The organism is Bernardetia sp. MNP-M8, from assembly GCF_037126285.1.
Lineage (GTDB): Bacteria > Bacteroidota > Bacteroidia > Cytophagales > Bernardetiaceae > Bernardetia.
Map to the genome: position 1 here is coordinate 2,706,714 of NZ_CP147012.1, position 57,671 is coordinate 2,764,384.

A 57,671-nucleotide genomic window follows, 5' to 3' on the forward strand; every position below is an offset into this window, starting at 1 on the left:
GGAATAGAATATTGTGAATCATTATTAACACGAAATACGTATTCCCTCCAAAAAACAAAGCCTAATGTAAAAGCAACAATTACTAATTGTAAAGAGAAAAAGAAAATAAGATGTGAGCCTTTTACACTTTCTCCAAAAAGTAAACGATAGCTACCCAAAGAAATCCAACGAAGCAGATAGTCAAAAGTCAAGACTTTAAGTGATAAATCAACAATATGAATTTTGTCTTCTTGTGTTTGATTATTTATCAAATTATGGGGAGTAGAGATGGGCATTTTTTATAAGAATAATATAGGACTAAAATTATAATCTATTTTTTATTATAGTCTAGCTACAAAGTAAATACCGAGAGTTAATAATCAAACCTATAACAGTATTTTTTTCGTCAAATGAATTAATTTACTAGATTAAATAAATTCATATTTAGATTAAGGTTAATCAATTCTACATAAACACACAAAAAAAGCCTTCTACTTTTAAAGTAAAAGGCTTTCAATTTTTTTGAAATTCTATATTTTAGTTATCGCTATCAGCACGAATCATTGCACAACGGAAACCGATGTGAGAAGTAGAAGAATCTTCTTCAATATAACGACGAGTACCTGGAGATAACCAGTAAGCTACATCTTTCCAAGAACCACCTTTATAAACACGTACGTGATTATTAATCAATGTTTCGAAGTTGGCAAAATCATAATCCTCAGATTTGTCTAAGAAGTCATTACGACGAATAGGGTTTAAGTCTGCGTTTGGCTCTCCACCAAAATCTTCAAATGAACCTGGACGGTAAATATCCCAAACCCATTCGTTTACGTTTCCTGCCATGTTATAAAGACCAAAGTCGTTTGGTGGATACGAATAAATCCAAGTAGTAATCATTGCACCATCATTCAATGCACCTGCAATACCTGCATAATCACCACGACCACGTTTGAAGTTAGCCAAAAATTGTCCCATTTGCTTTCCATAAGGATTACGAAGTGAGTGACCATCCCAAGGATAAAGACGAGCATAATCTTGTGCTTCATCTAAATATTGTGTTCCAATTAAGCCTTTAGCTGCATATTCCCATTCTGCCTCAGTAGGAAGACGGTAACCTGGTAAAACTACACCAGACTCTAATGGAATACGTTCACCATTTTTAGCTAATTCTTTTACATCTTTTTTGCCACTCTTCATAGCTAAGCCATTATTTACCATACTTGTACGCCAAAGTGAATAATCACTTGCTTGTTTCCAAGAAACACCCACAACTGGGAAGTAACGGAAACCTGGGTAACGTAAATAATGATCAACATAAGGATCGTTATAAGCTAATTCAGCAGACCAAACAGTTGTGTCAGGTAATGACTCTTCATAAGCTTGTTGAGAAGAATCTTGTAATAGATAGTGCATATACTCTAACCAGTGAATATTTGCAATTTCTGTTTCGTCCATATAAAAGGACTTAATAGTAACTGTATTCTCAATGTTATCAGAAGCAGTCATTTCTACATTCTCTTCGAAAGAACCCAAAATATGACGACCACCTTCAATAAATACGAGGTTAGGACCAGCAGGTTGTCCCTTAAATTTTTCTACTTTAAAGCCACCCTCTTCACCATTTGGTTTTTTCTTACCAAAGGCTACTCCTGTAGCTGTACTTTTTTTACCTGGGTCGGTACTTGTTGGTGGTTTTTTGTTACAACCTCCTAGCATTAATCCTAAAGCTAGGATAAATAATGCGCTGAACTGAAAACTCAATTTTGCCATAATGCGTGATATTATAATCTTTTTTTAATTGTATTGAATTTCTATAAAACCTTTTTCTGAAGCAGATTCAATAAAAAACAATAAATTGCTTAGTATTAGTATTTTCTAAATTGTTTTGGGAAAAGGATTATTAAAAAATAGCTACTTTCTTATAAACTAATTTTTGTAACCTAATTTTAACTTTCGTCATAATCTTGCAAATTTCAAGCAAGATTTTACTAAAACCTACTAAAACACTATGATAAAAGTTTAAAATAGTTTTTGAAAAGCTTTATTAGTAGAAGCTACAAATATACACAAAAACCATTTATATAATTTCCCTTACATCAATAATGCTTAAAATGCCATTTTATTGTGCTTATCAGACAAATTTATTCACAAATTTTAGAAAAAAAAGTTGAAATAAGAAATTCAAATCGTGATTTGAGAAACTAATTCTATTTTTAAGAAATTACAAATCATAAAATTCATATAAAAAAAGCTAATAGTAAAACTATCTTTGTAAATTTGTGTTACTACTTTTGCTTTTTGCTTATAATTCTATCAATTATTTACAAAAATATTTTACCTCATTTTCCTAAAATGAACCACTCAAACTACTTTTTTATAAAGTTACTTTTCATAACTTGTTTTTTAGGTTGCAGCCTATTTCCGTTTTCAGTTTTAAAGGCACAAGTACAAGATTCTATTCAGGTTGGAAATGTTATTCAAGACCCTTTACTTGAAATTGAAAATGTTGCCACTATTTCTGAGTTAGATATTGAAGATACACTTTCTTTGGCAGAAGTCTATGAAGTGATTTTTCAATATCATCCACTTATTCAGAAAGCAAAACTAATTCCTGCACTTGCTATGCAAGATATTAGAAAAGCAAGAGGTATGTTTGACCCAACTCTAATGGGTGAATGGACAGAAAAACAATACAAAGAAACTCAGTATTACCAAAAAATACATGCTGAAATAAAAGTACCTACTATTTTGGGTTTTGATTTAAAGGCTGGATATGAAAATAATTCGGGTAAATATTTGAGCAATGAATCAACTGTTCCCTCAGAAGGACTTTTTTATGCAGGAATCGAACTTCCTTTGCTTCGAAACCTAATTTTTGATGAGCGAAGAGCAACACTACGAAAAGCACAAGTTTTTGCAGAAATGGCTCAAGCCGATCAGCAAAAAGAAATCAATAAATTATTTTTTAGTGTAGCAAAAGCCTATTGGGAATGGTATGCAGCGTATGAGAGTTTGAAGGTAGCAGAAGAGGGAATTGAAGTAGCTGAGTTTCGATTTGAAGGTGTCAAGGATGCTTTTGAGTATGGAAAATATCGTGCTATTGATACTACAGAAGCGTTAATGGAACTTCAAAAACGAAAAGTAGAACGACTGCAAGCTCTTGTAGATTTTGAAAAAACTCGCCTTGCTCTTTCGGGTAATATTTGGTCAGAAGATGGAGAAGCACTATTTATAAAACCTACAATTGCACCTTCAAATATGGGAAGTCAGATAGAAAAGTTTGACCTTCAAAATATGTTGGCTATGGCTGCCGAATTTCATCCTGAATTATTGAAGCAAACTTTCAAACTCAATACACTTAAAATAGACAGAAAGTTATATCAATTTTCTTTGATGCCCCAATTAGATTTATCGTATAAACCTATTCTTTATCCACGGAAAGCCGATAATTTGGCTCTTACAGAGGATTATAAATTTGGTCTGAAACTCTATGCCCCTTTATTTTTAAGGAAAGAAAGAGCTAGTTTTGCTATGGCAAAAATAAAGATTCGTCAGCAAGAGTTAGATTTGAATTTTACACAAAGGGATATTCAGATTGGTGTCGAACAGGCTTATATTCAAGTTAATCGTTTGGCGCAAATGGTCGAATTACAAAAACAAAATGTTCAAAATTCCCTAATCATGCGTGATGGAGAACAAACACTTTTTCAGTTAGGAAGTAGCACTGTTTTTTTGATAAATTATAGAGAGCGTTATTATCTTGATGCCAAATTAAAGCTCATTCAATTAGAAATGAAATATGCAAAAGCAAAAGCAGAACTACTTTGGAATAGTGGGCAGAATGAATTTGTAGATTTGAGAAATCAAGATTAAAATCCACCTTTCTTCCTTTTGAATTTGCGTTTTTCTTTACGTTCTAGCTTTTTGAGTTCTCGTTTGCTCATGGCTGCTAAATCATCTAACCTTTTCTTGTGTTGGATGGCTTCTTCTAATGAAATATCTTCTTCTAAAGTATGAATTGTTCCTTTGGTTTGGATAGCAATATCCCAATATTCTGGGCGAATAGCATCAATTTCTTCTGTTCTGGCAATCAAAATATGAACAGGTATTTCAGATTCTGTAAGTTCTTCTAAAAGTTGTATATCACGCACACTCGCCATATTATCAGCAATCAAAACTAATGATTTTGCTTTTGGATAGTTTTTTTGTGCATAAATCAAGGCTTCAATGTCATTTTCAGGAAAATCGCCTCCTGTTCCTGCTGCTTTTGATTCTTCCATCATTTGCAAGGCTTCGTCAGTATTTCCTGTTTTGGTAGCATAAATTCCTCCTGTACTTCCTATTTTTTTTTCTTTATTAGGTGTATCATCGCCATCATTAAAAAAGACAAAATTTTGGATAGAAGAAGTATCACTTTGGGAATTTTTTTGATTGTGCCATAATAAAACAGGTGTCGCAAAGTGATACATACTTGCTGTCCAATCACAGACTACAACAACATCTTTCCAATCTTGACGATCAAAAACTTGATAGGTAGAATTAGGTTTTGGTTTGCCTTCTTTTATAAAAGTAGCTTCTTCAGATTCATTATTATAAGCAAAGGTTGGAACTGGAATTTCAGGATTTGGAGTATTAGGAATATTGGGAGTTTCAGGAACATTTTCTTTTTTGTTTTTTTGTTCCTCTTTCATTTTGTAGTAAACAACAAAACCGTGATATAATTCTTTTGCCTGTGAAGCTGTATTGACAACATGAGCCACAAACTCCCACTCAACATTAGTTTTAAACAATTGAGGAGCTGTTTTTTCAAGTTCTTCCAAACGAGCTAAGTTAAGTTTTCGCTGTTGAATTTCTTGAAAATTATTTGTTTTTGGATACTTTGAATACACAAGCTCTACACGATAAACCTCCACCTCATTAAGTAATTTTGAATGTGATGTATTGGTTACTGCAATTTTTCCAAAAGAAGTTGGGAATAAAAAAGTTCCTTCTACAGAAGTTGCTGGGTCATATTCTTGTGTTTCTCGTGTTTCTGCTTTCCCCATAATAAGACTTGCAGATTGGGCAAAAAGAGAAAATGAGGTAAAAGCGAAAAGGAAAAAGAAAATTATTTTTTTCATAGATGGATATATAAACAGAACCTATCTTGCGTTTTTTTAGAAACCCTTAAGGTCTTAATAATAAGAGGAGTTTTATTTTAAAACGTCTTTATTTGCTATTCCTTATTAATAGAATAGAAATTTTTAAAGTAATTATTTACAAAAATAAGCTATTCGAATGGTAAAAGACATAGTTAAAATAGAAAATCCTGCACATTTAATAGATTATAGAAAAAAAAGTACGTAATTCGTTAATTAGAAATCTAATCTTTAAACTCTATTTATGATTACTCGCTCTACTCTTCTTCATCTTCGCATTCCATTTTCTATTTTTTTGATGCCTGTTTTTTGTTTTGCAGCTAGTCAAGCTGTTCATTTAACGTGGCAAATGTATCTTATTGTGTTTGTGATTCTTCATATTTTTGTTTACCCTGCCAGTAATGGATTTAATAGTTTTTATGATAAAGATGAAGGAAGTATTGGAGGCTTGAAAAACCCACCCAAAGTAAATCAAGACTTGCTCACTACCTCACTTATTTTTGATATAATCGGACTTTTTTTTAGCTTCGTTTTTGTGAATTGGCAGTTTGCTTTACTTGTTTTTATTTATGGATTGATGTCTAAGGCATATAGCCATCCAAGTATTAGACTGAAAAAATATGCAATTGGTGGGTGGCTGACAGTCGGAATTTTTCAAGGTGCATGTACGTATTTGATGTGTGTACTTGCTTTTGAGAAGGATTTTTCAATGTCTTCTGATACTGCTTTTAATGGCTTTGAAGTGTTTTTTCAAGAAAGACATCTTTTTGCTGCTGCTCTGATTTCTGTTTTGCTTTTGGGTTCTTATCCCATGACACAGATTTATCAGCATGAAGAAGATGCAAAACGAGGCGACAAAACAATTAGTTTGCTTTTAGGCATTCGTGGAACATTTATTTTTACCATTTTATTTTTTGGAATAGCAACCATAGGGTTTTATTTTTATTTTTCTACGTATCAATATGAATTTTACTTTTGGCTTTTTCAGGCTTTTTTAGCTCCTGTGTTGCTTTATTTTGTTTATTGGACTTTTCTTTCGTGGAAAGATGCTGAACAAGCCAATTTTCAAAGAACAATGCTTTTGAATGTTTTGTCTTCGTTAAGTATGATTGCTTATTTTACGGTGATTATGTTAATTTAAGTAGCCAACACTTTCCAAAGTGTTGTAAAATATTTTTATATTGCAAAAACTCCTTTTATTTTATAATTTATTTTTATATTTTAGAAAGATAATTAAAAACAGTTAGCTTTTATAAGTTTTATCTTGTCTAAACTTATGCAAAAATATAAAAATCTTAAAGCAGGTTATATTTGTGATACCATTGCAAAAACGATTTCAGAATATAAAAAAGAATTATTAGAAAGCGACGAAAACGAACAAACTAAAAAGAGTAAACTAGGGCAAATAGATGGTTTATTAGATTATGTAAGTTGTTTTGATGTTTATTTTCCAAATGTACAGAAGGTAAATTTTGAACGATTAAATCCTGTTTTAGCAGTTTTGAATAACATTATTACTAGAGGACTTCCCACTAAAGTACCTTTATTAGTAGAAAAAATATTTGTAGAAATAGGTCTTTTGAAGGATAATGAGAAAGAATATGTATTTGATTATTCTACTTCAATAAATGAGATAGGATACGAAACCGTTTTTGATTTGCTACATATTATAGAACCTAATCTTGCTATTTCTAAAACAGAATATGGAGGTAAGGGAAGTGATTTTGAATGGAATTTTTTAAATAAAACTCTATCAGATTATCCATTTTTAAAGCAAATTTTTCAATCACAAAGAGATTTTTCTACTATAAATAAAGAAGTAAATGGAGGTAGAAGTGTAGATTTTTCTTACTCTTCACCTTATCATACTTTTGATGCAGAATTAGGAAAAAACACAAACAGAACAAGAGGTTTTATTGTAGAAGTGGATGGCTCACATCATCAAAATTACGATTATAAATTATACGATACTTACAGAGATGCAAAGGCAGAAGATGCCAATTTTGAAACCTTTAGAATTACAGAGCTACAAGGAGAAAAAACAGATTTAACACTAGAAGCCATTTTTAGCAGAGCAAGTTATCAAATTTATCAAAGTAATTATCAGATAACTATTTCTGATTTTTTAGAGGAGTATAGTCTAATTTTTATTCCTTTAGCTGTTGCAAGAATACAAAAAACGCTCATTGAATATTTTTTAGCAAATTCAGAACAACTCAATAAAAAGGAATTGAATATTGCTATTATTGAACGAGATTTTCCATGTGGTGCTTTGGCTATTGAATCTTTGAAAGAATTAATTTTAAATATAAATGGTCTTTTAGAAGAGAATGAAAAGCAACATTTTCCAAAAATTAACCTAACTACTTTTCAGAATGAGAAATATGTTTTAGATAAAAAATTACATCTTGATGCTACTCTTCAAAATGAAGCCCATTTTCAAAAAAATGATTTTGATATTATCTTAGACCATTCTATTTTAAGGCGTTCGAATGTTTATAAAGAAACTACTTTTCAGAGTAATTCAAAAGAAATCATCAAAATTCGTTCTGCCCATTTTGTAGATAACAGTTTTGGAAATGCTCGTCGAACATATTGTACTGAATTACTAAATTATAAAAAATTAGTAGAAAAACAAGATGATAGTTCATATAAATCAATAGAAGAGAGTGAAAAATATATCAATTTTTTCATTCAGACTATCTTTCGCAAAAAAGAGTTTAGAGAAGGACAGCTTCCCATTATTTCAAGAGCCTTACAGCTCAAACCTGTCATTGGATTATTACCAACAGGAGGGGGAAAATCACTTACTTTCCAACTTTCAGCATTTTTGCAACCTGCCCTTTGTGTAGTAGTCGATCCTATAAAATCATTAATGGAAGACCAAGTACGAGTTTTGAAAACCAATTGGATTGACTGTTGTGATTTTATTAATTCAAATTTATCAAGAGAAGAAAGAAAAGAGAAAGAAATAAACTTTAGATTTGGCGAAACATTATTTATGTTTATTTCTCCAGAGCGTTTTGTAATTAAAGAGTTTAGAGAGATTTTAATGACTATTCCTGCTACTCCTTTTGGGTTGTCGTTTGGCTATTGTGTAATTGATGAAGTGCATTGTGTTTCGGAATGGGGACACGACTTCAGAACTACTTATTTGATGTTAGGAAAAAATGCACAAAACTATTTACCTACCAAAAGCAAAAAACCTGTTTGTTTGATAGGACTTACTGCGACAGCTTCTTTTGATGTTTTGGCAGATATTGAAAGAGAATTAGATATTCGTCATGATGATGTTTCTAATGCAATTATTATGATAGAAAATACTATTCGTCCAGAATTATTTTTTAGAGTAATTGATGCAACAGGAAAAGATAGAATGCAAGTGCTTAACAATGATTTTGTAAATATGAAACAAAATCTTTTAGCATTAAATACAAAGGAAGTTTTAGAAAAATCTCAATTCCATCATTTTGATGAGTTTGATAAAAAGGATTTTGCAAAAGATAAAGAAAGTAATGAACTAGAATTTGAACCAAAATATAAGTATTTATTAGATAGCGAAAACCCTGAAGTAGTAAATCATAATGATTTGTGTTCTATAATATTTTGCCCTGTCAAAGCAAATAGAGATACAAGTGTAGAAGAAGTTTTTGGAGCAATACAATCTAATTCTGTAGGTTTTTTTCATGGAGTAGATTTTGAAGCAAAAGAAATACAAAAAATTGTACAAAAGCATTTTGAAGATTTTACTAATGATAGATTAAACCACATGGTTTGTACAAAAGCCTTCGGAATGGGAATTGATAAGCTGGATATTCGTTCTACTTATCATATTCTTTATTCGAGTTCTCTGGAAAGTTTTGTGCAAGAAGCAGGGAGAGCAGGGAGAGATAAAAAAATAGCACAAGCCAACGTAATTTTATCTAAAAATGTAACTTATACTCTTTCTCATTTATGTTTAAGACAAGACAGTTTTGAAGATGAAACTTTCAAACCTATTATTAATACTTTTCATAGAAAAGCAATACGAAAAAATATTATAGGCGAAAATTTTATTACAGAAGAAAGTTTGAAAGAAACTATTAATGACACTATTCAAACGCTTAAATATACTAGTGATACGCTAAAGAAAGAACTAATAGAGCGTTTGAATAAATTTATTACAAATCATTATTCTGATAGAGAAACGCATGATTATTTTTATAATAATTCATTTAAAGGGATAGATACAGAAATAAGTCAAATTTATAATTTATTCAAGTACAAAGAATTTTCTGAAAAGAAAGTAAGTAAAGTTTTGGAAGAGGAATATAATGCAATTCATCAAACAAGTTTCACTTTCAATTTTTGGAAAAGAAACGGTAATTATAGATTATACATAGCATCTGAACAGGGAGAAAGTTTAGGTTATCTAAATTTAGTAACTGTAGGAGGATCTATACATTACAGTCAAGATGATATTCTTTTAAACGATATTCTTAATTTTATCAAAAGTAAAAATGTAGAAGCATTGCCTTTGTTTTCATTTATAGACAGAAAAGAACAGCATCATATAGAAAAACAAGATCCCTTGATAGAAGAGTTTAATAAAGCAGAGGATAGTACGTTCAAATTTTTTATTGGGAAAGAAAAAAAGTATTCAGATGTAGAAATAGAAATTTGTAAACTCATAGAGGTAAACCCAGAAAAAGAAATTAAACCTCCTAATTTTATGATGAAGTATAGCGAAGGAGTGAAAAAAGCTATGAATAATTCAGCCGACTTTGAAGACTTTATACTTCTTTTAAGGGAAGTGGGAGATGATGTAAGAGATACTGCTTTACAAGAGAAAAAACGAAGATTAAGATTTCTTTATAATAGAGATAGAACAGAACTAAGCAACGATACAGGAAGACTTATCTACAGAATGTATTGTGCAGGTTTTTTGAGTGATTACACAATAGACTATCAAAAAAATAGTTTGTCTGAATGCACTTTTAATAAATACAATTCTATAAATAATTATATTGATAAGATAGAGATTTACTTAAAAAAATATTTTTCTGAAAGCGAAGTTTCGAAGCAAATTAAAGCATTAAATGAGAGATGCAGTAAAGAAACAATAGTTGAGAATATAATGGAATGTTTGTACTTTTTATCTGAATTTTCATATAAAGAAATAGCTAGTAAAAAAGAAAGAGCAATTTCAGAAGTAGAAAGCATTTTAAACGAAACTATTACAGTTGAGAAATATAAACTTGATTGGTTTGAACAAAACAAACACATCAAAGAACAAATCTATTTTTATTTTAATGCAAAATATGCTCGTCGTGATTTCAAAATTGAAGGAAAACCGTTTTCTTTATTATACGATTATAAAAATAGGGAAAAAGAACAGACCTTGAATGAAGACGAAATTCTAACAAAATATTTAGATGTTTTAGCACTGCAAGGAACTCCACAAAATAACTACAAACATTTAATAGGTTCGTGTAAGAAAATTTTGAGGTCGCTTACTCAAACAGATTTAGAAAAAGAGTGGGTTTTACGTCTATTAAAAGCCTTTTCTATGTATTGTGTCAATAATACGTCTTATATTTCAGAAGCTAATGGAGATTTAGAACAAGGTTTCAGAAAGTTCTACAAAGATGAAAATTTTCATCAAAACGATTTTATAAAAGTAGAAAAAATATTTAATGAATATTTTAATAGACTTGAAGAAAACATTTTACTAGATAATCCTTCTTTTAAAGATATTAAACTTATTCGTCTTAATTTATTATTAGAACTTCAATCTTTAGAAATAGAAAAAATGCTTTCTATTGATTTATCCTAACTCACAAACTCATTAAACTACTATTCTTATGCCTAAAAATTATGACCAAATTATTGAGCAATCGCATCTGAACATAACAGCTTTAAGTAAAAAAATAAAAGAGCTAGATAAATTCCAAGAAAAACTAGACAAATCACAGAAACAGATAACAGATTTAGCCAATCAAAATATAGAAATTCCTTTGTATTTTAATAATTTGTTTGAGGAAATAATGGAGATTTCTATTCAATATACAGAATCATTAGGTAAGGCAAGTGAAAAATATTTAGATGGAAATAACAAGATTTTTGTAAATAAAATAACAGATTTTGAAACAAGATTAGCAGAATTTAAAGAGCAAATTATACGATTATCGAAAGCTGATTTTAATGTTTTATTTGAAGAGTTACAAAAAGAGTTTATCTCACAATCTAAAAAAGATTTAGAGCTTGAATATAAAAAAATAGATGTTAAAACTGATGCTATTGCAAAAACAGCAAATTCTTATTTAGAAAAAATTAATACTTCTCTTACTGAAAAAACAACAGCATTTGAGGGAAAAATACAAGAATTCAAAATCCAAATTTCAAGATTATCAGATACGGATTTTAATATTTTGTTTGAAGGATTGCAAAAAGAATTTATTCTGCAAACGCAAAAAGATTTACAAGTTGAGTATATAAAATTAGCAACTAGAACAGAGGATTTACAAAGAGTCATTTCAAATCTTTCTAATCAGGCTAACCGTTTTGAGGAAATTGATTTTACAAAACAATTCAAAGAAGTTCATGAAAAACTAGCTAATATTCATACTTCTACAAATGAAATTAGTTCAAGTTTAGAAATATTAAGTCAAAAGTCAAATAATATTTATCAATCTGTTAGAGAAATAAAAAATAGTGTACAGGAAAATCATGAATTAGTTTTAGATAGAATAAAAGAACAAAGAGAATCTTTAAGACAACAAAATGAAAAATTACAAGAACATTTTGAGCCTCTAAATAAGAAAATAGAAGGACTAGAAAAACAAAATAAAATGTTAGAATCTAATTTAGCTATAAATACAATTCTCACAGGTGTAGGGATTGTAATAGTTATTGGATTACTGATTTTTTCAGTAGTAAAATAAAACTTAAACAATACCAATTTCCCTAGAATGTAACATTGCTTTTTCACTTTTGATAAAATAACATGTCTTTACATTGAGATTTTCCATATTCTGAAGGATTTTTTGTGTACTACTTTTTTGCTTCTTTTCAGTCTGACGAATATAAATTGCTTTTATACTTTGAGGAAAAGTCTTACAAATTTCCTCATAAATAGTAGGGTCTGCTTGAGAATCATCTCCTAAAAGAACAAAGCGAAGATGTGGATAAAACTCTATAATATCTTTTATTTTATCAAATTTATGATGATGTCCTCCTCTTCCTGTAAAAAGAAAATCTGAAAGATTAGTTTTGATGCTTTTTAGTTTAATGACAGCTTTAGGTAAATTTTGAATTTGGGTAAAACGTTCAATAAAATTATATAAATTCCACTCACTACTAGAAACATAAAAAAAAGTATTTGTTTCTCCTTTTTCTTGGTTGGCTTTACTAAGCAACTCATAATGTGATGTTACATCTTCAAATACTTTTCGGTCATTTACATTTCTCCATAACAAAACATATAATTTTTTTAATAAATTATTGGTATGAGAAATCAAAAAAGTATCATCAATGTCTGAAATAAAAGCTAACTTTCCATCATAAGGATGCAAAATTTCAGTAGTTCTTTTTATGCTTTTGCCTTCATGATTTAATTCTACTTCTATTTTATTCCAACCATTTTTAAAATGGTCATCAGAAAAATGGTTTAAAGGAATAGAAAAACGAAAATATCCATCTTTGAGCGTTTTGCTATGTATTTTTTTGTTATTATAATGAAGATACACATCTGCATTCGAAATGGTTTTTCTTCTGAAAGTACGAAGAACAGAATAAGCATGTTTGAATTTTGTTTTTTCACTCAACGGAACAGGCGATTTTTTGAAAACATGTCCAAAAACAACCAATAACTTGTCACTGGCATAGCCTCTATATAATTTTATATCAGCTTTTAGATTATCTTTTCTTATAATATTTGAACTCATAGAAGTTTTTTTAATTAATTTCTTTTCTGACATAACAAGCAAATCAAAATCTAGTTTGATATAAACAACTAAAACTCACATAAACCCATGAAAAATAAAAACGATAATTTCATTTTTTTAGTCATAAACCCTCTAGCAGGAGGAACAGATAAGAAAAATGAAAAGTATATAATAAAAGAATATATAGAAAACAAAGGATATAATTTTGTCTATTATGAAACAACAGGAAATAAAGAAGAACCTTCTGATGAGACAGAAATAAAAAAACTATATACTAAGTACAAACCTAAAAAAGTAGTAATTGGAGGAGGAGATGGAACAATCAAATTCGTTTTTGAAACACTTTTTAAAGAAGACATTATTTTTGGGATTTTACCAATGGGTTCTGCCAATGGATTAGCCAAGGATTTGGATTTGCCCAACGACTTAGAAACCTGTTTAGAAATTGCTCTACAAGATAATTTTAAAGAGGTGGATAGCATTTCAATCAACAAGATGAAGAGTTTTCATTTGAGCGATTTGGGACTCAATGCTGAACTTATTAAAAACTATCACGATAGCAAAATACATGGAAAACTAGGTTATTTTTTACAAATGTTTCCTACCATTTTAGAAAACAAAGAACCTTTTAATGCTACTATTTCTACTCCAGATACACAAATTGAAACGCAAGCAAAAGTAATTTTGATAGCCAATTCAAGTAAATATGGAACAGGTGTAGTTGTAAATCCACTAGGGAAAGTAGATGATGATGTCTTTGAAATTGTTATTTTTAGAAGTTTAGAACTATCTCTTATATTGAAAATATTATTTGGTAATCTGCCTTTAGAAGATGATGCTATCGAAATTATAAGAACAAAAAAAGCACTTATTCAAACAGATTATCCAATTAGCTTTCAAATTGATGGGGAATTTTGTGGAGAAGTAAAACAATTAGATATAGAGATGGAAAAACAGAAAATTAAAATTGCTACACCTAAATTAACTTCTAATACACGTAAGTAGTCAGAAAAAATAAAAGACTAATTAGCAAGTGATTTGTAGTATGAAATACAAGGTGAGTATACTAAAAAATACTTCTTTTTATTATTATGAATAATTAAAATACAGTAATATATTATCCTGTAATTATCAGAGTAATCCTAAAACCAACAGCTCAGCGAAGCCAAATCACTCGCTAATTATTCTAATTATTCATTTTTTTTAAGTCACCACTATTCACTAAACTCATTTTTAACTGACTTTTTGACATATTTTTTGAATAACAATTCAATTCTTTACGTATCTTTGAAGCATATTTGCAATTGTGTTATTATTATTTTACATAATTGATATTTTTTCAATAAGAAATAGTTTTTTCCTGCTAAAAACACGTAAACCTTGACTATGATAGATGTTCAGCCCATAAAATTACGTTTCGGAATTATTGGTCATTCTCCTTTGCTCAATCATGCCATAAAAGTCGCTGCACAAGTTGCCAATACAGATATGAGCGTTTTGATTACAGGCGAAAGTGGAACAGGAAAGGAGTCGTTTTCTAAAATCATTCATCAACTCAGTACACGCAAACATTCTACTTTTATTGCCATTAACTGTGGAGCAATTCCTGAAGGAACAATCAATTCTGAACTTTTTGGACACGAAAAAGGCTCTTTTACAGGGGCAGCAGGAACACGAAAAGGATATTTTGAAGAAGCTGACGGAGGAACAATTTTTTTAGATGAAATTGGAGAAATGCCTCTTGATACACAAGCAATGCTTTTAAGAGTTTTAGAAAATGGAGAGTTTATAAAAGTGGGTTCTTCAAAACCTCAAAAGACAGATGTTAGGGTGGTGGCAGCTACAAATGTACGCTTGGTTCAGGCTGTTGAAGAAGGAAAATTTAGAGAAGATTTATATTATCGTCTCAATACTGTTCCAATTTTTGTTCCTCCTCTAAGAGATAGAGAAGATGATGTGGAGCTTCTTTTTCGCAAGTTTGCAGGTGATTTTTCAGAGCGTTATCGTAGCAAACCAATTATTTTGGATGAAGATGCCAAACAAATTTTGCTTTCTTATCCCTTTCCTGGAAATGTTCGTCAGCTCAAAAATTTGGTAGAACAAATGTCTGTTTTAGAAGGTGATAATAGGAATATTGATGCAGAAATATTGAAAAATTATTTGCCAAAAAATGCTCCAAGAGCAAATACACTTCCAGCACTTTCGGGAAGTGAGCAAGCAAAAGATAACTTTTCAGAGCGAGATTTATTGTATAAAATATTGTTTGATATGCGTAGAGATGTGACCGAACTCAAACAACTCGTTTTGAATATTTTGGAAGGACAAGGAAGTGCAGGAATGTTGCAAAAATACGAACATCTTTTCGATGATGTAGCTAAGAATAGTGAATCTTATGCCGATAAAAATTCTAATTTGCCTTTGTATCTCAATCCCTCCAATCCAAATTCTGCTAATTACAATCAGGTTGAAGATGAACAAGATGATGCTGCCATAGAATATGCTAAAGAAGTAGAAGATTACAACGAACCAGAGGAAGAGCCAGAAGAGGAAACACTTTCTTTAGAGAAAAAAGAAAAAGAAATGATTATTAAGGCATTAGATAAAAATAATAATCGTAGAAAATATGCAGCACAAGATTTAGGAATTTCGGAGCGTACTTTATATAGAAAAATAAAACAATACGAACTGGATAAATAAACAATAGTTAATTGTGAGTTATTAATGGTTAATTGAATTTCTAGACTGAAATAAAATAGATAATTTTGTGTTTTAACAAGAGCAAAACTCATTAACAACAAAGTATCAACACTGGTTACAAAATCAGAAAATAACGCTGAAATAAATAATAATGATAAATAAATATATAAATAAAATTTTCCTTTTTAACTTGATTCTTCTTCTATCAAGCTGTACAGGTGCATCTCTTTTTAAACTAAATGGTGGAACAATTGATTATACCAAAATCAAAACGCTTTCTATCCAGCCAATTTTGAATGATGCAGGACAAGGACCTCCAACAATTACAATTAATGCAACTGAAAAATTGCGTGAATTTTATCTTCGAAATACCCGTCTAGGATTAGTTCAAGCTGGGGGAGATATGCAGATTGAAGGAAGAATTGTAGGTTATGAAGTTATTCCTGTTGCACCACAAGGAGGATCGCAAGTTGCAACTATTCAGCGTTTGCAAATCAAAATGGAAGTGACTTATTATAATGTTGTCGAAGAAGACCAATCTTTTGATGATAAAGTATATACACAATTTGAAGATTTTGAGCAAAATCAAACACTTTCACAAGTGGAAGAACAGCTAGTAGAAATTATTTTGGATAGAATTGTGTTTGATATTTTTAACGACACAGCAGGAAATTGGTAACAATTAATTACGAATTGAACTAAAAAAGGCTCTGTAGTACAATGGATAGTGCGTGAGCTTCCGACGCTCAAAATTTAGGTTCGATTCCTAACAGAGCTACTAAAAAAAACCGAATAACTTGTTTAAAACAATTTATTCGGTTTTTTTATAATTCTTAAATCTTTCGTTTTTATATACTAAGTAAGCTGTAATTGTGTAAAGCCTCCATCAGCAATAATTTCTGTACCTAATATATAGGAAGCTTCATCAGATGCTAAAAATAAGGCTGCTTTAGCAATTTCTTCAGGTTGACCAATGCGTTTCATTGGATTTTGAGAAGCTAAAGATTGAATCATCTTTTGTACTTCATCTACTGAAAGTCCAGGCATATCCAAGATAGGAGTTTTTGTAATACCAGGACTAACCATATTAACACGAATTTTGCGTGGTAGCAATTCAGTGCTAAGTGTTCGGGCAAGCGAACGCAATCCAGCTTTACTAGCAGCATACGCACTCAATGAATGTTGTCCGATTTGATTAGATATAGAGCCTGTAAATACAATTGAACCTCCATCATTCATGTCTGGTAAAGCTGCCTGAATCAGGAAATAAGGTCCTTTAAGATTGATAGCCAAAACATCATCATATATTTCTTCGGTCATCTGATCGATAGGAGCTGCTTTAGCAATGCCCGAATTAATATACAATACATCTATTTTGCCAAAAGCTTTTACCGTTTCTTTTACAAGAGCTTGACGGTCAGCTGCTACTGAAATATCAGCTTTTATACTGCGTATCTTGTCGCCACCAAGTTCTTTACAAGCCTTTTCAAGCTTTTCTTGTGTACGACCACTAATCATAACTTTTGCTCCTTCAGCTAAAAGTAAACGAGCAGCAGCTAATCCAATACCACTACCTCCACCTGTAACAATACAAACTTTATCTTGAAATCTTGACATAAATAGAATAGATTTTTTTTTAGAATAAAAATTTACAGAGTGCAATATATAAAATATTCAATGCTTTACGAATAATAGGGCATTTTTTATTTTCTTGACTCTATATAAATATCTCTAAGTAAATACAAGTAATTACTTCTAATTTTGAAAGATTTATTTTTTTCAAATAATCTATCTTTACCGACTTGAATAAATACAAAATATTATTCTGAGCTAAAGTTATATATACTCAAGTATCTAGGTGGTATTAGTAAATACTAATTTAGTAGAAAAACTGTAAAAAATAATATGTATAATTTTAAGATAATCCCTACATAGGTGCTAAATACAAGCACTATAATTAGTTTATCGCAGGACAAATAACTAAATTTATTTCTTAAACGTAAGCTATGAATAAGAATATTATCCTATTCTATTTCATTCTTCTGTAAGAGCAAATACTATTTCAATAATTCCTTAATTAAAAAATAATCTCATCCTATTTATCATGGAAATTTACAAAAGCGAATATCAAACTATTAATTTTGATGAATCTAAATCTATACTATCAAAATCTTGGACTCCAAAATCTGAAGAACTTGAGGAAGATGACTTTACTGCTGAAATAAATAAAATAGCAGAGTGTGCTGAAAAATACAATGCCAAATATTTCTTAGACGACACACGAGATTTTTCTTTCACTATTACGATAGAACTACAAAGCTGGGTAGATAATGAGGTTTTTCCTCGTTTTATAGCAGCAGGACTTAAAAAATATGCTATTATCGTATCAAAAGAGTTTATTTCACAACTTTCTATTGAACAAACTATGGAAGGTGAAAAAGGAGCGCAGAGCTTTGAGGTACAGTATTTTGACAATACAGAGGAGGCGAAAAACTGGATTGAAAGTTCATTGTCTTCTGCTGCCACTGTTGCTTAATTTGCATCAGTAAGTTATATATAGCCTGAATAGTTTGGTCTGACCAACTAACTCAAAAACTATTCAGGCTTATATAATTATTCAATTATCCTTAAACGTTTCTTTCTTTTTTTGTGCCTTTGCCACCAAATCATAAAACCTGTAACTGGCAAGGATGCACAAATAAGTGATACTAAAAAAGCTAAGATTTTTCCTCCTAGTCCTAAAATTGCACCTACATGAATATCATAGTTGGCTGCAATTACTTTTTCTCCAAAATTCTTTTCTTTGTGAGGACGATTATAAAGCATTTCACCTGAATTTTCATCAAAGAAAACTTCATTATTGATATAATAAACGCCTTTTTTCTGTTGAATATAAATTGAAAAAGCAGGGTGCGAATGTTCGTCTAAATGCTCATGCCCTAAGTCAATACTATATCCATAGGCTTCAGGATACAATTTTTCGACTTGTGTTGCTATTTTATCTAGAGTGGTTGCTGTTCGTTCTGTTTTTGGAGAGGTCGTTTTGTATTCTGAAAAATCAGGATATTGTGTAAGTCCACCCGAAAAGACAAGATATATCAAAGCTCTAACAAAGAAGAAGGCATAAAAAGAGCCTGTAATCGCAATTATGATTCCGACAAAAGAAGCATAAAATCCTAAAATATTATGCAAATCATAATTAAACTTTTTCCAATTCTTTAGATTTTTTTTAGGAAACCAAAAACGCTGTTTTCTAGCTTTTTTGTTTTTTGGCCACCAAATTATAATTCCTGAAATGAGCATTCCAATAAATAGCAAAGTAGTAATTCCGACTACCCAACTTCCAATAGGACGTGACAGTAATAAAGAAAAATGTATGCCTAAAACAACTCCGAAAAAACCATTTTTCTCATCAAAAGTACCCAAAACTTCTCCTGTATAAGGATTAATATAGACAGACTTATAGATAATAAATTCATCAAAATAATTCCAAGTCGTTTCAGGATTTTTTTCGTAATAGTAAAATCTATAACTTTCATTTCTGTCAATTGGAATATTTACCCAGTGTACAGGATATTTTTCTTGTGTATATTCATTTACTTTTTTTTCTAGTATATGAATAGGTAATACTTGTTTTTTATCTATGTCAAGCTCATTATGAAACATAGCATCTTTTCGCAAAATGTCTTGAATTTCATCTTTAAATACATACAAACAACCTGTAACAGAGATAATAAAAATAATACTGCCAATACCCAAGCCAGCCCATAAATGAAATTTTCTTACCCACTGTTTGAATATTTTTTTTCTATTTGGTAATGTCATAATTATAGTCAAATTAGATAAACAACTAAACTATCCAAAGCATAAACTCTGGATAGTTTAGAAATAGTAGGATAGAAAAGATTAAAATTTGTAGGCAAGAGCTAAACGCCAATTTCTTGGAGCTTCAGCTTGATAATAGTAGAAAGTTCCATAAGGTGCACCACTATATAAATATTCGTCCAGTACATTGTAGACATTGAGTGTAACTTGTACATCATCATTTCCCCAAAATATACCTGCATCTACTTTTTTATAATCTCCAAGAGATTTTTGATTTGGGTTGGAAGCCCATCCCCATGTAGTTCTGTCAGCAAGTATAGTTGCACCTAAAGACAATCCTGCGCCTTTCAAAAATCCTGTTTGCTGTGTGTAAGCAATCCATGTATTTGCTGTATGTTTTGCATATCCTGGAACAAGGTCGCCTTCTTGTAGAGATTCTACATTTGATTTTGTAATTAGGTTTTCAGTTAAGGCATAATTTAAAGTAAGATTCAAACCTTTAATGATTTCTCCTCTCAAGTCAAATTCAATTCCTTTTGATTCTGATTCTCCTTTTATGATAGAATATTGTTCGGTTGGAGCATTGTTAGGATCACTTATCAACTCATTTTTCTTAGTAATTTGGTAAATAGATAAGGTAGTTGTCCATTTTTTATCAAACCAATCTCTTTTTACTCCTATCTCCAAATTATTTCCTGTAATAGGTTTAATTTTGTCTCCATTTCTCAAAATGCCAGATTGAGGCACAAAACTTTGGTCATATAAAGCATAAACTGAAGTATGCTCATCAACTGAACCACTAAGTCCAATTCTTGGAGTCCATTGACTAGCTTTTTGCTCTGCACCACCATAACTTGATTGAGAAATATCTGTAAAACGAGTAGCCAAAGTAAGACGGATTTTATCGTCTAAAAATCCTAATTCATCTTGAAGATATATTCCTGAATATTGTAAATTAATTCTTCCATAAGGACTTGAACGGATTTCTAATGGTTGTGACAAATCAAAATCAGGATAGCCATTTGTTACAGGTTGGTAGCTATCTGCTGTCATTGAAAAATAATTATCACCTGTTTCTAATTGATGCGATTGATTCCAGTCTGCCATATATTCTTTTGTTCCTACATCCAAAGCACCAACTAATTTATGACTAACACCACCTGTCATAACTTTACCGTTAACATAAACTTGTGCAAATTTCATGATATTACTAGATTCAAATAAGCTCACATTACGCTGAATCAAATCTTTTTGTACATCACCAGCCCACATACTTTGTCCGATTTGATAGCTATTTATATAGGTAGTTTGTGCTGTGATTTTCCAATCTTTTTTAAATTCATGTTGGAAATTTACATTGAAAGTTTGGTCATCAACAAGGCTTGGTTCAAGTCCTGGGTCGCCTAAAGTGGTCTCAGCAGGATAGGTTGCATAGCCTTCTGTACTGAAAATATAAGATGCTCCAATGTTAGACATTTTTGCTTTCTGATAAATATATTCGGCAGTAAGTTTTGTTTTTGAATTGAAATCATAACGCAATGAAGGAGCAACAATATATCTGTCATTGTATTCATAATCTCTAAATGAGTTTTTATTTTGTCCCATTACATTGAGCCTTGCAGATAATTTGTTAGTAATTTTTGTATCTACATCAGCTTCAGCACGAAATAAATTATAACTACCTGTTGTAAAACGTACAGACCCATTAAAATCATCGCCTGTTGGTTTTTTGGTAACGATATTATAAATACCACTTGGTTCGCCACTTGACATCATAAAACCAGCAGGACCTTTTACAAACTCTACTCGTTCTACATAGCTCATATCTTCCGTTAAAGGACCCCAACTTGAAGTAATATTTACGCCATTGAAGAAAGCAGAAGCACGGCTTCCTCTCATATTTACACGAGCATAAACATCGCCCCAATGCTCCAAACGCATTGTTCCACTCACATTACGCAACAAACCATCGCTCAGACTTAATACAATTTGATTGTCTAAATCTTTTCTTTGAATGACTTGAATGTTTTGAGGAAGTTTTTCAATTTCTGTTTGTAATCGCAATGAAGTAGAAACTTTTGACTTTGATTTTTCAGAAGATGCTCGTACTGATACTTCATTGAGATTGCCTGTAGATTCTTCAACAGTAAAATTTAAAGTTATTGTTTGATTAGCTTCTACTGAGATTATTTTTGAAATAGGTTTTATTGTAATCCCTACAATTTTTAAAGTGTGATTGCCTGCTTCAACATTTTTAATTTCATAGAATCCGACAGCATTGGTAGTTGTTCCAATATTTGTGCCTTCTAAATAGATATTGACTGCTACGGCAGGTGTTCCATCATTAAGTTGGATAGTGCCGTTTATAGAGCTTTGTGCTAACAATACTGTATGTAGCAAAGCTGTGAATAGAAAGGTAAAAATAATTTTCATGACTTTGTTTTTATTTAGACTGGTTAAAAATAACAACGCAAAAGTAGCAAATAATTCTATTCACACAAAAAAAACTATATTAATTTTACAATTTTTGTAGAATTGAAATGCCTAATGATTATTTTTTTTGTAAATGATTTTATAAAAGAAAAAAAGCAATTCAAATTATATTTGATTGCTTTTTTGATGGTAAGTAATGATTTTAAATAACTTAAGTTTTGGATTATAATTTTTCAGACTCTTTTTTAGTCTAAAAAAATGGTTTTTAATAAAAAAACTCTTTTTGGCTTTTGCATAGATTAGAATCTATTTGATACTTTCAAAAGTGTCTTGAGAGTTTGAATTCTTTTTAGTAACCCAGTAATTTTGTCTGAATGACATCTTGTAATTCTTGAATAGTAGTAATTTTTTCGGCTTCTTCATCATTGATAAAAATGGAAAAATAAGATTCTACTAAAAGAATAAGGTTGATGTGCATCAGAATATCAAAATCAAAATCTTCATAAAAATTTCTATGAGGCTGAATTCTTTCCTCTTCTATATTGAGGCTCAGTAATATCATTTTGACATAATGAGCAATTTTTGAAGAAGTCATGGTGAGTTTTTGCTCTTTTTGAGTAGATGAATTGCTAAAAAAATGATTTATAGCATTTTGATTAGACGGATTGAAATGAGGTTGAATATTCATAACTGCTTTAATTTTAGTATTAGAAATTGTATAAAAAGTATTCTCAAATTGAAAAATGCTTATCGTTTAAGAGGAAACTAGAATAAGGATTTGAGAATATTAAGAACTTATTTTGCCAGTTCTACATCTTGTACATCTTTATTTTTTGAGAAAAAACTGCTTGTTGCTTTCCATTTCTCAAAACGTTCTGCCATACTATCAGCTACTCGGTAGGCAATAGGGACAATTAAAAGTGTAAGAATCATAGAGCTAGTCAAACCTCCAATAAGTACCCAAGCAAGTCCGTTTTTCCATTCTGAACCTGCTCCACTTGCTATGGCAATAGGAATCATGGCAATTACCATCGCAATTGTTGTCATCAAAATTGGTCTGAAACGTTCCATTGTTCCTTCTATGACAGCCTGTGTACTTTCCATTCCTTCTTTTTTAAGTTGGTTTACAAAATCGACAATCAGAATGGCATTTTTCACAACCAAACCTACCAACATAATTATTCCCAAAATAGAGAATATACTGAGGTTTTGCATTGTTAAAGCCAAAGCGAGTAGTGCGCCAATGAGAGCCACAGGAATAGAAAACATAACTACAAATGGCTGAACCCAACTATCATAAAGAGCAACCATAATCAGATAAACAAGTAAAAGTGATGTAATCAAGGCAACCCCTAATGAACCAAATGCCTCAGACTGATTTTCCAAATCTCCTCCAAAACTCACTTCAATACCAGTAGGAATTTGAGTTTTTGCAAGAGCAGCTTGAATATCTGCTCCTACTGTTCCGACAGGTCTTCCAACTACTTGTGATTCGATATTGAGTGAAGGAATTTTGTCTTTTCTTTCTAAACGAGAAGGTCCCATACTCTGCTCTACTTCTGCAAATTGAGATAATTTGATTAGCTCGCCTTTGTCATTTAAAAAAGTAAGCTCTTTAATATCTTCTTGGTTTTGACGTTCGAAAGCATCTAATTGAACACGAATGTCATATTCATAACTATCTTCACTAAAACGAGTATCTGTATTTCCTGTAAACGCATTTTGCATAGTTGCGCCCACTACATCCAATGACAAACCTAAAGAAGCCATTTTTTCACGGTCTATGTCTACAGCTATTTCAGGGCTACCACCTTCTACCGTTGGTTTTACTTCAGAAGTTCCAGCTACACCTTTTACGATCTCTTGTATTTTTTCACTCGTCTCCAACATCAAATTAAGGTCTGTTCCTTGTAATGTGATTTGAATTGGTGCTGCACTTGCTCCTCCAATCATTCCGACAGGTTCTGCTGTAAATTTTGCACCAGCAATAGTTTTTTGTAATTCAGTTTTAATAAAACGAGCATACTGTTCAGAATTCATTTCTCGCTTTTCTGATGAAACTAATTTCACGTTTAGTTCTGCCAAATATGCACTTGTAGCTCCTCCACTTCCTTTTCCTATGGTTGTAAATACAGTAATTACTTCGTTATTTTGAGCTAAATAATTTTCTACTTTTTGAGTAACACTATTAGTTTGTTCGATAGGTGCATCTTTAGGAAGTTCTATATTGATAATAAATTCTCCATTATCTGATTCGGCTGCAAATTCAGCTCCTATAAATCCACCTATTACCAAGAAGAAAGAAGCAATAACCATTGAGAAAATTATAATAGACGTAATTATTTTATGTTTCAAAACATACACTAAAATAGATTCAAAACCTGATTTGATACCATTTATTAAGCGTTCAAACCAAATTAGAGGCTTGTCTAACCATTTTTCATTATTCAAGTGAGTAAGTTTGGAAAAACGAGAAGCCAAATAAGGTGTAAGTGTAAAAGAAACAAGTAAACTGATTAAAGTAGCTGCTACTACCACCAATGAGAATTGTCTTAAAATATCGGCTACAATTCCTGTAACCATACCAATTGGTAAGAAAACAACAATAATCACAAGCGTAATAGAAACGACAGACAAACCAATTTCTTTCCATGTATCTAAAGCTGCTTGCCAAGGTGACTTGCCTTTTTCCATGTGCATTTGGATATTTTCCAAAACTACAATGCTATCATCTACCAAAATACCAATTACCAAAGAAAGGGCTAATAAAGTCATCAGGTTGAGTGTAAAACCTGCCACAGCCATCACAGCAAATGTTGTAATTACAGAAACAGGAATAGCAACCATTACAATAATTGCATTTCGAATACTATGTAAAAACAATAACATAATTACGGCAACTAAGACAATAGCAATTACTAAATCGTGAGTTACGGCATCGGCAGCTTCCATTGTAAAAATAGAAGAGTCAGAAGCAATAGTAAAATCTAAGTTGATACCTGCATATTGTTGTTTGAGTTCTTCTAATCTTTTTCTAACTTCTTTACTTACCTCTACTGTATTTCCATCAGATTGCTTTGAGATTTCAAGACCTAAAGATGTTTTTCTATTGATTCTTGAAATAGTAGAAGTTTCTTTTTTAGTATCATATACTTCAGCTACATCTTCTAAAAAAACATTTGTTCCGTCAGCAAGTGTCGTTACGACTAACTTTCTGAGTTGAGGCAAACTTTTAATTTTTCCAGACAAACGAACCATAATATCTTGCTCATCATTTTTTACACTTCCTGTTGGGAAATCAAGATTGGCAGCCGAAATAGCATTCGTAACCTGTAACAATGAAAGATTATAGTAATTGAGTTTGTCACCATTTACATTGACATTAATTTCTCGTTCTTCTTTACCTACAATATTTACTTGAGCCACACCTTCAATTCTTGCCAAATCGGATGTGATTTTATTTTCAAATAAACTTGTAAACTCTACTTCATCCATATCAGAAGTTGCACCAATACGCATAATAGGAAGATCATCTAAAGAAAACTTACCAATACTTGGGTCTTTTACATCATCAGGAAGTGTTGAAGCAATGGCATCAATTTTTGATTGTGCATCTTGCATCGCTTTATCGATGTCTGTTCCATATTTGAATTCTACGGTAACAACAGAGTAACTTTCTTGTGAAAAAGAGTTTATGACATCTAAATTTTCTAATGTAGAAACAGCATTTTCTATTTCTTTAGTAACTGCTGTTTCTACTTCATTAGGAGAAGCTCCTGGATATTGCGTAGAAATAGAAAGTACAGGTGAATTAATTTCGGGCAAAAGTTCATAAGTAAGGGTTTGATACCCTTGAAGACCAAAAAAAACTAAAATGATAAAAAGCACCAAAATAAGTGAGGGTCTTTTAACGGATAATTCTGTAATTGACATATATTTTTATAATTTAATGAGAGGTAGAAAAGTATTTTCTTAGCTAAGGTTTTATAAAGATTCAGGTGTTTTTGTAGTTTCTGATAAGTTGGAATTTTTATTTTCATCTTGATTCATAATAGTGATTGTTTTTCCATCACTAAGATTGATTTGTCCACTTATCACAACCGTTTCCCCCATTTTTAATCCTTCTATTATTTCTACTTTATCACCTACTGTTTTTCCTATTTTTACTGTTTTGTAGCTTACTTGATTTTGTCCATTGACAGTATTTACTACATATATTTTTGGAGATTGTACACTTCCCACCACTGCTTTACGAGCTACAAAAAGTCCTGATTGATTTTGTGTATTATTTTTGTTTTGAGCATCTATGGCTACATTTCCATACATTCCAGGACGTAAAGGTGTTTTGTTAGGGTTTGGAAGTTCGATTTCTACTTCATATTTTCTACCTGCATCTGCTTGTACACTAATAAGTGTTACTGTGCCTTTAAAGATATTGTCAGGATAAACATCTGTAGTTATTTCTACCGATTGTCCATTTTTGATTTTGACAATTTCTTTTTCACCTACTTTTACAATCATTTTGAGTTTTTCTATATCTACAACAGTAGCAATTAGAGTTCCTGCTGAGGCAAAACTTCCTTCTTCTACTTTTACCTCTTTTATAATTCCTGCCATAGGCGAACGAGCCATAGAATATTTTAATTGTTGTTCAATTGCTGTAACATTTGCTTGAGCATTTTGATAGTTTAATTTAACTTCTTCATATTGTTGTTGGCTAATAGCACCTGCTTCTGTTAGCCTTTCATAACGCTCTACATCTTTCTTAGCTTTTGCTACTACTGCACGAACAGAAGTTAATTGAGCAAGAATATTTGTATCATCAATTTTGGCAACAAGTTGATTTTTACTTACTTGCTGACCTTCTCTGATGGCTAATTGTGTAATGCGTCCTTGTGCTTCTGCAATAATTTCTAGTTCTTTCCTAGCTTCAAAAGTTCCTGTGAAATTGATGTTTTTATCGAAAGAAATTTGTTCTACTTTATCAACACGAACAGGAATGTTAGTAATGACATCTTCTTGAACGGCTGCATTTGCATCAATAGTTTCTTTGTTGGACTTTAGGGTTAAAAACATCCAAACAGCAACGGCAATAACTAAAGAGAGGGCAATAATAGGAGTTGTGTACTTTTTCATTTTTGAAATAATATAATAGAATGAGATTTTTTATTTATAAAGGTTGAGTAATTAATAATTGAATGATTTTATAGATTATTCATTACTACTTGTACTTGCATTTTGGATTAATTCAGCGAGCTGTCCACTAGATTTCATATAGTCTAATTCTGCCAAATTGAGTTGTAACAAAGAAGTTAAATATTGAGTTTGTGCTTCTTTAAGGCTTGTTTCGGCATCTAAAAGTTCTGTCAGAGGAGCTATTCCTTCCTGATAGGATAGGCGTGTAACATCATAGAGTTCTTCGGCAAGATTCATATTTTCCTTTTGTGTTTCTATGAGTGTTCTGTTTTGTTTGAGTGTTTGAGTGGCATTATCAAATTCCATTTGGATAGAATTGATTAAATTTTGTCTATCAAAACTGAGTTGATTTTGTGCTACTCGTACTTGTTCAGCCTTATGTTTCTTTTGAAAGCTATCAAAAATGGGAACGTTCAAACTAACTCCTACAATTCCTACCTTCGAACCTTGTATTTTATATTGTTCATCATTAGAAAATAATCGGTCAGTTTGTCCTTGCCATCCATAGCGAACAAAAGTAGAAAGAGAAGGAAAATAACCTGCATTTACATTCTCTAATTCTAAGGCTTTAATTTCTAGCTGTTTGTTGAGTAATTTTAGATCTGAATTCTGATTGAGAGAAAGCTCTTCCATTAATAAATAACCATTCTCTTCTTTTGTACTGTCTTGTGTTTCTAGTAAAAGGTCAGTTTGAGGAGGAACACCCATATACATTTTCAAAAGATTGAGTTGTTGAATTTTTCCAATCTCAGTGCTTTGTTGCTCACTTAAAAGATTTATGCGATTTACTTTTAGCTGTGTAAGGTCAATTTTTTTGATAAGACCTTCTTCCAATTGTACTTCTGCAATTTTGATAAGCTGGTCTATTCTATCAATATTTGCTTTCAAAACTCCTTTTTGTTTTTCAGTAATTTCAAGTTGCATATAGATTTGAGCTACATTATAAACCAAATCTTCTGTCGTTTTGAAGGTATTTAATTTACTAAGTTCTTTAGTTGTTTGTGCTGCTTTTATACCTGTAAAATAAGATTTGCTAAAAAGAAGTTGTTGCAGTTCAATATTTCCACTTACCGTATTGGCTACACCAAATTTGACAGGAATAGTTGTTCCTGGTTGTCCAAACATTTCACCAGGTAAAAGCTGTTGAGCTAGAGCAAAATTATAATTATAAGACCCTGAGCCAACAATTTTAGGCATTCCTTCTGTTTTTACTTCTTTGATTTGTGCATCGACTGAACGTTCACCTAGTTTTACACTTTTTAAATTTGGATTATTTTCTACAGCAAACTTTAAACATTCTTGTAAACTCATTGGCTTATCTAAAATTGCTTGTGTAGAACTGACTTCATTAGATTGAGAAAAGGCGTTCTGACTAGAAATAGAAAAGAATAAAAGAAAGTAAAATAGCGAGGATAAAAGATTTTTTTTCATAATAGATAAATGTGAAAGTTTTTATTTAGTTGTTTAGTTCTGTTTTTTGAGAACCTTTGTTTTAAAAAAAAGTAAAGTATAAGTTTTTATATAAAAGATATTTCTGTTTTGTGTAAATAGTTCTGAAAATTAAGAACTGTTTTTGTTTTAAAAAAAAGGAAAATTAAGATTCCTTTTTAAATTTGTTTTATTTTCTGTTTTTCTCCCATTCTATGACAAACTCTTGAACATGCTTATTGAGTTGTGAATGAAAATCAATAATTTCGGCTAGTTTTTCATTAAACTCTACATATCTATCATCAGAACGATTGCGTAATACTTTTTGATGTAGCTCTTTTAAGGTACTCACATATTGAAGTCGTTCTTTTGTATTTTCTAACCATCCTTCAACATTCACCTGAAAATAACGTTTTCTGTCACCACTAAAAGTAATATATTGAACCATTTTTCTATCTGTTAGAAATTTTAAAGCTGTACTAATAGCACTCTTACTAGCTTTTAGAAATTCTTGAATAGCATAAAAATCTTGATAAGGAGGTTCTGATAAAAGTAAAAAAGCAAACACACGTCCATGCATAGGTGTAAGTCCTAGATTTTCAAAGACAACACCCATTTCTTCTACCATTGTTTCTTTTTGTTGTAATTTTTGTGTTTTTACAGACTCTTGCTCAATCTCATTTTTATCTTGGTTGTTACTCTTCATGTTTTTATTTATTTTCGTGTCTTGATTACTCTTTGTAGATGATGATACAAATATAGTAAGTTTTTTTGGTTCTGCAAATTGAGAACTAAAATAGTTTACGAAAATATCTAAATTAAGTTGTTAGATTATTGGGATAAAGAGTTAATTTTTATAAAACTACTTGTTGTCACTCTAAAAAAGGATAGTTTATGTATATTATATTCTATTTGTTTGGTTCTCTGACAATTTTTGCACCTCGCTAATTTTATCCGAATTACACCTATTTAGTCAAAAGTTGCTGGTGTCACTACCATAGCCGTCAAGCTATTGTTTATTCTACCATTATCAACGTCTTGTTATCTTCGATAACTGACGATTGCTAAGGTAAAATAAACAAAATCAGCACTTTTCTCCCTTAGCAATCGTGTATTTTCGAAGAACTTTTAAGTCGGCGAAGCCAAAATGGACGTTGGTAATGGGAAAAATAGAGTACAGTTTTCTTAACTTGACGGACATGGTGTCACTACCAACGACAGAAAGAACCTAAAGTAATTTTAGGACGAGATATATTTAATGCAAAAAAACCTCACTCAAAGAATGGAGGTTTTTTAACTATCTGCTTTGGTTCTTATAGAATATTTTATTGCTTTACTATAGGTTTTACCCAATTAAAAGTAATGTAAGTAGACATAGTTTTGGTATAAAGAGGATTAAGCGTAAGTAGTTTTAAAAAGTAAGTTGCAAGATTATCTGTACTTCATTGTAATACAAATTTACTGTTTTTGTAATTGGGCTTTATTAGTAAAATTACCTATTATTAAAAATAAGAGTAAACCCTAAAAACTCTGAGAAGTACATAAAAAAAACTTATCAATATTTTGATAAGTTTTTGTAAAGGAGAAAAATATCTTTTATGTATTGCACATACATTGGAAAAATAAGAAGTTTAATTTTTTATATCTTCCCAATACCAATCAATCGCTTCTGTAAGTCCTTTTTTGAAGGAATATTGAGGAGAATAACCAAGTAGTTTTTGAGCTTTTTCGATAGAAGCCAACGAATGAGGAATATCACCTTGACGATTATCTCCATAAATTGCTTCTATATTTGCAATTTCAGAATCATATTTACTGAGTAACGAACGCATTAGTTCGAACATCTCTTTTACTGTTGTTCGTTCTCCAAAAGCTACATTATAGACTTGATTTATAGCATCTGGATTTGTTGTTGTGGCAGCTAACTCATTGGCTTGTAAAACATTTTCTATATAGGTAAAATCTCTTGAAAAATCACCTTCCCCAAAGATAGTTGGCTGCTTATGTTCCATTAAAAGTCCAATAAACTTAGGAATAACGGCTGCATACGCACCATCAGGACGCTGTTTTCTACCAAAAACATTAAAATAACGCAGTCCGATAATCTCTAAACCATACAAATCTGAAAAGACATTTGCATAGAGTTCATTTACATATTTTGTAACTGCATAAGGCGAAAGTGGACGACCAATGTTTTCCTCTACTTTTGGAAGTGCTTTATGGTCGCCATAAGTAGAAGAACTGGCTGCATAAACAACACGTTTTATTCCTGCTTCTTTTGCAGCAACCAAAACATTTACAAAACCTGAAATATTTACATCGTTTGAAGTAATTGGGTCAGCAATAGAACGAGGAACAGAGCCTAAAGCAGCTTGGTGTAAAATCAGTTCTACATCAGCAACAGCTTTTTTACAGTCTTCTAAGTTTCGAATATCGCCTTCAATGAGTGTGAAATTAGGATTTTCTAAAAGATGAGCGATGTTTTCTCTTCTTCCCATTGAAAAATCGTCTAAACAAACGACTTTATTATCTTGAGCTAGAAATTTTTCACAGAGATTTGAGCCAATAAAACCTGCTCCTCCTGTAATGAGAATGCGTTTTGATGTAAGTTTGTTATTTTCCAAAAAATATAAATTTAGAAGTTAGAATTCAGAAATTAGAAGTTAATTGTAATTTAGGAGTAAAGCAAACCTTCAACGACTTTCATCAATTCTTCTAAGTATTTTTGGTCTGTTTCATCAAAATCATTCACTTTATCGCTATCTACATCCAAGATGAGAGCTACATTTCCATCTTTTCCAAAAGCAGGAACGACAATTTCAGATTTTGAATCGGTACTACACGCAATATGTCCTTCAAATTTTTCTACATCTTCTACCAAAATTGTCGCTTTATCTTTCCAAGATTTTCCACAAACTCCTTTTCCATATTTTATGCGAGTACACGCCAAAGGACCTTGGAAAGGTGCAAGAATGAGAGTTTGTTTTTCAAAGTCAGTAGAATTATTTGTTTCTACACGATAGAATCCAACCCAAAAAAAGTCCATTCCATATTTTAAAGCTGCTGCAATGTTGGCAAGATTTGCCGTAAGGTCACTTTCAACAGAAGTAAGAGCTTTGATTTGAGGAATAAGTTCTTGGTATTTTTCAGCTTTGGTAGCCGCTTTTGAGATAGTTAATGTTTCTGCCATGAGGTTAATTACGAATTAAAAATTACGAATGATTTTATTAAATACAGAGTTACAGAAACAAAGAGAATAAAAATTTGTTTTTTTGAATAAAATGGAAATAATAAATTCATAGAGCGATTCTGACTTATCACTATTTACTTTCCTTCATAAATCAATCCATTCAAAAAAGTTGTGTAATCTGTTTTTGTAGTTGTGTTTATAAGCTCAATGAGGTCTTCTGTCAGTACGGTTTTGTATTTATTTTGTTGATAAAAATCTCTTAAAACTTGAAAAAATAAGGCATCATCACTTAATTTTTCTCTTATTTTATGTAAGACGAGTAAACCACGATGAGAAACAAAACCATTTATAGTCATATTTGTGTGTGCATCTCGTTTACCTATTAAAGATTGTCCCTTATGATAACCATTATCATATCCTAAAATGAGCAAATCGTAACTATTTTTCCCTAATAATCTCTCTATAAAAAGAAGTTCCATATAGGTAGCAAAACCTTCGTGTAACCATAAATCTGACATGTCTGCAGCTGTAACAGCATTGCCAAACCACTCATGAGCTAGTTGATGTACAATTGTACTATTCCAATCTTGTTTTGCATTTCTCCAAAATCTATCATTTTGGTTGCTCCAATGATTTCCAATAGCGATACAAGTTTGATGTTCAGTTTCATTGTAAGGAGATTGAACAAAGCCTACTTTCTCTTTTTTAAATGGATAGTCTCCCAATAAACTATCAAAAAAAGTAAAAGCAGCTAACATAAAATCTTTTTGTGAATTTACTTCCTCATAATCTTCTTCTAACGGATAAAAAAGAAAGTCTATTATTTCACTTTTTCCATCTTTTTCATGTCTAAACCTTTCTAAAATAAATTTATAATTTCCTATATAAAATGAAATCCCATACGTATTAGTTGGGTACTTAGTAAGCCAATGATAATTAACCTTTTCTTCATTTAAAACTTCAAAATGCTCTAAATTTCCGTTTGCAATAGCTTGTAAATCAGAAGATGTAATTACAGAAACTCTAACTGAATCAGCTTCATCAGAAGGATGATCTTTGCAAGGAAACCAAATATGTGCGCCTGTTGCTTCACAAGAAACTCCTATCCAAGGTTTTCTACCTTTTGTTTTCTTGAAAAATATTCCTTCTGAATAATAATCTATTCCAATATGAGATTTACCCTGATAATAAATAGAGATAGAATAAGAACCTTTAGAAATTTTTTTGCCAAAATCTACTACAAAAAAACATTTATCTCTGTCGTATTTTAATGATTGAGAATGTTCTTGGTTTAGAAATAGAATGCTGTCAATTTCTAAATTTTTATATAATTCTAATTGTATAAATTGACTTTCTTCTAGTAATTCAAAATCAATTTTTACTTTTCCACGAACTGTTTTTTTCTTTGGGTTAGGTTCGATTTCGATATCGTAATAAGTAACATCAAAACAACTTCTTAAAGATGTTAATCTGCCTATTTTTTCTTGATGTTCTGCATTAGACTCATTACCACTAAAAGTTCTTATTTGAGCAACAACAAAAGAAGTAAAATAGAAGTAAAATAGAAAAAGGAGTGTTGAAAATAGTTTTGTCATCTTTATTGAGTTGATTGTGAGTTGCAAAAGTAATTAAATTTGATTTTAAATTATAAAAAATCGTCTCATTTCAATTTTCATTAATTATTCAATGACTAATAATTTTTCATAACTTAGTAGCCAAACGCACACAAACAAAAAACGAAAGTCTAAAGAATCAAATTATCTTCATTTCTATTTAGTTTATGAATCCTACAAAAGACACTACAGAAAAGCAAAAATATTTTATCATAGATTTTGATAGCACTTTTACAAAAGTAGAAGCCATGGACGAACTCTGTCAAATAGCTTTGCAAAATCACCCAGAAAAAAAAGAGCGTCTTTCTCAAATCCAGTCTTTGACTGATCAAGCCATGGACGGAAATCTTTCTTTTAGAGAATCTTTACATAAAAGAATTGCGATTTTGGAAGCAAATAAAAGTCATTTGCCAGAACTTATCGAAAAACTAAGCGAAAAAGTATCTGAATCTTTCAAGAGAAATCAGAATTTTTTCGATACTCATAAAGATACAATTCTGATTGTTTCTAGTGGTTTTAAAGATTTTATTGTTCCAATTGTTACCAAGTTTGGTATAAAATCAGAAAATATTTATGCTAACGAGTTTGAGTTTGATGAAGATGGAAAAATAAAAGGTTTTGATGCAAGCAATGTTTTGTCAGAAGATAATGGAAAAGTAAAGTTACTAAGAGAGCTAAATCTTCAAGGTGATATTTATGTGATTGGCGATGGTTATACCGATTATGAAATCAAAGAAGCAGGACTAGCAAACGAATTTTATGCTTTTACAGAAAATATAAAACGTGAAAAAGTAATTAGTAAAGCCGACCACGAAGCGCAAAATCTTGATGAATTTTTATATGTAAACAAACTAGCTCGTAATATCTCGTATCCAAAAAATAGAATCAAGGTTTTACTTTTGGAAAATATCCATACTTCAGCAAAAGAAATGATGGAAAAAGAAGGCTATCAAGTAGAATTACTTTCAAGCGCACTCAACGAAGATGAATTAATCGAAAAAATTAAAGGGGTGTCTATTTTAGGTATTCGTTCTAAAACTAATCTGACTTCCAAAGTTATAGAGCATGCTGACCGACTTTTAGCTGTCGGAGCATTTTGTATTGGAACAAATCAAATTGACTTAGAAGCCTGTCAGGACAGAGGAATTGTAGTTTTTAATGCGCCTTATAGTAATACTAGAAGTGTGGTCGAACTTGCAATTGGAGAAATGATTATGCTTATGCGTGGTGTTCCGAAAAGTGTCATGGAAATGCACACAGGAAAATGGAATAAATCGGCAAATAATAGTTTCGAAATTAGAGGAAAAAAACTAGGTATTATTGGTTATGGAAATATTGGTTCACAACTTTCTGTTGTGGCTGAAGCCTTGGGAATGAAAGTCTATTTTTATGATATTGTGGATAAATTGGCGTTGGGAAATGCGACAATGTGTAGCTCTTTAGAAGAACTTTTGAGTATTGCTGATGTCATTTCTTTGCATGTAGATGGACGTGCCGAAAACTCAAATATTATTGGAAAAGAACAGTTTGATTTGATGAAAGAGGGTGTTGTGTTTATGAATTTGGCTCGTGGACAAGTTGTCGATATCCCTGCTTTGGTAGAAAATCTAAAGAGTGGAAAAATTTTGGGTGCAGGTGTTGATGTTTATCCAGAAGAACCTAAAAACAATCAAGAAGAATTTGTTTCAGAATTGCGTCAAATTCCAAATGTAATTCTTACGCCACACGTAGGAGGAAGTACAGTAGAGGCACAAGAAAATATTGCACTTTTTGTTCCTACTAAAATGATGGATTATATCAATGCAGGAAATACTTTTTCTAGTGTTAATTTTCCAGAGTTACAGCTTCCAAAACTTCAAAATGCTCATCGTTTGATGCACATTCATAGCAACGTACCTGGAATTTTGGCTAAAATAAATCAAATTTTCGCCAAAAATGAGGTAAATATTGTGGGACAATATCTCAAAACAAATGAGAAAATTGGTTATGTAATTACTGATGTCAATCAAAAATACAATGAAAAAGTAATCGAAGAACTTAAGAATATTGAAGATACTATTCGTTTTCGCATTTTGTATTGATATAATTTTATTACCAGAGCTTTTGAAAATATTTAAAAATACCACAAAAAACCTCATTCTCTTAATTGGAATGAGGTTTTTTGATTGATAGGAATTTCCTTTTTACTAACGCAAGATTGCTTCTTGTGTCTGTATATGTTTCCCTTTTTTTAAAGGAAAAGATAGTTTTACTAATTAATTTTATTATTCTAAAAAAAGTACATAAGTAAATATGTATAGATTTTAGCTACAACCTTTTTAATTGATATTAGTATAATACAATGTATAATAGCTTGTTTAATAGATATTTATCGCAATATTGGATTGTGTCTATAAAATTAAATAATTAAAAAATTATATTTATCCCAAAAACAAATGAATTATGAAAGTATACGAAAGTTCTTATCTTACTATTGAATATATACAAGAAGGAAATTACCAAGTTAATACTTGGCTTCCTAACTCTAAAACTCTTGATGAGGCTACTTTTAAGAAAGAAGTTTCAGAACAAACCAAAATAGCAGTAGAAAAAAGTACTTCTGCTTTTATAACTGATGCTAGCGATTTTTTATTTACCATTCATCCTGAAACACAAAAATGGGTAAATCAAACTATTTTTACAGACATGCGTGAAGTAGGAGTCAAAAAACTGGCACTTTTGTCAAGCAGTGATATAATTGCACAGTTAAGCATTGAACAACTAATTGATGAAGATACTCTAAAAGGTTTTGCTAGTGAGTTTTTTGATGATAAAGAGAAAGCAAGAGAATGGATTTTGAGTTCAGAAGAAGAATATTCATCTTCTACACAAATCTAAAAAAGACTTGTAAAACATAAATTCCTCATTCCCATCTAAGGAATGAGGAATTTGTATTACACTCAAAAATAATTTTAGTTTTCTAAACAGGAATATCTTTGACGATGGAAGAACGTTCCCAATTTCGATGATTTGCTATTGCTTCTATAAAATCTTTTGGATTAGCATTTACAAAGACTGCTTTATCATCTTTATGCTCTTTTACATAAGTATGATTGAGAAATTCTTCTCCTTCTCCTGTCACAGCTATTGCTTTACAATGCTTAAATGCTTCATTGACAAACTTTTTATACTTAGCCGTTTTCATTAGCTGCTCAACAGATTTTTTTCCACTAGGTATAAATATAGCATCAAATAATACGCTTTCAGTTGTCATTATAGCAGCATCTACTTTATGCTCCATACCTTCATTACATGTAATTGAACCACCATGAGGAGCTATAATTTTGACTACGGCATTTTCTTTTTCTAATGCTTCTGACATTTTACCAAAACTCGCCATATCAAATCCATTAGCAGCTAAGACAGCTATTTGTCTAGTAGCTATACTTTTGGTTTTTATGTGGGTTTGGCTTAGTGCATCTGATTTTTCCAAATAGTTTTTCTTCTTTGTTGGTTGCTGACTTTCCACATCAGCATCTGCTCCTATTGCCTGATTAATAGGTCTTTCTATATCTTTTGGAATACTCATTCCCAAGCCTTCTGCCACTTTATTAGCTAAATCTGTATCAATTTGTTCGATAAGCCAAAGCATTCTTTCTTGGATATGTGAATGTGTACATTTACCTAATTCGAAAGTATAGGCTTCTGCTACATGCTCTTTTTCCCACTCTTTTAAGCTGCGATAGAAAAGTGCAGGTTGTGAAAAATGATCAGAAAAACTCTCACTTCTACTTCTTACTTTTTTGGCATCTATACGCTCTTCAAACGAATCAAATCCTCCTTCAGCTATCTTTGCTAAATGTGGACATCCACCACTCAGACTATTAGGAAAATAAGCTGTATTTCCTTTTGGAATCTTGCCTTGCATGTGTCCATCACGTTGGTTATTATGTACTGGAACGATAGGCTGATTAATAGGAATCTGATGATGATTAACTGTACCCAAACGAGAAAGCTGTGTATCTCTATATGAAAACAATCGTCCTTGTAATAATGGGTCATTCGTAAAATCTAAACCAGGAATTATATGACCAGGCAAAAAAGCAACTTGTTCTGTTTCAGCAAAAAAATTGTCAGGGTTGCGATTAAGTGTCATTTTACCTATTTTCTGAACAGGTACTATTTCTTCAGGAATTAATTTAGTAGGATCAAGCAAATCAAAATCATATTTGTGTTCGTCTTCTTCTGGCACAATTTGAAAACCTAATTCCCATTCTGGAAACTGCCCAGCTTCAATAGCATCCCATAAATCTCGGCGATGGAAATCAGAGTCAGCACCATTAATTTTAACAGCTTCATCCCATGTTACAGAATGAACTCCTAATAGTGGTTTCCAGTGAAATTTTACAAAATGTGATTTTCCTTCTTGATTAATTAAACGGAAGGTGTGAATACCAAAGCCTTCCATCATTCTAAGACTACGAGGTATTCCTCGGTCGCTCATTACCCATATATGATTATGCAGTGTTTCAGTAGTCAAAGAAACAAAATCATAAAAAGTATCATGAGCTGAAGCAGCTTGAGGAATTTCTCTATCAGGCTCAGGCTTTACAGAATGAATCAAGTCTGGAAACTTCATAGCATCTTGAATGAAGAAAATCGGCATGTTGTTACCCACCAAATCCCAAGTTCCTTCTTCTGTATAAAATTTTACAGCAAAACCTCTCACATCACGAGCCAAATCAGGAGAACCTTTTGAACCTGCTACAGTAGAAAAACGAACAAATACAGGTGTTTTTCTTGATGTATCATTAAAAATGCCTGCTTTGGTATATTTCTCTTGACTTTCATATAACTCAAAATATCCATGCGCTGCACTTCCTCGGGCGTGAACAATGCGTTCTGGAATTCTTTCATGGTCAAAATGTGTTATTTTTTCTCGTAGCAAAAAATCTTCTAAAAGTGTAGCACCTCTTACTCCTGCTTTCAGAGAATTATTTGTGTCATTGACTTTTAACCCTTGATTGGTAGTCATAACTTTATTTTCAGGTTCTGTTTTATGCTGTTCTAAATCAGCCTGTTTTTTTGTTTTTTTGCTCATAATTGATTTTTAGATATTTTATAGGTTAAGAGTAACTGTCGTTAAATATGATAGTAGTTAAAACTCTATCTTTGTTTAATTCTTTATCAACATATAATTCTAAAAATAGTTATATAATTAAACAAAAAAATAAAAAAATCCTCATTCCCTTTTTTAATAAGAATGAGGATTTTTGTTGCCATTAATTTGTTATTCTATAATATAGCCTACAAAATAATGATGGAATATTTTATTAAGTTTAGTTGAGCGTATATTCTACACTAATTTTAGCATTTAAAACTTTTGAGATAGGACAATTTTGTTCAGCATCTTTTACTAACTCAGCAAATTTTTCTTCTGTAATTCCTTTTACTTTCGCTTTTAGTGTAAGATGCGAAGTAGTAATTGCACCATCTTCTAAAGCAATTTTACAATTAGTTTCTAAGTTTTGAGGAGTAAAACCTGCTTCTCCTAAGTTAAAACTTAATTTCATGGTAAAACAACCTGCATGTGCTGCTGCTATAAGTTCTTCAGGATTTGTTCCTGTTCCTTCTTCAAAACGACTCTTGAAAGAATACTGAGTTTCGTTTAGGGTTTTACTTTGTGTGGTAAGGTGTCCTTTTCCCTCTTTTCCACTTCCTTGCCATACGGCTGTTGAATGTCTTTTCATAATCTTTAAAATAAAATTGAGTTGATAAAATGATATTTGCTTGTTTTAAAACTCTTTTCATTTTGAATTTGTTTCTGAAAATAAAAAACTCTAATCATCTTTTTGAGATAATTAGAGTTTTGAATTCAGAATAACACTTTATTTTTTACTAAAATAAAGTGTTAATTATGATTAAGGGAATGTTATTCCTTTATAATTATTAACATCAATCCAAGGAAGTTTAGAATTATATTTTGCATTAATTGCTTTAATAAACTCATTTCCTGCAAGTGCATAACCACGTTGTGTAAGGTGAATACCATCTAAGCTAAATGCACCACCCAATATAAATCTAGCGTCATAGTTTACACCTTGATATGTATAGCCACCTAGTACTTGATTGAAAAAGCCATTCATATCTACATAAGCGTACTTAGCACCAGCAGCAGCTTGAAGTACAGTATTATATTCTGCCACAGCAGCATCTACTTTTGCTTGCTCACTTGGGTCAAGTACAAAACGCTCTGGCAATAGTGGTGGTCTACCAGCAGCAGCCTCTGCACCAAGGTAATTACTAGCTGTGAGTAAAATCAAATCATCAGGTGTAGCTGGGCGTAAGCCAAGTGGAAACTCTGCCGAACGCTCTGTTGCAATAATGAAAGGATTAGCACCTACTGAAACTGTAAGATTAGCTAAAAGAGCATCTAGTTGGCTACTGAGTTGTGTTTCTATGATAGCTTGAACCGCTTCACTTTGCATTTGTTGATCTGTTTGAGATTCTATAAGAGCTTGTGTAGAAGGCAAAGCTAATTGTGTTTGTATTTCAGCTTCAATGCCTGCTTTTACTAGTTCACTATCCATTGCAGCATCTACTCTTGTAGTAATGTCTGCTTGCCCGTCAGCACTTGCAATATAAGCGTCAGCAGCAGCTTCTGCTTGTGCTTGAGTTGCTCCTCCAGCAAGTTGCTGTTGAATAACTCCTGCACGCACTCCTGCTGTAACTTCTGTAGTTACATTTGCTCTAGCCCCTGCTACTACTGCAGGACGAATAATAGTTTCGATAGCTCCAGCTACTACTTGTGATCTAACCTCTGCACGCACACCAGCTTCTACAAGAGGTCTTACGCCTGCCGATGCATTAGCACGAAGTCCTGCATTGAGGGCTGTAACTAATGCTTCTTCCTCTGGCTCAAATTCAAAAGCATTATAAGCCACAGCCTTAAAATATGGCGCTCCTAAAATATTAGGAATATTGGCAATAGCTCCACCACTAGCACCATCCAAACCTGCTACAATGCCATTGATAGCTTGCTCAAAAAGAGGTTTTGGGGTAATTTGGTCTCCACCTTGGTCTCCACCAGAAGTAGCATAACCTAATACATCGTTATTTCCAATCCAAAGTGTAAAGAAAGTAGGATTTTGTGCTGCTGCATCAGCTACTACACTTGCGTTGGCAGAAGTAGCAAAACGCACAAAGAAAGGGTTAGCCAATCCTGTACTCAAATTAGAAGGATTACCATACCCATCAAACAATAAATGAAAAGACCTTGCACCTGGTACTCCCAAGTTTTGATAAGGTCCTCCAGCAGCTACAGAAGCAAAAACAGAAGGATCATTTTGTGTTGGAGTTAACATAGGACGCCCTTTTTCATTAAAACCAGTAAGTTCAATTTTTCCAGTAGCTCCACCACTACCATTTCCTTCTGGAACTAAGGGCGTACTGAAAGAAGCTGCTCCTCCTAATTTCTGCATACTCATAGCCATCATTTCAGGGTACGAGTTGACTTGCCCTTCACGATAAAGTGCACCATCTGCATAACCTGATGTTAGTGAGTTTCCTAGGGCTACATAAGTAGTAAAATCTGCACTACCTGTTGTGAGTGTAGGCTCATCAATTTCTGGCTGACAAGCAAAGAGTCCCATTGTAGCAATCATTGCTACGCCTGTCCAGCGTGAGAAAAGTTTTTTGTATAATTTCATAATGAATATATGCTAATTTTTGTGTGTTTTGAAATAATATAAATTAACAGTAGTATAACAATTACGACCTGCTAAAGCAGCGAAGCTAATTAAAAATTACGAATTACGAATTTCAATATAATCTATTTTACTTGACAACTCATTAAAACGTATTTATTTAATTCAATGTTATCTCTAAATTGAATAATTTTAAAAAGTTATCTCTGATTTTTTTGATAATTGACTTTATACATTTATCACTAATCATTAATAACTAATCACTATTATTTTTTATTCAGAAGCCTTTGAAGAGCCACCAAATTTGTAAGAAAGACCAAGACCAAATACATTTGCACCTGCTTCGAAAGTTCCATCAATTCCACCAGAGTTTGGTGCTGCTACATTTTCACGTTCTGCTTTATCTACTAATAAATAATGAACATCAATAGTAAATCTTTCTCCAACTGTATAGCCAAGACCTAATGTATAACCAATTGTATTTGCATCTGGAGTTTCTGGAGTAATATAACCATCCTCTACTGCTGTTTGGTCGTAATAAATACCACCACGCAATGCAAGTGATTCGGTAGCCATATATTCTGCTCCAAATTTGAAGACAGAAGAATTTTTGTAATGACGGTCTGAAACTGTTTCTGTTGATCCTAATACTGGAGCATCATATTCAAATTTTAATTCTTGATAAGCATCCCAACCTGTCATATTCCATTCTAAAGCAAGTTGTAATTTTTCTATTGGCTTTATACCTACACCAACAGAAATTACAGAAGGCAAAGGAAGTGTAGCATCAAACTTTGTAGCTTGGAAAGCTGCTTGGATTGGGCCTAATTGGGGAACTGTAAAAGTAGCATCACCCTCTTCTACTGTTAAGTCAATCTTAGAACGATAACTGATACCTAATGAAACTTTATCACTTGCTTCATAGTATGCTCCAATGTTAAAGCCAATTGCAGGAGTTGCACTTCCTTCTAAAAGTACATTACTATCACCACCAGCTTGAGCTATAGGAAGGTTGCGCTCAAGAGAAACTGAACCTGTTGCAATATCAAGACCTACACCAATTCCAAATTTTTCAGATACTTTGTAACTTACTGTTGGTTGAATAACAAATGCTTTTAAGCTAAGCTCATTTAAAGAATAACGTCCAGACCACTCATTGCCCCAAGTTACTGTCGAACCAAAAGGAGTAACTACGCCTAAACCTACTGTAAGTTTTTCATTTACTTTGTAAATACCATACGCAAAGAAAGGTGGAGAAAGAGGAGAATCTGTTTCTTCTATTGTTGTACTATTAGCTCCTAAATATTGCACATTAGAACTTACAATATTTCCTCCCAACATAATAGAGCTATTTTGCTCCATTGCCATTGCACCAGGGTTGAAGAATAAACTTGGTGCTCCTGCTCTAAAACCTACTGCACAGTTACCCATTGCAGTTACTCGACTACCTTGTAAAACTACTTGATAACCACTTGCCATAACATTAGAGCTTGAAAGCAGCACACCTGCACTTAACAGACCTGCTCCAATGATACTTGTAGTTGCTTTTTTGAGAAATTTTTTCATAAAATTTTCACTGTTTGTGTGTGTGAATAAATAATTAATGAATTATTGATTTTTGTGATATATTCGATTAATAAAGCAAAAGAATAGTTTTTTCGGAAGTTTTCAAAACCTAATTTAGTCGTTTTTGTCATTTTGATAAAAAACAAAATGATTTTTTGCTAAAATACTAAATTATCTTGCTTATTTTTACCGAAAAGGTATAAAAAATTCGGCTAACATACTAATTTACGAAATAAATTTGCCTTTTATTTTATAAGATGTCTCAGTTTTTGCCTTTAATTTTAATGCAAAAGTAAAGTGAAATACTTTTTGAGAAATTAGACTAGGACAGAGGAACAGTAGAAAATTAATCTATCATAACAAATTTTTAATAAAGTTAGGCAGACAAAAAGCAGCACTATGAATTTCTTGATTGTAATAAAATAAATCTTTATAAAAGTCAGATGTAAAATCTTGATTTTGTTCTATAAAAATAGTTTGGTTTTTACTAGCACATGCAAATCCCCACATTCCAGTAGGTAAAGAAGCCACAGCACTCAAATAAGGAAGAACTGTTTTATTATTTTGATTAAATAAAAATGTGTCTTTTAAAGAATTAATGATACTCACAAAACGCTCTTGATGCCAACGGGGAGCATCACATTGGGTAGCCAAAACACCATTATCATCTAATAAATTATATAGCTTTTTGAAAAATAACTTATCTAAAATGGGTTCTTGAATAGTATCGGCTGCATCTACAATTATTATATCAAAAGTCTGTTTTTTATCATCCTTCGAATAACTATTTAAAAATTGATTTGCTTCTGAAAAAATAAGTTCTAGTTTTGGATTTTCTAAAGCACTAGCAAGGCTTTCAAAATGACTTTGCGCAGCTTGGGTAACTATTTCATCTTGCTCAATCATCACTACTTTTTCTACAAAATCATAACGCAAAACTTCTCTTGCCGTTCCTCCATCTCCACCTCCAATAATCAAAACTTTAATTCCTGCTTTTTTAGATTCTGAACTGGAAATATTTTTTTTATAAAACGTAAAAGCAGGATGAACAAGCATTTCGTGATAAGCAGCTTCATCTTTTTGAGTAGCTACCACCAAACCATCCAAAACTAGTGCTTTTCCGAAAGCAAAGGTATCAAAAACCTCTACTTTCTGAAACTGACTTTGTTTTTTGAACAATGAATCGCCCTTATGTTTGAGTGATAAAGCTAGATTTTCGTCTCTTTCTGTAAACCAAATTTCTCTACTTATAGTATTTTCTTGATTTTTTGCATTAAAAACAGATTGTTTATTTTGAACACTAACATTACTGTTTTGAGAAATTGAGGAAGGTTTATAGTTATTTTTCTTTAAAAGTTCTAATTGCCCTCTTCTCATTTCTATTGTTGAACCATGGCTGGCTGAAAAAGCTTCTTTCAGGACATTATAGCATTTCCATGGGTCTGTGCTTTCGCCACAAGTAAACAGGTCAATAGAAGCAAAACCCCACTCTGGCCACGTATGAATGGCTAAATGACTTTCCTGAATCACGACAACCCCAGAAACTCCGTACGGAGAAAAATGATGAAAGGTAAGATTAATAATGGTTGCACCTGCTTCTTGTGCTGCATTTTGCATAGCATTTTGTACATATATTACGTCATCTAATAATGAGGGTTTACAATCATAGAGTTCTACAATGACGTGTCTTCCTAGTGCATTCAATGGCTTTTTTCTTTAATTTACTTTGTTTCTGTTTTAGTTTTAGAAGTTATTTTAACTATCGTCGTGAGGGACACTGACAATGGCAGAGTTATAAATTGAACAGTTTTAACATGCTGAACGCACGATTTCAAGCAGTTTTTAATTTTATGAACATACCTTAAATAACTTCTTAGACAAATATAATTAATCAAATCTGATTTTATGTAAAAATAAATTCAACAGAGTCATCAAAACTACTTTCAAAACTTTCTTTATCAAACGGTTTTTCTTTTCCTTTTTCCAATCGTTGTATAAATTCTTTACGAGGAATCATATCAGCACCAAATCTAGATAAATGCTCAGTAAAAACCTGACAATCAATCATTTCAAATCCATTGTGTAATAAATTTTTTATCAAAACTATAAAGCCAACTTTTGAAGCATTATCTTCTAAGGCAAACATAGATTCTCCAAAAAAACATGTTCCTACAATTTCGCCATATAATCCTCCTACAAGTTTTTCATTTTTCCAAACTTCTACCGAATGCGCAAAACCTTCATGATGAAGGTTGATAAAAGCCTGTTGCATTTCAGGAGTAATCCAAGTTCCGTGTTGATTAGGACGATTTGCCATCTTACAGTGCTGTATTACTCTTTCAAAAGCTGTATTAATAGTAACTCTAAACTCTCTTTTTCTTAAAATAGGTCTAAGGCTTTTTGCAAATTTGAAGTTTTCTGGCAAGATAACAAAACGTGGATTAGGCGACCACCACAAAATAGGACTATATTCTGAATACCATGGAAAAATTCCGTTATTATAGGCTTTTTTAATTCGCTCTTCTGATAAATCTCCACCTACTGCTAAAAGTCCGTCCTCATCAGAATACTGAACAGGAGGAAAATCTAACGTATTAGGATTAAGACGGTAAGCCATAAGGAAGCGTAATTTTTAAATAAAAAATAACTTAATACTGTTCTATGAATATATTCACAAGCTAAAATTGAGGTTTTTTATATACAAAGTCAAGTTTAAATTATTTTGAGATAAAAAATAAAACGTGGAATTTTAAACTAACTTCAATTTTCCAAAACTAATATTTAGCAGTATAATTTAGATAACATCTTATGACACATACTCTTTAAATATATCTTCTAATACTTCGTTGGGATTACTGCTTAATCCTGAGTAGGTTTTAGAACTTTGAATTATTGTACTTCTACTAGCTGTTAGCCATCCAAATCGTTCAGATAATTCTAATTGACCTATTTTCCCACTGGAAGAATTTCCTTGACACACTAATTTCCATGCTTTCAAATAATCATTTAATAGTTCTACTTCTATTTCACATGAAAATGCCTTTAATTTGTTCTCATTAATATTATATTTGATGTCTAAGAATTTTTTTCGTTTACAAAAAACGATGACCCCAACATTAAAAAATTCTTCTCGTTCTACTTTTGGAACAATTCGTAGGATGGCGTATTTGAATATAAATTTATCTTGCATCAGTGGCTTCTTTAACTAATAAATCAATATTAGTAAGTTTGGTGGTTATAAATTCGATGTAGGCATCTCTCATTTCTTTAGGAGACATAGTAATAGATTCGCTAGTTAGCCAATCTTCTGGAATAGCTGATACAATATCAATAATTTTCTCTTGACTTAAAGCCTGTTTAATTTCTATTGCAGCTTCGTTTAGCTTTGTAGCTTTCTTTAAAAGAACATGGTCTTTAATAAGAGGAAATGTCCTAGTCAAATGATTTCTCCAATTTTCCCAGTTGTGATGAAAATAAAAACTTGCTCCATTATCAATTATCCACAACTCATTATTCCAATGTAATAAATTAGTATTTTTATCTGTTCGGTCAATATTACTAATAATACTGTCTAACAAAACTACTTTAGAGGCAATAATTGGGTCTACATTATTTACAAGTGGGTCGTAAGTAATAGCAGAAGATAAAAACTGTAAGCCAAGATTTAAACCAACACTAAATTTGAGCAAATCTTGAATTTCTTCATCAGGTTGAGTCTTACTAAATGATTCATCAAGATTCATAAAGACCAATTCAGGGATTTTTAAACCAATTGCTCGTGCAAGTTCGCCACCAATAAATTCTGCAATTAATGCCATTTTTCCTTGTCCAGCACCTCTAAACTTTAGGACATATAAAAAATCGTCATCAGCTTTGACAATGGCAGGAAGTGAACCACCTTCTCGTAAAGGTTGTAAATATTGAATAACATCTACGGTTCGAATGTCTATTTTTTTCATACACACAAAAATAATCAAAATATAGATTGACAGCAATTTATATTTTATGTTAATCAAATTAATTAGACAAAAAAAGCAAGTTCATTTCTAAACTTGCTTTTCTATAAATATCTATTTTTTTGGAACAAATTTAATTCAATCCATCTTTAAAGAACATAAAGAAGAAGAATAAATAAACCCAAAGAAGGTCTAAGAAATGCCAAAAAGTCATGCACATAGCAATCGTATTAGTGTTTTTTGAATGAACATTTGATTGCATTGCTCTAATAAGTGTAATGGCAACAAAGACTAAACCAGCCACAATATGAAAAGCATGAAGTCCAGAAATAACATAGATAAACGAACCAGCAGGATTACTTTTTTCTCCAGCAAAGAAAACACCTGCATCTACAAGCTGTCCCCAACCTTTTACTTGCATATATAAAAATACAAATCCTAAAGCAAGTGTAAGCCAAAGACCAATTTTAATTTGTCCGATTTCATTTTTCTTAGCAGCCAAATATGCCCAGTGCATTGTAATACTACTAAGCAAAATAACTCCTGTACTCCAGTAGAAAAGAGTAGGCAAATCGAAAACGAGCCATTCTTTCAAAATATCTCCTTGTCTTACAATATAACCCGAAGTAAGGGCTGCAAAAAGCATAATTATACTTACAATAAACAACCAAACATTAAATTTCTTTGGGTGCATTGTTGTTATTTCTTGCTCTTCTATGTATATATTTTTTGTAGTATCCATTTTCTAATTTTTATAGTTGATTTAGTATAGTTGGTTTTGAGGTAGTTCAGACTTTCTAGTCTGAACAAGAAATTCTATTACAGTGAATCCAACAGACTAGGAAGTCTGTTATATATTTTATTAAATTTTATCAAATAATAAAGCTAGTTGAACAATAGGCAAGTAGAAAAATGAAGAAAACATCAGAAACAAAGCTGATTTGTTATCCCCTTTTTTGACCAAAAGCCACGCAGGAATCAAAAATAAAAGTCCACAAACAAAGATGATTACTGCAGAAATTTTACCAGACATTCCATACACATAAGGCATAAGTCCGATTGGTAATAAGAACATGGTATAAGTCAAAATTTGGATAGAAGTACGTAAAGTTTTTCCACCACTAGGAAGCATCTTGAAACCTGCTTTTACATAATCATCATTTCCAAGCCAAGCAATTGCCCAAAAATGAGGAAATTGCCATATAAATTGAATAGCAAAAAGAATGAGAGCAAACTGTGTAATTTCGCCAGTAGAAGCTACCCAACCAATAAGTGGAGGAAAAGCCCCTGGAAAAGCTCCAATAAAGACCGAAAGTGAAGAAATTCGCTTGGAAGGTGTATAAACAAATGCATATAAAAAGAGCGAAAGCAAACCCAAAGCAGCCGTCAAAGAATTTACAAAAGTAACGAGTAAAGCCCCTCCAATAATTGCCAAAATAACAGCAAAGATAATTCCTTCTGTTTGAGAAATTATGCCTGTTGGAAGAGGGCGAGTTTTGGTACGCTTCATATCTTTGTCGTATTCTTTTTCAATAACTTGGTTAAGCGTATTGGCAGAACCAGTAATGATAAAGCTACTAAAACAAAAAATAGCAAATTTTTTCCAGTCTGTAATCTCTTCTACTCCTAAAGCATATCCAATGGCAGAAGAAAAAACCACCAAAGCTGATAAGCGAAACTTTAAGAGCGCAAAAAAGGCTTTTAGCTTTGAGGTTTCGGCATGAATAACATCTGTGTTATGTTTATCTATTGGAGTTTTTGGAAGGTCTAAGTTTATGTCCAAAGTGAGATTATCGGTTTCGGTAAGCATAATATGTATTTTTTTGTTGCTTATTGCTCGTAAGGACACGAGCAATGGTATATTTTTCTTTTTTCTTCAAATAATTTATTTATCCATTAATCCTGTTCTCACGAGCGATATTTTTGCCAAAAAGAAAATCAAAATTAATAAATAAAATAAGCAGGATATGAATGCCCAATGCTACGGAAGCTAACAGCATGTGAACAGGTTGTAAGGGTTTTGGAATAGCAAAATAAGCCATAATAATTCCTGTGATTACTTCTATAACTAGGATAGAAAGAAGGCTTTTTCCAAATGTTGCAATACGTCCATTTTTATTGGCATTTTTCCAAATAGAGTAAATCAAAGCTACATGAAGAAGCAAAACCAAAATAGAAAAAGAACGGTGTATATAAAAACTCATTCCTAAGTTATCTATCCATTCACTTCGCATATTTTCGCCTAGCATTTTGGAAATATTATCAATATTTTCTCTTACTTGAGTTCCTAAAATAAGTTGAGCAAAAGCAACTCCTGCACTCGCAAAAGCAATTAGATTTACTTTCGGAATATTATTTATTTTTTCAGTTTTCAAAACGCCATTATATGAACGAACAACTGTATAAATCAAAAGTCCTACAATAACAAGAGCCATTATCATGTGGATGGTTATCATTCCTTCATGTAAATCAGACGAAACTACTTTTGCTCCTAACCAACCTTGTATAAGTACTCCAATCAAAGCCAAAATAGAAAGAAGAGTAATAATTTTATCTTTTTTCCAAAATGAAACTGAAAGAACAGCCGTAATTAGAATAAAAAGACCAATAAGCGCACCCAAAAGGCGATTGATATATTCTATCCACGTATGAACAGCATTAAAATCTGCAATTTCACGTCCCTGAACAGCAAAAATAGTCTTGTAATCTTCTGGAAGTTCACTAATATCTGTTGGTGGAACATACTGCCCAAAACATTTGGGCCAATCTGGACAACCCATTCCTGAACCTGTACTACGCACAATTCCCCCTACCAAAATAAGTAGGTAAACAGCAATAATTGTAGTAATTCCGAATTTGCGATAAATAGCAGCCATATTTGTAAAAATCTGTGTTGTTAGTAAGTAGACCAACAACGGCTAATTTTTTAAGTTGTTGATAGTTAGTAAAATAAACGTTCAACAAGAAGGTTTTTGATTTGGCTGCAAAGATACGAAAATATACGATTTTTATGGTGAAAAAAGTCTTTTTTAAGATAAAAAAGACTTTTTTGAAAATTAAACTCAAATCTAAAAAACTACTTCTTCTTCAAAATAATAACCTCACGATAGGCTTTATTTACTTCTTTTATCATTTTGTTCCAATCCTCAAAACTCTCATTATTCAATAGTAAATAATTTTTGTAGTAATTATGAGTAAATTTTATTTTGTTACCTTCTTTTTTGTATTCGATGTTATAACCAAATAAATCGTTATTGAAATCACTATTTTCTGGCAAATATTCTATTTCATATCCTTCAGGAATTTGTAAAAAAATGTCATTATTGGCCTTAAAAAGATAGTCATTTTCAATAGGCGATTTTCTATCTTTTTCTATTTCATCATTACTAAAGGCTTTTTCCATATTCATATTAATATAAATTTCATCGCCTACAAACTTTGCATAATCTTCAATTCTGAAATCATATTCAATCTTTAGAGCTTCGTCTTTTTCGTTTAGATTATTGATTTTGTAATCATCTACAAAAAACTTATTATTTCCTTTTGTAAAATAACGATTCATATAGATTTTTTCATTTTCCTTCGAAAGTCCGTCTATATAATGTGTCATGTAGCCTTTTGGATAACCTTCTGCTGAATACTGACCTTTTCCAACTAAATTTTTATCTGAAATAGAAAGCGAAACAGATTCTTTTGAATAGTTCTTTTCTTTATCAATAATTGGAACTAATGCAACTTTATGCTTTTCTCTTCCCATTCCTAAAAGTGCTTCCTTTCCTTGTATCATCGAAGAAGGAAAACCAAAAGGAGAATAAGAGTCTGTCGCATCAAGAAAAATAAATTCGCCTTCTGTTGGTTGATATGTCACAATCATGTGATTATCCACAATTGGAGTAGGAATTTCAGAGTATTTATAAGGTAAACTTCTTGAACCAATCCAAGTCAAATAAGTATTCTCAATTCCTGCCATATTGAGCATTTTATGGATGATAGAAGACATTCCCTTACAATCTCCATAACGTTTTGCATAGACAAAACTCGCCTCGCTAGGAATAAAACCTTGCATTCCATCCTCAAAAGCAATATACTTGATATTATCTTGAACCCAATAAAAAATATTTTTCACTTTCTCTTGTTCCTCTGTCACGCCTTTTGTAAGCTCTGTTACAGTTTTAAATAATTCTGCATCATCTTCTAAATTTACTTTACAAGACAAATTAGAATACCAATCATACAAATCTGCTACGCTTTTAGCTATTTTTTGAGTACGATTTGGATAATTTATTTGAGTTACATAATAGACAATATGAGGGGAAAAATAATTTCTTCGTGGTGCATTATCTTCTGCTTTAAAATCTTTTAAGTTTTTTGCAGTCCACTCATAAATAACATAATTTCCTTTTTCAGTCTTATTAAAATCTAGTTTTATATCTTCTGTGTTGAATAATTTGTAATTAATCTCTATATTTTTATTGACTTTCAAAGTCAGTTTTGCTGATTTTATTGGAACATAACTATCCAAATAAAACGAACTCAAAAAACGTGGGTCTTTGATATTCTGTGTAATCGAAACCTGTGTGCGAGCCTGTGGAGAAACATTAGGCATGATAAAGTTTGTAGATTCCAAATCATCATAAAATATTCCAGAAGAAGACTCTTTTTCTTTTTTGAAATATTCTACTTTCATTTTTTTGTAGCGTTTTCCATTTGGAACAAGTGTAACTGCATCAATATTTTCAATTTTAGAAAAATAAGATTCATACGCTTTTTGAGAAGCTAATCCTGTTGCTCTGTCGGTCAGAAATAATAAATCTTCATATTCGGTGTGTAAAATGGAAACTGTATCGCCTTCAAAATCAATCGTTATTTCATCATTTTTCTCTAATAAAACACCCATTTTATCAGGAAATTCTTTTTTATATTGATTATAAATGTCTTCTGGACTTTGGCTAAAAGAAGTAGAAATGAAAGCCGAAAAGAAGAAAGCTAGAAATACAGTTTTGACTATAAAATTATTTTTAGGCATTAAAGTTATCATTATAGAATGGAGTAGATGATTTTTTATAAAATTAGCACATTTTTAATTTACGAATTTTTACCACAAAAGGATTTGAAACAGAAATTTGTCTGTCAAAATAAATACCACAAAAAAAGCTGCAAATTTTACTTTTGCAGCTTTTTTATTCGAAAGCTAAAGCATTCGGTACGTTTTAATCATCCTAAAGTATAATCTACATTTAATCTTCTATCTCTTCAATTTCTGAAATAGGACGAAGATTTGGCGTAACTCTTTCGTCAGGTGACTTATAACGGAAAACTTCCACTAAAGGAGTTTTGATAATCTCAATGATTTCATAAGGAACGAGCATCGACGAAAATTCTTTTGTAAGACGTGTATGAGCATCTAACAAGTCATCAGCAGCAATCAAAACTTGATTTTTTACTTCACGCTCTTTTCCTTTTGCTTCATCAATGGTTACATAACGGATTTTGCATTTGTAGTAATTATCAACATTTGGATAGGTAAAAACATCTACAAAGTTCATTCTGTTGGCTGCTGCCACCGAAAATTCTCCTCGCATCGAACGACCCACTTCTTCGTGCATACGTGCTTCTGCTTCTGTGAGTGTGGTTGCGTCAGTCAGATAATTATCTTTCATGCGCTTTACCGTTCCATCTTCTAATTCTTTTGTATAACTGACTTTGCAGAGAAACCAATAATTCATTTTTGTATGGGATTTATATTTTGTATTCTAATTTTTTCTGATTGATTCAGTTCTGAGGAACTGAACATACATATTTTTTACCAAAAATACATATTTTTAGATAAAAATGCCAATTCGATTAGCAGGTTTTGAAATATGTTGTTTTTTATTTGGGTTAAAGCAAAAATCAATTTTTAAAATTTTATTCTATCTTGGTATTAAAATAATAAACCTTATCATGATTTTTATTAAGGTAGTTCAGACTGGAAGTCTGAACATCAAAAACAGTATTTTATCAAATTCAACAGTCTTCCAGACTGTTATACAAAAATAACCATAACCTTTAATTAAGAATCTAACATAAATCATATTTGAATTTACTGAAATAAATACTTTTCTCTATGTTGGGATAATAAAAAGGTAATTCCTTTATTAACTTATTAATCAAATCTTTTAAACTCTTATGAAATGAAGTTTGTAAATAAATGTAAGTATGATTATGAGTTTTACAATATATTTTTTCATTATCTAAATAATATTCTATGCTAAAATCTCCTTGTTCATTTCCACAACACCACACTTTTTCTGATTTTTTACTTTTTAAATCTTTCCAAGCTACATAAGATTGATAACAGAAACTTAAAATACTTCCCTTGAAAAGTAAAGAATTTTCTTTATTTTCATTATCCCAAAAAAGAATTTTTGAATCGCCAAATCCATCTAAAAAATTAGAAAAACTGAACTTATTATGAAAATCTTCAAAACTTAAATCAGCAGTTTCAAGAGATTTTAATTCATTTAAAACTGATTTAATATTAATTATGTATTCTATTTCCATAATTGTAATATTTGCTTTTGTAGCAAAGTTAAGTTTATCTATTATAATGAATTCCTAAACCCTATCTTCGTCAGCTTTATTTTTATATTTTTCTAGTTCCAAATTTAGCTTCTCCATTTGATTCATCATAATATTAATAGTTTCACTTTGGTCAAAGTAAGGTAGAGTTTTTAGTCCAGAATCGCCCATGCCTAATTTATTATGAGAAATTTCGTGTTGAGTACCTACAATAGTATATTTTTTTTTGCCACAAGTAAATGTATAGACATTTTTTAGTTTTCCTTCTTTAAACGATAACTGTATAGTTTTTTTTTCAAAATGTGGAATTGTATTTATATACTCTACACCATAAATACGTATATCTCTGTTGATATATTCTTCTCCAACAAGAGTCATTTCTCTATATACTATTGCATCTCTAAAAGCTCTGTAATCTATTAAAGAGAGATTTTCAAATGTGGTTATTTCTTCCATTTTTTAAAAAGTATTTAATATTTATAATTCTAAAGACTAACTATCCAATCATTCAAAGAAATTCCTTCTTCAATATCTAGTTTTTTCTTTACTCTTGATTTGTAAGCCCTTACGCTTTGATAGTTGATATTTAAGATTCTAGCAATTTCTTTATCACTCATTCGAATATAAAGATAAGTCAAAAAACGCAATTCGTGAGGTTTTAAATCTTGATAAACAGCCAGTTTTTGTACAAACTCAGGGTGATTTTGTTGCATTCGAAGCTGAAAATTTTCCCAGTCATGTTCAGTATCTATATTTTTTTTAAGTGTTTTTTTTATGTTTTGTAATTCACTCAAATAGCTAGAAAAATCTATGTATAAACTATTTTCCTTTTCCTCTTTTTGTAGTTGTTCTTTTCTTATTTTTTTTAAAAGCTCTCCAAACTGATTATCAATTTCTACTAAAATTTCATTTTGCCTTTGGACGTGTAAAATTTTTGCACTAAGTTCTTTATTCTTTTGCTCTTCAATGATTTTGAAAGATTCTTGTAACTTAATAGCAGAACGCACTCGTGCCACAAGTTCCATCTGAGCAATTGGTTTGCTAATAAAGTCTATAGCACCTTTTTCTAAAGCAAGTTTGAGGTTCTGAGATTCAATATACATTCCTGTTACCATTATAATAGGAACTTTACGTAATTTTCTATTCGATTGAAAAGCAGAAATAAGTTCTAAACCATTCATTTTGGGCATTTCCCAGTCAGTAATGAGTAAGTCAATTTCTGTTTTTTGAGCAATTTTGAAGGCTATTTCACCATTTGGTGCAAGTAGAATTTGATAATTAAAAGAAAGTCTATTTGTATCTTGACTTTCTTTAGCATCTTGTTCTAAATATTCAGTAATAAGTTTTAGATTTTCTTCAGTGTCGTCAGCGACTAGGATAGTATAAGTAGTAGTCAAAAGAGTAAGTTTTTAAATTCAAACCCTAAGAACACTAAAAAAATAAACTTACATTTTTAGTAATCTATAAAAACAGGGTTAAAACCCTGTCCAATTTATAATTCATAGCCTATTTTTGAAAAATATCCTTATAAAAAAATAGAAGGTAATTTTTTAATTGAACAGGGTTTTAACCCCGTTTAGTAATAAGTGAATTTAAAAAATGTAAATTTATTCATTTTATATTCCTAAGGCGTTATAGTTAAGTTTAATAATTTTTGATATTCATCTTCATCTACTCGGTAAAGAACTTCTTGAATTTCTTCTTTCCATTCTGAAATTTTTGTATTTTCATCATTTAGGGAATTCAAAATGCTTCGGATTTGAGTAGCTTGATAGACTTCTAAATTTTTTAATTCTTTGATAAAAGGTTGTAAATAATTGATTTCAGTTTCAGAGAATTGATACGAATTGCTGTTAGAAAATGTTTTGTTTTTGCTTTCATTTGATAGAAATTCTAATTTGTTTTCTTGATTGAACTTTAATATTTCTATCTCTAAAAGAGGAACAATAAAATGGAAACTTGTTTCAATATTTGGCACAGATTCTACCCAAATTGTTCTATCGTTTTGTAGTGTGTTTTCAAATTCTTTTGTGTGAGCTTCCACAGCAAGTTTACAAAATGAAAGTCCCAAACCTGTAGAGGAAATACTTCCTACTTTTTGTGCATTAACTTGTGTGTATGAATCAAAAATAGTATCTAATTGATGTTTTTCTATTCCTAAACCAGTATCTGTAACAGTTATTTGAGCAAAATTAGATTGATTTTCTTTAATAGAAATTTTAATAAAAGAGCGTTTCGAACTATATTTAATTGCATTGGTAAGCAAATTTACAAGAACTCGCTCAATCAAATCTTTATCAACTTGTAGCCAAAAAATAGAATTTTCTTCATAAATAATTTGTATTTCTCTTTCCATCAAAAATACTTCAACTTCTTCAACAACATTATTTAAAATAGAATCAAAATTTGTTTTTTCCAAATGCAGTTGAAATTGTGGAGATTGTATTTTTTGGGAATCTAATAAAGCCATCAATAAATTCATCATTCTCTGACTCGCTTTTCTTATCGGAATGTTATTTTTTGCTTCATAAATGATTGTTCCCAAAGGATTTTTTAAATCATGAACGAGCATATTTGTTGTTTTTTCCTTAAAATGGTCTAGTTCTTTAAGTCTCTCGTTGGTAATCTGTAATTCTTCTGCTTGTAACAAAATTTCATGAGTTCTTTCTTCTACTTGATTTTCTAGGAAAATAGCTCTTTTTTTAGATTGTCTTACCTTTAATTTGTAATAAAAATAAACACTAGCCAAAAATATACAGATAAGTAAAGTTTGAAACCAAAGTGTTTGGTAAAAAGGAGGAATAATTTTTATCTTTAACTGAATGCCTTTTTCGTTCCAAATACCATGATTATTTGAACCTTTTATGTAAAGTGTGTAATTTCCTGCTGCTAAATTGGTCAGGGTAAGTTCATTTTTTGTACCTAATTCGATCCATTCTTTTTGAATAGGTTCAATTTTGTAAGCATATTGATTCTTTCTACTTTGATAAAAACTCAGAGCAGCAAAATGAAAAGTAAGCATTTTAGCCTCTTCTTGTTCAAAAGAAATTTCTTGAAGCTCTGAAATAGGTGTATCAAAATTTATTTTTTTGCCTAGTTTTTCGAAACTGGTCAGGTGAAGAGGAGGTACAAACTCATTTTTCTTCATTTTTTTTGGAAAAAAAGCATTTACCCCGTTTATTCCACCAAAAAACAACTCTCCTTCTTTACTCTTAAAATAAGAAAAGGTATTAAATTCATTGTCTTGCAAACCATCTTGTTTGTCAAAGTTGGTAAAGATTTTTGTCTTGGGATTAAACTTGAAAATTCCATGATTTGTGCTTCCCCACAAATTTTCTTCACTATCTTCTAAAATAGTATAAACAATATTATTGGGCAGTCCTTTTTTTTCGGTATAATGTTCTAAAAATTGTCTTTTTTTACTATCAAATTTATAAAAACCTGTTGTGGTGGCTATCCAAAAAATAGTTGGTTCGCTACTACTTTGAAGAATACATTTTACATAACAAACTGTATTTTCTTTGTTTTTATTTGGGTTGTAATAATCAATCGTTATTGTTTTGGCATTTTCTGAATTTAATTCATTTGAATAACCCAAAAAACCAATTCCTTTACTTTGAGAACCTACCCAAATCGCTTCATTTTTAGTCTTACATAAATGAGTAATATCTTTTAGATGAGGGTAAGAAATAATTTTTTTTGTACTTGGATTGAAATGATATAAATTATAGTGATTTGCTATCCATAAAGTCGAATCATTGAGAGGTAATATATCATTCAAGAGGGTGTTATCCATTCTATAACTTTCCAAAACCTCAAATTTTTCTTTATCTATTTTTCTAAGCCCTGAAGAAGTAGCAAACCAAAGAATATTTTTATGAGTAGAGTCTTCTTTAATTAAATGAACATAACTATTTATAAAAAGCGTCTTTTTGATAGAATCTCGCAAGAAAATATCAACTGTGTTTTTGTTGCTGTATGTGCCTATCCACATATCTTTAGTAACAGGGTCTTGATAAATAGCTCGTGTACTAGGCTGGCTAAGTGCTTTTTCAGGTGTTTGATCATACTTATAGGTGCGAAAATTATTGAGTGTATAATTTGCAAATAAAAATACTCCTGTTCCTTGTGTACAGACCCAGTAATTTTTTGATTTGTCTTTAAAAATCATTTCTACTGTATATCTATCTCGTCCTTTTGAGAAATGCTTCCAATAATACCACGCCTCAAATTTTTTGGTTTCTAAATCTACAAGAATAAGTCCTCCTGTATCTCCAAACCATATTTTTTTAGCCTTTTTTTCTGTAGTAAATTCATTGACTATTCCAGTAAAAGGATGAGTATATTTTGTGGATTTGGGTTTTTCTACATACACTGAATCTATTTTATAAGCAGGATTATAAATTTCACTATAGGTATCGAAAAAGGATTCATCTTTATAAGAAGTCCAAATTTTTCCATTTTCATCTATGTATT

42 protein-coding genes and 1 tRNA gene (2 of these 43 cut by a window edge) are annotated in these 57,671 nt (G+C 31.2%); 11 read left to right on the forward strand and 32 right to left on the reverse strand.

The genetic code is table 11. The annotated features are described in order from the left end of the window. Positions 1-275, reverse strand: partial view of a hypothetical protein gene (locus V9L04_RS11130; RefSeq protein ID WP_338789871.1) — the beginning only. The gene continues 1,174 nt to the left of window position 1, outside the view; the window shows 275 of its 1,449 coding nt (coding positions 1-275); its start codon is at positions 273-275; its stop codon lies beyond the left edge, outside the window. Between the two features lie 241 nt (positions 276-516). Then, entirely contained in the window at positions 517-1,752 is a 1,236-nt protein-coding gene (gldJ, locus tag V9L04_RS11135) for a gliding motility lipoprotein GldJ (protein WP_338789872.1), read from the reverse strand. 582 nt (positions 1,753-2,334) lie between these two features. Between gldJ and V9L04_RS11140 the strand changes: the two genes are divergently transcribed. Further along, complete coding sequence (locus V9L04_RS11140) at positions 2,335-3,855, forward strand: TolC family protein (protein ID WP_338789873.1); 1,521 nt, start codon at positions 2,335-2,337, stop codon at positions 3,853-3,855. Here V9L04_RS11140 and V9L04_RS11145 read toward each other — a convergent pair. Beyond that, a complete protein-coding gene (locus V9L04_RS11145) occupies positions 3,852-5,102 on the reverse strand; it encodes a hypothetical protein (RefSeq protein ID WP_338789874.1) in 1,251 nt (416 codons plus the stop codon). The genes V9L04_RS11140 and V9L04_RS11145 overlap by 4 nt on opposite strands. Before the next feature lie 262 nt (positions 5,103-5,364). Here V9L04_RS11145 and V9L04_RS11150 point away from each other — a divergent pair, with 262 nt between their 5' ends. The 3 genes from V9L04_RS11150 (at position 5,365) to V9L04_RS11160 (ending at position 12,043) form a co-directional block, all read left to right on the forward strand. Further along, positions 5,365-6,261 carry a UbiA family prenyltransferase gene (locus V9L04_RS11150; protein ID WP_338789875.1) on the forward strand — a complete coding sequence of 299 codons (897 nt, stop codon included), beginning with the start codon at positions 5,365-5,367 and terminating at the stop codon, positions 6,259-6,261. 135 nt (positions 6,262-6,396) lie between these two features. Next, positions 6,397-10,935: a DEAD/DEAH box helicase gene (locus V9L04_RS11155; protein ID WP_338789876.1), complete on the forward strand. Its 4,539-nt coding sequence runs from the start codon at positions 6,397-6,399 to the stop codon at positions 10,933-10,935. A gap of 28 nt (positions 10,936-10,963) precedes the next feature. Next, on the forward strand, positions 10,964-12,043 hold the full coding sequence (locus tag V9L04_RS11160) for a hypothetical protein (protein WP_338789877.1): 1,080 nt from the start codon (positions 10,964-10,966) through the stop codon (positions 12,041-12,043). A gap of 3 nt (positions 12,044-12,046) precedes the next feature. Here the strand turns inward: V9L04_RS11160 and V9L04_RS11165 are convergent, their stop codons facing one another. Beyond that, the gene (locus V9L04_RS11165) at positions 12,047-13,045 is read right to left on the reverse strand and encodes an App1 family protein (RefSeq protein ID WP_338789878.1); all 999 of its coding nucleotides are present in this window, start codon (positions 13,043-13,045) and stop codon (positions 12,047-12,049) included. An 87-nt stretch (positions 13,046-13,132) separates the two neighbouring features. Between V9L04_RS11165 and V9L04_RS11170 the strand changes: the two genes are divergently transcribed. From V9L04_RS11170 to V9L04_RS11185, 4 genes are all read left to right on the forward strand, one after another. Further along, positions 13,133-14,050: a diacylglycerol kinase family protein gene (locus tag V9L04_RS11170; RefSeq protein WP_338789879.1), complete on the forward strand. Its 918-nt coding sequence runs from the start codon at positions 13,133-13,135 to the stop codon at positions 14,048-14,050. A 381-nt stretch (positions 14,051-14,431) separates the two neighbouring features. Beyond that, positions 14,432-15,742 (forward strand): sigma-54 dependent transcriptional regulator, encoded by a 1,311-nt coding sequence (locus V9L04_RS11175; RefSeq protein ID WP_338789880.1) that lies wholly within the window; start codon positions 14,432-14,434, stop codon positions 15,740-15,742. Positions 15,743-15,893: 151 nt separating this feature from the next. Continuing rightward, entirely contained in the window at positions 15,894-16,421 is a 528-nt protein-coding gene (gene lptE / locus V9L04_RS11180; protein ID WP_338789881.1) for an LPS assembly lipoprotein LptE, read from the forward strand. A gap of 27 nt (positions 16,422-16,448) precedes the next feature. Then, positions 16,449-16,520: transfer RNA gene (locus V9L04_RS11185), tRNA-Arg, on the forward strand. A 77-nt stretch (positions 16,521-16,597) separates the two neighbouring features. Here the strand turns inward: V9L04_RS11185 and V9L04_RS11190 are convergent. Beyond that, positions 16,598-17,359 carry a glucose 1-dehydrogenase gene (locus V9L04_RS11190; protein ID WP_338789882.1) on the reverse strand — a complete coding sequence of 254 codons (762 nt, stop codon included), beginning with the start codon at positions 17,357-17,359 and terminating at the stop codon, positions 16,598-16,600. A 487-nt stretch (positions 17,360-17,846) separates the two neighbouring features. Between V9L04_RS11190 and V9L04_RS11195 the strand changes: the two genes are divergently transcribed. Next, positions 17,847-18,278: an STAS/SEC14 domain-containing protein gene (locus tag V9L04_RS11195; RefSeq protein WP_338789883.1), complete on the forward strand. Its 432-nt coding sequence runs from the start codon at positions 17,847-17,849 to the stop codon at positions 18,276-18,278. Between the two features lie 77 nt (positions 18,279-18,355). On the opposite strand, the gene V9L04_RS11200 is transcribed toward V9L04_RS11195, so the two are convergent. The 10 genes from V9L04_RS11200 to V9L04_RS11245 all read right to left on the reverse strand — a co-directional run bounded on the left by V9L04_RS11200 (position 18,356) and on the right by V9L04_RS11245 (position 33,409). Beyond that, a complete protein-coding gene (locus tag V9L04_RS11200) occupies positions 18,356-19,567 on the reverse strand; it encodes a PepSY-associated TM helix domain-containing protein (RefSeq protein ID WP_338789884.1) in 1,212 nt (403 codons plus the stop codon). A gap of 81 nt (positions 19,568-19,648) precedes the next feature. After that, complete coding sequence (locus tag V9L04_RS11205) at positions 19,649-22,000, reverse strand: TonB-dependent receptor (protein WP_338789885.1); 2,352 nt, start codon at positions 21,998-22,000, stop codon at positions 19,649-19,651. 349 nt (positions 22,001-22,349) lie between these two features. Continuing rightward, a complete protein-coding gene (locus V9L04_RS11210) occupies positions 22,350-22,688 on the reverse strand; it encodes a hypothetical protein (RefSeq protein ID WP_338789886.1) in 339 nt (112 codons plus the stop codon). Between the two features lie 107 nt (positions 22,689-22,795). Beyond that, the gene (locus V9L04_RS11215) at positions 22,796-25,933 is read right to left on the reverse strand and encodes an efflux RND transporter permease subunit (protein WP_338789887.1); all 3,138 of its coding nucleotides are present in this window, start codon (positions 25,931-25,933) and stop codon (positions 22,796-22,798) included. A gap of 51 nt (positions 25,934-25,984) precedes the next feature. Beyond that, positions 25,985-27,136: an efflux RND transporter periplasmic adaptor subunit gene (locus V9L04_RS11220; protein WP_338789888.1), complete on the reverse strand. Its 1,152-nt coding sequence runs from the start codon at positions 27,134-27,136 to the stop codon at positions 25,985-25,987. Between the two features lie 75 nt (positions 27,137-27,211). Further along, complete coding sequence (locus V9L04_RS11225) at positions 27,212-28,627, reverse strand: TolC family protein (RefSeq protein ID WP_338789889.1); 1,416 nt, start codon at positions 28,625-28,627, stop codon at positions 27,212-27,214. Positions 28,628-28,814: 187 nt separating this feature from the next. After that, on the reverse strand, positions 28,815-29,330 hold the full coding sequence (locus V9L04_RS11230; protein WP_338789890.1) for a hypothetical protein: 516 nt from the start codon (positions 29,328-29,330) through the stop codon (positions 28,815-28,817). A gap of 925 nt (positions 29,331-30,255) precedes the next feature. Beyond that, positions 30,256-31,248 carry an SDR family oxidoreductase gene (locus tag V9L04_RS11235; protein WP_338789891.1) on the reverse strand — a complete coding sequence of 331 codons (993 nt, stop codon included), beginning with the start codon at positions 31,246-31,248 and terminating at the stop codon, positions 30,256-30,258. A 50-nt stretch (positions 31,249-31,298) separates the two neighbouring features. Beyond that, positions 31,299-31,814, reverse strand: coding sequence for a GAF domain-containing protein (locus tag V9L04_RS11240; RefSeq protein WP_338789892.1), 516 nt, complete (start codon positions 31,812-31,814; stop codon positions 31,299-31,301). Between the two features lie 134 nt (positions 31,815-31,948). Then, on the reverse strand, positions 31,949-33,409 hold the full coding sequence (locus V9L04_RS11245) for a M1 family metallopeptidase (RefSeq protein ID WP_338789893.1): 1,461 nt from the start codon (positions 33,407-33,409) through the stop codon (positions 31,949-31,951). Between the two features lie 185 nt (positions 33,410-33,594). On the opposite strand from V9L04_RS11245, the gene serA reads away from it, so the two are divergent. Together serA and V9L04_RS11255 are read left to right on the forward strand one after the other, a co-directional pair. Then, positions 33,595-35,508 (forward strand): phosphoglycerate dehydrogenase, encoded by a 1,914-nt coding sequence (serA, locus tag V9L04_RS11250; protein WP_338789894.1) that lies wholly within the window; start codon positions 33,595-33,597, stop codon positions 35,506-35,508. A 361-nt stretch (positions 35,509-35,869) separates the two neighbouring features. Next, entirely contained in the window at positions 35,870-36,304 is a 435-nt protein-coding gene (locus V9L04_RS11255) for a hypothetical protein (RefSeq protein WP_338789895.1), read from the forward strand. Positions 36,305-36,386: 82 nt separating this feature from the next. Here the strand turns inward: V9L04_RS11255 and V9L04_RS11260 are convergent, their stop codons facing one another. The 17 genes from V9L04_RS11260 to V9L04_RS11340 form a co-directional block, all read right to left on the reverse strand. After that, the gene (locus V9L04_RS11260) at positions 36,387-38,507 is read right to left on the reverse strand and encodes a catalase (protein ID WP_338789896.1); all 2,121 of its coding nucleotides are present in this window, start codon (positions 38,505-38,507) and stop codon (positions 36,387-36,389) included. Positions 38,508-38,745: 238 nt separating this feature from the next. Then, positions 38,746-39,156, reverse strand: coding sequence for an OsmC family protein (locus tag V9L04_RS11265; RefSeq protein WP_338789898.1), 411 nt, complete (start codon positions 39,154-39,156; stop codon positions 38,746-38,748). Positions 39,157-39,327: 171 nt separating this feature from the next. After that, complete coding sequence (locus tag V9L04_RS11270; RefSeq protein WP_338789899.1) at positions 39,328-41,115, reverse strand: hypothetical protein; 1,788 nt, start codon at positions 41,113-41,115, stop codon at positions 39,328-39,330. Positions 41,116-41,385: 270 nt separating this feature from the next. After that, positions 41,386-42,678 (reverse strand): outer membrane protein transport protein, encoded by a 1,293-nt coding sequence (locus V9L04_RS11275; RefSeq protein ID WP_338789900.1) that lies wholly within the window; start codon positions 42,676-42,678, stop codon positions 41,386-41,388. A 354-nt stretch (positions 42,679-43,032) separates the two neighbouring features. Beyond that, a complete protein-coding gene (speD, locus tag V9L04_RS11280; protein WP_338789901.1) occupies positions 43,033-44,382 on the reverse strand; it encodes an adenosylmethionine decarboxylase in 1,350 nt (449 codons plus the stop codon). A gap of 199 nt (positions 44,383-44,581) precedes the next feature. Next, positions 44,582-45,295 carry a leucyl/phenylalanyl-tRNA--protein transferase gene (gene aat / locus V9L04_RS11285; RefSeq protein ID WP_338789902.1) on the reverse strand — a complete coding sequence of 238 codons (714 nt, stop codon included), beginning with the start codon at positions 45,293-45,295 and terminating at the stop codon, positions 44,582-44,584. A gap of 189 nt (positions 45,296-45,484) precedes the next feature. Continuing rightward, on the reverse strand, positions 45,485-45,868 hold the full coding sequence (locus V9L04_RS11290) for a DUF3037 domain-containing protein (protein WP_338789904.1): 384 nt from the start codon (positions 45,866-45,868) through the stop codon (positions 45,485-45,487). Then, the gene (locus tag V9L04_RS11295) at positions 45,858-46,637 is read right to left on the reverse strand and encodes a HipA family kinase (protein WP_338789905.1); all 780 of its coding nucleotides are present in this window, start codon (positions 46,635-46,637) and stop codon (positions 45,858-45,860) included. The genes V9L04_RS11290 and V9L04_RS11295 overlap by 11 nt, the downstream gene beginning before the upstream one ends. A 130-nt stretch (positions 46,638-46,767) precedes the next feature. Then, positions 46,768-47,376, reverse strand: a complete 609-nt coding sequence (locus V9L04_RS11300; protein ID WP_338789906.1) for a cytochrome c oxidase subunit 3 — start codon at positions 47,374-47,376, stop codon at positions 46,768-46,770. 120 nt (positions 47,377-47,496) lie between these two features. Beyond that, positions 47,497-48,444 (reverse strand): heme o synthase, encoded by a 948-nt coding sequence (gene cyoE, locus V9L04_RS11305; RefSeq protein WP_338789907.1) that lies wholly within the window; start codon positions 48,442-48,444, stop codon positions 47,497-47,499. Between the two features lie 79 nt (positions 48,445-48,523). Further along, entirely contained in the window at positions 48,524-49,510 is a 987-nt protein-coding gene (locus tag V9L04_RS11310) for a COX15/CtaA family protein (protein WP_338789908.1), read from the reverse strand. 200 nt (positions 49,511-49,710) lie between these two features. Beyond that, the gene (locus V9L04_RS11315; protein ID WP_338789909.1) at positions 49,711-51,660 is read right to left on the reverse strand and encodes a DUF3857 domain-containing protein; all 1,950 of its coding nucleotides are present in this window, start codon (positions 51,658-51,660) and stop codon (positions 49,711-49,713) included. Positions 51,661-51,871: 211 nt separating this feature from the next. Further along, entirely contained in the window at positions 51,872-52,360 is a 489-nt protein-coding gene (locus V9L04_RS11320) for a DUF4494 domain-containing protein (RefSeq protein WP_338789910.1), read from the reverse strand. 334 nt (positions 52,361-52,694) lie between these two features. Then, on the reverse strand, positions 52,695-53,177 hold the full coding sequence (locus tag V9L04_RS11325; protein ID WP_338789911.1) for a hypothetical protein: 483 nt from the start codon (positions 53,175-53,177) through the stop codon (positions 52,695-52,697). 54 nt (positions 53,178-53,231) lie between these two features. Continuing rightward, on the reverse strand, positions 53,232-53,651 hold the full coding sequence (locus tag V9L04_RS11330) for a hypothetical protein (protein WP_338789912.1): 420 nt from the start codon (positions 53,649-53,651) through the stop codon (positions 53,232-53,234). Between the two features lie 29 nt (positions 53,652-53,680). Continuing rightward, a complete protein-coding gene (locus V9L04_RS11335; RefSeq protein ID WP_338789913.1) occupies positions 53,681-54,592 on the reverse strand; it encodes a response regulator in 912 nt (303 codons plus the stop codon). A 227-nt stretch (positions 54,593-54,819) separates the two neighbouring features. Further along, positions 54,820-57,671, reverse strand: the 3' portion of a protein-coding gene (locus V9L04_RS11340; protein WP_338789914.1) for a two-component regulator propeller domain-containing protein. Its footprint extends 670 nt past the window's final position; 2,852 of the gene's 3,522 nt are visible here — the last part of the coding sequence; the start codon falls outside the window, past its right edge; it ends in the stop codon at positions 54,820-54,822.

Coding starts and splice junctions, on each gene's coding strand:
- gldJ (WP_338789872.1), bottom strand. CDS start 1,752: ATGGCAAAATTGAGTTTTCAGTTCAGCGCATTATTTATCCTAGCTTTA.
- V9L04_RS11140 (WP_338789873.1), top strand. CDS start 2,335: ATGAACCACTCAAACTACTTTTTTATAAAGTTACTTTTCATAACTTGT.
- V9L04_RS11145 (WP_338789874.1), bottom strand. CDS start 5,102: ATGAAAAAAATAATTTTCTTTTTCCTTTTCGCTTTTACCTCATTTTCT.
- V9L04_RS11150 (WP_338789875.1), top strand. CDS start 5,365: ATGATTACTCGCTCTACTCTTCTTCATCTTCGCATTCCATTTTCTATT.
- V9L04_RS11155 (WP_338789876.1), top strand. CDS start 6,397: ATGCAAAAATATAAAAATCTTAAAGCAGGTTATATTTGTGATACCATT.
- V9L04_RS11160 (WP_338789877.1), top strand. CDS start 10,964: ATGCCTAAAAATTATGACCAAATTATTGAGCAATCGCATCTGAACATA.
- V9L04_RS11165 (WP_338789878.1), bottom strand. CDS start 13,045: ATGAGTTCAAATATTATAAGAAAAGATAATCTAAAAGCTGATATAAAA.
- V9L04_RS11170 (WP_338789879.1), top strand. CDS start 13,133: ATGAAAAATAAAAACGATAATTTCATTTTTTTAGTCATAAACCCTCTA.
- V9L04_RS11175 (WP_338789880.1), top strand. CDS start 14,432: ATGATAGATGTTCAGCCCATAAAATTACGTTTCGGAATTATTGGTCAT.
- lptE (WP_338789881.1), top strand. CDS start 15,894: ATGATAAATAAATATATAAATAAAATTTTCCTTTTTAACTTGATTCTT.
- V9L04_RS11190 (WP_338789882.1), bottom strand. CDS start 17,359: ATGTCAAGATTTCAAGATAAAGTTTGTATTGTTACAGGTGGAGGTAGT.
- V9L04_RS11195 (WP_338789883.1), top strand. CDS start 17,847: ATGGAAATTTACAAAAGCGAATATCAAACTATTAATTTTGATGAATCT.
- V9L04_RS11200 (WP_338789884.1), bottom strand. CDS start 19,567: ATGACATTACCAAATAGAAAAAAAATATTCAAACAGTGGGTAAGAAAA.
- V9L04_RS11205 (WP_338789885.1), bottom strand. CDS start 22,000: ATGAAAATTATTTTTACCTTTCTATTCACAGCTTTGCTACATACAGTA.
- V9L04_RS11210 (WP_338789886.1), bottom strand. CDS start 22,688: ATGAATATTCAACCTCATTTCAATCCGTCTAATCAAAATGCTATAAAT.
- V9L04_RS11215 (WP_338789887.1), bottom strand. CDS start 25,933: ATGTCAATTACAGAATTATCCGTTAAAAGACCCTCACTTATTTTGGTG.
- V9L04_RS11220 (WP_338789888.1), bottom strand. CDS start 27,136: ATGAAAAAGTACACAACTCCTATTATTGCCCTCTCTTTAGTTATTGCC.
- V9L04_RS11225 (WP_338789889.1), bottom strand. CDS start 28,627: ATGAAAAAAAATCTTTTATCCTCGCTATTTTACTTTCTTTTATTCTTT.
- V9L04_RS11230 (WP_338789890.1), bottom strand. CDS start 29,330: ATGAAGAGTAACAACCAAGATAAAAATGAGATTGAGCAAGAGTCTGTA.
- V9L04_RS11240 (WP_338789892.1), bottom strand. CDS start 31,814: ATGGCAGAAACATTAACTATCTCAAAAGCGGCTACCAAAGCTGAAAAA.
- V9L04_RS11245 (WP_338789893.1), bottom strand. CDS start 33,409: ATGACAAAACTATTTTCAACACTCCTTTTTCTATTTTACTTCTATTTT.
- serA (WP_338789894.1), top strand. CDS start 33,595: ATGAATCCTACAAAAGACACTACAGAAAAGCAAAAATATTTTATCATA.
- V9L04_RS11255 (WP_338789895.1), top strand. CDS start 35,870: ATGAAAGTATACGAAAGTTCTTATCTTACTATTGAATATATACAAGAA.
- V9L04_RS11260 (WP_338789896.1), bottom strand. CDS start 38,507: ATGAGCAAAAAAACAAAAAAACAGGCTGATTTAGAACAGCATAAAACA.
- V9L04_RS11265 (WP_338789898.1), bottom strand. CDS start 39,156: ATGAAAAGACATTCAACAGCCGTATGGCAAGGAAGTGGAAAAGAGGGA.
- V9L04_RS11270 (WP_338789899.1), bottom strand. CDS start 41,115: ATGAAATTATACAAAAAACTTTTCTCACGCTGGACAGGCGTAGCAATG.
- V9L04_RS11275 (WP_338789900.1), bottom strand. CDS start 42,678: ATGAAAAAATTTCTCAAAAAAGCAACTACAAGTATCATTGGAGCAGGT.
- aat (WP_338789902.1), bottom strand. CDS start 45,295: ATGGCTTACCGTCTTAATCCTAATACGTTAGATTTTCCTCCTGTTCAG.
- V9L04_RS11290 (WP_338789904.1), bottom strand. CDS start 45,868: ATGCAAGATAAATTTATATTCAAATACGCCATCCTACGAATTGTTCCA.
- V9L04_RS11295 (WP_338789905.1), bottom strand. CDS start 46,637: ATGAAAAAAATAGACATTCGAACCGTAGATGTTATTCAATATTTACAA.
- V9L04_RS11300 (WP_338789906.1), bottom strand. CDS start 47,376: ATGGATACTACAAAAAATATATACATAGAAGAGCAAGAAATAACAACA.
- cyoE (WP_338789907.1), bottom strand. CDS start 48,444: ATGCTTACCGAAACCGATAATCTCACTTTGGACATAAACTTAGACCTT.
- V9L04_RS11310 (WP_338789908.1), bottom strand. CDS start 49,510: ATGGCTGCTATTTATCGCAAATTCGGAATTACTACAATTATTGCTGTT.
- V9L04_RS11315 (WP_338789909.1), bottom strand. CDS start 51,660: ATGCCTAAAAATAATTTTATAGTCAAAACTGTATTTCTAGCTTTCTTC.
- V9L04_RS11320 (WP_338789910.1), bottom strand. CDS start 52,360: ATGAATTATTGGTTTCTCTGCAAAGTCAGTTATACAAAAGAATTAGAA.
- V9L04_RS11325 (WP_338789911.1), bottom strand. CDS start 53,177: ATGGAAATAGAATACATAATTAATATTAAATCAGTTTTAAATGAATTA.
- V9L04_RS11330 (WP_338789912.1), bottom strand. CDS start 53,651: ATGGAAGAAATAACCACATTTGAAAATCTCTCTTTAATAGATTACAGA.